The following is a 57,671-nucleotide window of genomic DNA, read 5'->3' on the forward strand; positions in this document are numbered from 1 at the left end:
CCGTGGTGGGATAGCATTGTTGGAGCGGTCATTGGGTTCGGGATTTTATTTTTAATCGCTATTGTGTCGAAAGGAGGAATGGGCGGTGGTGATATTAAGCTGTTTTTCGTCATCGGCCTTGTGTTAGGAACAACTCCTACTTTAGTGACATTATTTTTAGCCTCTATTATTGGAACTGTGGTTGGGGTTATCACGCTTCGAATCTCTAAGCAAGGTAGAAAAACACCTATTCCATTTGGACCGTCTATTGCAGTTGCCGCTATTATTTCTTATTTTTATGCAGAGTCAATTGTCGATTGGTATATCAATTTGTTTTTTTAACTCGATAAATTTTAAGGACAGGCCGACAAAGGTCTTGTCCTTTTTTATATGGTGAATGGTAAAGTGGTCAAAAAGAGGTGATTGTATGCCATTTAGAAAAAAAAATCCTAAAAAAATGGTTTTGCTGGCAGGATTACAAGGACTTGTTATAGGTGTGGTAGGTGTTTTATTGTTTGGTTTATTTTTGAATATGGCTAACGATCGAAAGTTAGAGGGAGAGGGAAAAGAAAAGAACGAAACAGAGACCCCAGTAACCGGAAAGGAAAATGCACCCGAGGGAGATAAGATAGATGTATCTGCAAATCCATCGCTGACTTTCAAGGCTAGGCAATATGGAATGTTTTCCACGAAAGAAAGTGCAATTTCCTTTATGGCAGTTGAGCCATCCTTAGAAAGAGCAGGAATAGTTCAAGCAGAGGGACAGTTTTACATTTGGAGTGATTTATATGTGAATGAAGTGTCTGCAGTAAGTTCAGAGGCATTGCCTTCATTTGTAAAGAATTTCTATGTATCTACTAGTGCGTGTGAGAATCCAAAAGTTAAAAATTTAATGACTCTATTAACAGAAGAAAACTTATCTAAAAATTTTTTTGATTCTATTGCAAGCAAGGATAAATATCCTGAAGACCTAGCAACAATCGTGCAAGCGGTAACAACGTTTTCAGACAATCCTTCAGTCATCCGACTGCATGTTTTTACACATTATTTGGAACAAAATAATTGTGTAAAATTAAGTTTTTAAGCCTGAAAACAGTTCAAAATGAAATAGTCGCGTTTTTTATACAATTTTCATTTTCTCCATTATTTTGTATGCTTAGAAAAAGGAGGAGATACAATGAAAGTTATTGCAAACAATAAAATTATATTAGCTAGTGAGTCACCGAGAAGAAAGGAGCTTTTCTCTCGATTAGGAGTGCCTTTTGAGGTGAAGGCGTCAGGTATAAAGGAGGAAATCGAAGGGGAATTACCACCAGAGGAATTTGCTCTAGCAATTGCTACAAAAAAAGCTGATGAAATAGTACAACGAAATAAGGAAGCAATTGTGATTGCAGCAGACACAACAGTTTACTTAGGAGAAACGTTATTATCTAAGCCTGTAGATAATAATCAGGCGAGAGAGTTTCTTCGGGCTCTGTCCGGCAAAGAGCATAGGGTAATTACAGGTGTGTCTATTCGCGGAGCAGGTCTGTCAATCGGCTTTGCAGAAACGACAACCGTTACATTTTATGAGCTGACAGATGATCAAATTGATGCTTATGTTGCTACAGGAGATTCTCTTGATAAAGCGGGGGCTTATGGGATTCAGACGCTGGGTGGGATGTTTGTAGAAAAGATTAATGGAGACTACAATAGTGTGGTAGGTCTACCACTCAGCCGATTGTTCCATACACTTCTTACTTTAAACGTTATCCAAATAGATAAGGAGGATTTTCTATGACTGTAAATACTCCGCCTTCTTTGATGATTAGGGATGTACATATTGCCGATAGGCCTAGAGAAAGATTGATCAGACAGGGTGCAGAAAGCTTATCTAACCAAGAACTGCTAGCCATCTTGCTTCGTACAGGAACGAAGCAAGAGTCTGTTCTACACCTAGCCAATCGTGTACTTGGTTTTTTTGAACAAATTCAAGAATTAAAAAATGCTACGATGGAAGAAATGATGACAGTTAAAGGAATAGGCCAGGCAAAGGCTGTTCAGTTATTAGCGGCAGTTGAACTAGGAAAAAGATTGTCTCAGCAAAAAACAAATGAAAAGTTTACTATTAGGTCCCCGAAAGATGCAGCCACTTATTTGATGCCCGAGATGGCCTCCCTCACTCAAGAACACTTCGTAACTTTGTTTCTAAATGTCAAAAACCAAATATTACACAAGCAAACCATTTTCATCGGCTCATTAAATGCTTCCATTGTTCATCCAAGGGAAATATTTCGAGAAGCGGTAAAACGTTCAGCCGCCTCCATTATTTGTGCACACAACCATCCTTCAGGTAACCCGTCTCCTTCGACAGAAGACATCGATGTGACTAAGCGTCTCATGGAGGCTGGAAGGCTGATGGGCATTGAACTTCTTGACCATGTAATCATTGGAGATCATCAATTTATCAGCTTAAAAGAAAAGGGGTATATGTGACACTGTGCATTTTCCTTTCTTTCCGTTATAATAAGTGTTATTACTTAAAGAATAAGTGAAACTTGTTTGGGATAGAAAGGGAGTAAAAAATAGTGTTTGGATTTGGATCAAGAGACGTAGGAATAGACTTAGGAACAGCGAATACGCTTGTTTTCATTAAGGGGAAGGGCATTGTATTAAGAGAGCCCTCCGTTGTAGCTAAAAACGTACAAAATGGTGATATTGTAGCAGTAGGTAATGATGCTAAAAACATGATTGGCCGTACTCCAGGTTCTATAGTGGCGATTCGCCCAATGAAGGATGGGGTTATCGCTGACTTTGATACTACATCTGCAATGATAGAATACTACTTAAAAAATGCGATGAAGGCATCTGGAATGTCTTGGAGTAAGCCAAATGTCATGATTTGTGTTCCTTTTGGCATCACTTCTGTAGAACAACGTGCAGTTATTGATGCTGCAAAGCAAGCTGGAGCTCGTGAAGCTCTAACAATCGAAGAGCCGTTCGCTGCTGCGATTGGTGCTAATTTGCCAGTTTGGGAACCTACGGGAAGTATGGTCGTTGATATAGGTGGGGGAACTACAGAAGTTGCTGTTATTTCTCTAGGCGGTGTTGTTACTAGTGAATCTGTACGTGTTGGCGGAGACGCAATGGACCAAGCAATCACTAGCTATGTACGTAAAACTTATAATTTAACGATTGGTGAACGTACTGCTGAAGCTATTAAAATGGAAATCGGTTCTGCACGTGTGATGGAAGCAGAAGAAATGATGGATATTCGCGGACGTGATTTAGTAACAGGCTTACCAAAAACTATTGAAATTTCCTCCAAGGAAATTGCTAGTGCTTTACGCGAATCAATTGCTTCAATTATCGATGGAGTGAAAAAAACGTTGGAACAGACTCCTCCAGAATTATCTGCGGACGTTATGGAGCGTGGAATCATGCTAACTGGTGGTGGAGCATTGCTACGTAACTTAGACAAGGTAATTAGCGATCAAACGAATATGCCTGTATTTATAGCTGAAAATCCGTTAGATTGTGTTGCAATTGGGACTGGTAAAGCGTTAGATCATATGGGATTATTAAAACGTCAACAAACAAAAGGTTAAGGGGAAGTGAGATATGCCACAGTTTTTTTCAAATAAGCGATTAATCTTGCTACTTGTAGGGATGATTTTTCTTGTGGCACTCATCAGTTTTTCTTTGCGCGATCGAAATCATGCATCATTGCCAGAGCAATTGATCAAAGATGTAGTCGGTTTTGGACAAACAATGTTTTCCAAGCCGACTCAGTATGTTTCTGGTATTTTTAATAATGTAGATTCTTTACTCAATACATATGATGAAAACCAAAGATTGAAAGCAAGATTAGAAGATTATGCCTCCTTACAAGCAGATGTTAATTCCTTAAAACTTGACAATGAAAGATTACAAGAAATTCTAGACAAAAAGGACGATCTACGAGACTTCAATCCGATCCAATCGACGGTAATTGCTCGTAATCCCGATCAGTGGGAAGAAAAAATTATTATCAATAAAGGGGAAATTCATGGTGTCCAGCCTAATATGGCTGTGATGACTGCCAAAGGCCTTATAGGTAAAGTAATTTTAACTACTCCTTACACGTCAACCGTTGAACTTATGTCTACTCAAAATCCTAATTACCGGGTCTCAGCAGTTATTGCTAGCGAAGAGGGAGAGGTTTTTGGACTAATCGAGGGATATGATGAAACTAGAAAAGAATTAATACTGAAAAGAATTGATTCAGAGTTTAAAGTGGAAAAAGGGCAAAAAGTTACTACTTCAGGTTTAGGTGGAATATTCCCGAAAGGAATCATAATAGGTGAGGTGACTGAGGTTACCACCGATGATTACGGTTTAACAAAACTTGCTTATATTAAACCTTCGGCAAGCTTCTCTATATTGGAACATGTAATCATTGCTAAGCGTTCTATCAATCCGGTAGACGGTTCGGATGGTGACAATACAGAGGCTGACTTGACGGAAGAGGCAGGGGATGGCTCATGATAAGATATCTAGTAGTGATCATTTCGGTTCTATTATTTTATATGGAACCGATTTTTGGTCTTTTCTCACCGATTGAGCTAAACGATCAACTTTATACATTAGTTCCAAGATTTTTAATCATATACTTGATTTTTGTTTCCATTTATTACAATAGAAAAAGAGCAATGTTATATGGTTTATTGTTTGGCCTCTTGTATGATGTCTTTTTCATTGATATTATTGGATTATATTCTTTTATTTACCCTCTAATGTGTTTAGTGGCAAGCTTTATCGTAAAATTTATCCATCAACATCTGATAGTAGCTACACTTCTCTCATTAGTTTTGGTGGCAGTAGTAGAAACCTTACTGTTCTTTTTCTACACGGCCATCGGTATTAAATTCATGACATTTACAACTTTTTATCAACATAATCTCATCCCAACGATGATTGCGAATCTCATTTTTATTTTGATGTTCGGGTGGGCTTTTAAATATATTCTTCTATATCGGTTTAATCAAAAAGCATTACTTCTTCAAAAATAATTGTTTTTGGTTGACAGTAGATCTGAGGTGACTTGATTGACAAAAAAGCAGTTAATATCGATTAAAGGGACGAAAGAGGGCCTTGTATTACGTTTAGACGATCAGTGTTCATACACAGAACTTTTAGAAGAATTAACGAAAAAGGTTTCTGATGAAGGTTTTGAAGGCCAGGCAGAAGTACTCTTACAACTTGGATATCGATATTGTAATGACGAGCAGGCAAAAGAAATTATCAACTGTGTACAACAAACAGAGCATCTTCGCGTTTCGAAAATACAGAGCGAGGTTATGGCTGTTGAAGAATGTAATAGAAGATTAATAGAAAATCAATCAGAGACTTACGTCGGAATAGTACGTTCTGGACAAGTTATCAAAGCAGAAGGCGACCTTGTTGTCATAGGGGATGTCAATCCGAATGGACGAGTAGTTGCAGGTGGTAATGTTTTTGTACTTGGACGATTAAAAGGAATCGCGCATGCTGGTTCAAATGGTAACAGAGAGGCTGTCATCGCAGCATCTTGGCTAGAGGCAACCCATCTAATAATTGATAGTGTTATAGAAACGATGACAGATGAGTTAAGTGTCTTATCTGAGCAGCCTGAAATGGAATGTGCTTATTTACATACTAATGGCTCTATAGCTATCGATCGCTTACAGGAGCTAAGATTAATAAGACCAAATCTATCAACATTTAAAGGAGGAAGCTAATGTGGGAGAAGCAATCGTAATAACTTCAGGTAAGGGAGGAGTCGGTAAAACGACGACCACTGCTAACCTTGGTACTGCATTGGCTTTGCAAGGTAAGAAAGTTTGTTTAATGGACACAGACATAGGTCTAAGAAACTTAGACGTAGTTCTTGGACTAGAAAATAGAATTATTTATGATTTAGTAGACGTAGTAGAAGGTCGCTGTAAAATCCATCAGGCGCTTGTAAAAGATAAGCGTTTTGAGGACAAGTTATACCTGTTACCAGCAGCACAAACTACGGATAAAAATGCAGTGACACCAGAGCAAATGAAAAATCTTGTAACAGAACTAAAAAGAGATTATGACTATGTTCTCATTGATTGCCCTGCTGGTATTGAGCAAGGCTACAAAAATGCTATTGCCGGAGCAGATAAAGCAATTGTTGTCACTACACCAGAAATTTCGGCAGTGCGTGACGCAGATCGAATTATTGGTCTGTTGGAGCAAGAGGATTCCATCGATCCACCAAAATTAATCATCAATCGTATCCGGCAGCATTTAATGCAAAGTGGTGATGCTTTAGATATTAATGAAATCACTACACATTTATCCATAGACTTACTAGGAATTATAGCTGATGATGAGAATGTCATTACCTCATCTAATAAGGGAGAGCCAGTAGTAATGGATCCTTCCAACCGCGCAGCGCTTGGATACAGAAACATAGCTAGACGAATTCTAGGAGAATCCGTTCCGTTAATGTCAATGGATACACCTAAAAAAGGCGTCATTTCGAAGATAAAATCAATTTTTTCTAAATAAAAAATGACTAAGCTATTTATAAAGATTATATAAGGCACTTTCTGTTCGATTTGAACAGAAAGTGCCTTGTTTACATTATCTATTTCTTATTTTTGTGTTACCTTGCCACTTCAAATGAATCTGTTGGCTTGAATATAGTCCAGTCCGCTTATATTCCACTGTAGCTTGGAAGGTGTCTTTCATGTTCTTTGATTTCAAACTTTCAAGAAAAAATACCCTTACCTCTTTTATTCATGAAATGGGACAGATAGTCATATATTTTTTTAGGGGGAATGTTATGCTATCGAAAAAAAAATGGATGCTTGCAATTCTATTAGTATTTCTATTCATCGTTATGGACAAATTTGAAAAAAATGATGTGCTATCTACAAACTATTCAAATACACTTTTAGCACCTCAAAAGCCGACGGAAATTTATCAAAAAGTTAGGGAATGGATTACCCCAAATGAAGACGTGGTGACGGTTAGTGCACCCCTTTTAGAAAATCCAGTGCTTGAGTACAGTACCATCCAACCATATGGTCAAGGAGCAGTGCTTTCAATCAGTGCTTCCCAAAAAATTGGTGCTTCTGAAAATGGTTTAATTATATTTACCGGCTACACGAAAAAAACTGGGAAGACTATTTCTATTCTATATGACAATGGAGAAACGGTTACTTATGGATTTTTGGAAGAATTCTATCAACTACCATATACAACCGTAAATGCGGGAGACATATTTGCATCAGTAAAAAGAGACATTCTGTATGTTCAAGTAGAGAAGGATGGAGAAACTTTAGAGACAACGGATATTGTCGACTGGCTTGCAACAAATTATGAAGAGTAGGCTTTTCAGAATTCATCCTATTATGATTCCCTTTCTTTTATTTTTTTACCTTTCTGGCGAGATTGCAGTGTATGCAATTGTTTTTGGATCCTTAATCATTCATGAGCTAGGCCACCTAGTTGCGGCAAAAGCAGTTGGAGGAAGGGTTACGTCCTGTACTATACTTCCCTATGGTGGGGAGATAAAGATTGAGCAATTTGGAAAGTGGGGAAAAAGAGAACAGCTTATAGTTATTTTAGGAGGACCTTTCTTTACTTTGGTGGTTCTACTGGTAAGTAAGGTAGTCGATTTTCCACAAGTAGAGCTGTTAACCTATACTCAGCTAGTTATTCTTTGCTTAAATCTACTTCCGATATATCCTCTTGACGGAGGGCGAGTAATTAATTCATTATTTCCAAACTTTTATATCGAGTTAATCAGTTTTTCCTTATTGATCAGTTTGCTAATTTTTTATACAAGTTTGTACTATTTTCCTAAAGGATTATTTGTCTCGCTAATCTTTTTATTTATAGCATTGCAAAATTTATCTTTTTGGAGATTTAGAAGGTACAAGCTAGCATTTGATCGTATTACGAAAAATGCTTGACTCGATTTTTTATATGTGTTAACATTTTAATGTTATTGTTTGTAGCAGCACCCGTTGCTACAACCGCTCTGAAAAGGTTTTAAGTATTCAGTCTACTGAATCACCTTTTGGAAGGCGAGTCTTAGTCTAAGAGGAGGTGCAGGTAAATGTACGCAATTATTGAAACTGGTGGTAAACAAATCAAAGTTGAACAAGGGCAAGAAATCTACATTGAAAAATTAGATGTAAATGCTGATGAAGTTGTAACTTTTGATAAAGTATTATTCGTAGGTGGAAATGATGTTAAAGTTGGTGCTCCATTCGTGGAAGGTGCTAAAGTTACAGCTAAAGTTGTAAAAAACGGCAAAGCTAAAAAAATCATCGTTTTCAAATACAAAGCTAAAAAGAACTATCGTAAAAAACAAGGTCACCGTCAACCATACACTAAATTAGTAGTAGAATCTATTAGCTTATAATATGATTAAAGTGACTGTTACAAGAGATCAATCAGGTCTTATTCATTCCTTTGAAATGAAGGGACATGCTGATTTTGCCGAGCATGGGAAGGATTTAGTATGTGCTGGTGCTACTGCTGTATCGTTTGGTGCAGTAAATGCCATCATCTCACTTACAAAAATTACTCCTATTATTAAGCAAAAGGGTGACGGAGGGTATTTATACGTTGAAGTACCTAGCATTGAAAGCTCTGAGAAAGCTGCGAGTATGCAGTTGATATTGGAGTCAATGATTGTATCTTTACAAACGATTGAGCAAGATTACGCTAAGTATATAAAAATAACCTTCAAAAAGTAGGAGGTGGAACATATGTTAAGATTAGATCTTCAGTTTTTCGCATCGAAAAAAGGAGTAGGTTCGACTAAAAATGGTCGTGACTCTCAATCGAAACGTCTAGGCGCTAAACGTGCTGATGGACAATTCGTATCAGGCGGATCAATTTTATTCCGTCAACGCGGTACAAAAATTCACCCAGGTGAAAACGTTGGCCGTGGTGGAGATGACACACTTTTCGCGAAAGTTGACGGTGTAGTACGCTTTGAGCGTTTCGGCCGCGACAAGAAAAAAGTAAGTGTATATCCTGTAGCTCAAGAAGCTTAATTTACAAATAAGAGGACTGCATTTATGCAGTCCTTTTTTATTTTTAAAAATAGTTAAAAAGTATTCTTCGTTCTACGCAAAATAATTCCTTTCCTGTTATACTAGAAAGGATAGTAAACGTTGGAGCGTGTATACTAATATGAATCCTAAAAATATATCAATTAATGAAGTACTTCGTCATTCTATGCATGATTATTTAAACAATATGCATTTGATTCAAATGAATTTGGATATGGGTAGACAAGAAGAGGCTAAGCAATTAATTCGTATGTATTCACAGAAGTGCGCTCAATTCTTCGATTTAAACAACATAGGATTGTTAAAGACGAATGAATGGCTGCAGACGTTTCCGATAACGTATGGTCATATGACATTAGAGGTCCAAACAACTATAGAAAAATACGGTGCCAAAAAGTATGACACTGCTTTAAATGGTATATTGGATCAATTTGTACAATCTATTTATCCACGACTACAAGGATATCAGGAACAAATACTAAAAGTTCATATCAGTTCGACTGAATTACTAGAGATTTTAATTGAGGTTCAAGGAGATTGGACTCCTTATTCTTGGATAGACGATTCAGGAAATGAATTATTTAACATGGAAAGACTAAGCAACAGAGAAGGAAACCTGCAATTTAAGTTGGTTGCAAAGGAAAGATTGGAGTGAAATAAATGTTTGTCGATCACGTTAAGGTGTATGTAAAAGGCGGTGACGGCGGAGATGGTATGGTTGGTTTCCGTCGAGAAAAGTATGTCCCAATGGGTGGCCCCGCTGGTGGTGATGGAGGTAATGGTGGAGATGTAGTCTTTGAAGTAGATGAGGGACTGCGCACACTAATGGACTTCCGATATAAACGTCATTTTAAAGCAAATCGTGGAGTTCACGGTGGAAGTAAAAATATGCACGGAGCAAATGCGGATGATTTAATCGTAAAAGTTCCTCCTGGCACAATAGTTATGAATGAAGAAACTGGACAAGTTATTGCAGACCTTGTAGAGCATGGACAACAAGCAGTTATTGCCAAAGGTGGTCGTGGAGGACGTGGGAATTCACGTTTTGCAACTCCAGCAAATCCAGCACCAGAGCTATCTGAAAAAGGTGAGCCAGGTATTGAATTAAATGTAACATTAGAGTTAAAGGTTTTAGCGGACGTTGGACTTGTTGGATTCCCAAGTGTAGGTAAGTCTACATTATTATCAGTAGTATCAGCAGCTAAACCTAAAATTGCTTCTTATCACTTTACAACAATTGTACCGAACTTAGGCTTGGTTGAAACGGAAGATCATCGAAGCTTTGTAATGGCAGATCTACCAGGGCTTATCGAAGGAGCACATGAAGGCGTTGGACTAGGACATCAATTCCTTCGTCATATAGAGCGCACGAGAGTTATTGTTCATGTCATTGATATGTCTGGTATGGAAGGCCGCGAACCTTACGAGGACTACGTTACAATCAATGAAGAGTTAAAACAATATAATCTTCGCTTAACAGAAAGACCACAGATTATTGTAGCAAATAAAATGGATATGCCAGAGGCAGAAGAAAACCTTGAGCTATTTAAAGAGAAAGTAGGAAAAGATACAAAGATATTCCCTATCTCAGCTGTGTCTCGTCAAGGCTTGCAAGAATTACTATTTGCAGTAGCAGATATTTTAGAAGATGCACCTGAATATCCATTAGAGCACATGCAAGAAGAAGAGACAGAGACATCTGTAATGTACAAGCATGAGGCTTCTAAGGATGACTTTGTTATCTCAAGAGACGATGACGGAGCATTTGTATTATCTGGCGGAACTGTAGAAAGATTGTTTAAAATGACTGATTTCAGTCGAGAAGACTCTATTCGTAGATTCTCTAGACAGTTACGTGGCATGGGTATCGACGATGCACTTCGTGAACGTGGAGCGAAGGACGGAGATACTGTACGATTACTACAATTCGAGTTTGAATTTATCGAATAGGAGGAAGGGAACCGCATGAAGGATGTTACAAGCCAGCGCTTTTATCTTGTTAGAGAAGATGTGCTGACAGAAGCAATGCAAAAAACTTTAGAAGCAAAGCATCTTCTTCAATCGGGGAAAGTTTCCTCGATTTGGGATGCAGTGAAAGAAGTAGATTTGTCTCGTAGTGCTTTTTATAAATATCGTGACGCGGTTTTTCCGTTCCATTCGATTGTACAAGAAAGAATCTTAACTGTTTTTTTACAGCTAGAAGATCGAGAAGGAACGCTTGCGCGACTACTTTCCTTAGTGGCAGATTCTACATGCAATGTATTGACGATTCACCAGACAATTCCAATTCAAGGAAGAGCTAGTGTCACGTTATCATTGGATGTGACTGCTATGAATAAGGAATTGGACGAGTTTATAAACGAAATGAAGCGACTAGACTTTGTAGAATCAGCTGAAGTAATTAGCTCTGGTGCTTTGTAAGGAGTGTATGGTTTTGACAAATTTACAGATTGCCTACCTTGGACCGGAGGCTTCTTTTACTCACTTAGCAACACAGGCGTTATTTCCAACGGATTGTTTACTACCAATACGAACAATTCCAGAGTGTATTGAAATGGTTAGTAACGGACAGGTTGAGGTAGCAGTTGTTCCACTTGAAAATGCTTTAGAGGGCACGGTGCCTTTAACGATAGATTATTTATTTCATGAAGCTGAAGTAAACGTAATTGCAGAAATTTTGTCACCGATTGCTCAGCATTTGATGGTTCATCCAAATAATATGGAAAAATGGGAAAAAATATCAACTATTTACTCCCATCCACATGCATTGGCTCAGTGCCACAAATATTTGTACTATCGATTTGGTAAGGTGCCATTAGAGCAATCTTCCTCAACTGCAGCAGCAGCAAAGTATGTGTCGGAACGAGCAGATGAATGTATTGCTGCAATCGCAAATACATCCGCAGCAGCTGAATATGATTTAAAAATCGTTGAACATAATATTCATGATTTTCATTTTAACCATACTCGGTTCTTCGTGCTTTCGAAAAAGAAAAAATGTATAGAAACCAAAGGACATAATGGACAGGTTAAAACTACTGTAATGATCACACTACCAAAAGATGATCGATCAGGAGCTCTTCATCAAGTCCTTTCTGTATTTGCATGGCGTCAGCTTAACTTGAGTAAAATCGAATCTCGACCTTTAAAAACCGGACTCGGACAATATTTTTTCATCATAGACGTGCTCGAAGATGAGAAAGCTCCAATGATGATAGGGGCAATTGAAGAGTTGAAGGCTTTAGGTTGTGAGGTTAAATCACTTGGCTCCTATTATACATACGAAACAAAAGCGGAAGTACCCTCTGAATAAATTACCCTTTATTTAATAGACCAGAAATTTTATATATTAAGAATGCCATGAACTCTCTGTTCATGGCATTCTTGTTAAATACAAAGAAAAATGTTGGATATTGCTCTTTGCAAATAGAAGATGGTAAACCAAGCAAAGTAACCAACGAAAAACTTTTGAAAAGTATACGTATAAAACAAGTTTGTATTGATTTTCAAATTTTGAGGTTTCATTTTATTCAAAAATAAAAAGCTCCTAAACCAAACTAATTTAGAAACTTTACTATGTTCTTAAGCATTTTAAATCAAAAATCTAGTGGGCACTTTAAGAGGCTTCAACTACCCTTTAATTTTGCTCATCCATTATATACCCTTTTTTTCGAATAGCCTCTATTCCTCTTACTAATATCTCCTCACTTGGGGCAGATAACCGATGAATGTGAACCCCTGAAGTTAGCTCTAGTAAAAAGGAAGCTTCTGTTTCTCGTACTTTTTTTAAAAATATTTCCACATCATGTCGATTGGAAACCATAATAGATGAGGTAATTTCGCCGTATACCGTGTGTTCTACAGTTACATTTTCTACTGTAACGCCAGCATCTACTAATGTTAATAACTCCTCCTCAGTCTCCTTTGATTTATGGATACATACTACACTTTTTTGGACAGAACCAAAGTCTTCGCGGTTAGGTAATAAAATGTACCCTTGGTTAGTAGACATAATAGGATGATTGGTGGCCTTCAGCAGGGTAATATCGTTTACTATTACCTGTCTACTCACATTTGCTAATTTAGCAAGCTCAGACCCTTTAATAGGTTGGTCTTGTTCCTTGAGATAAGAACAGATCCAAGTTCTACGCTCTGCCCCTTTTAATTTTTTCATAAGTAAATTCCTCCAACCTTGCATAACAGTATAGTTGCTATTCATAAGTTTATCATGAAGGGAACTATCAATGTTTTAAAATCTGTGACCAATTTTTGTTGTTACACATATTTTAAGGTGAAGGAAGGAGGAAGACTGTGCAAATTCATATTGTTAAAAAGGGTGATACCCTTTGGAAAATATCAAGAGAGTATGGAGTTTCTTTTGATGATTTAAAAAAGATAAATGCTCATTTAGCTAATCCCGAATATATTGTACCAGGAATGAAAATCTTCATACCAGAAGCGAGGAAGACAGAAAGTATGGTACATCCTTATGGGGAGAATCGCCCAAACAAGAAGGGGATGATGGGTGATGGAACAGCTCAGCCATACGATGGCAACCTTAAACAAATTCAAAAGGCTCAGCCAATACCAAAAGCGCAACCAATTCCACAAGCTGCACCTACACCAAAAGCTGTACCTATACCAAAAGCCCAACCTGCACAACCAATGCCACCAATTCAGCCAAGTGTACCTGCTCCAAAAGAAAAAATTATTCAAAAGTCGATACCTGTCCCCGTACCTGTACCAATTCCGATAATAGTACCTGAATCTAAACCAGCACCGCAGCCAAAACCAGTACCAGTACCAAAACCAGTTCCTGTGCCACAACCAGCGCCAAAGCCAAAGCCAGTACCTCAAGCAAAACCGGAGGTAAAACCACAGCCTAAGCCCGTACAACCAATTCCGATTCAACCAGTTCAGCCTAAGCTAATACCTGTTCCATGTCCACCAATGCAGCAGCATCCTATTATGTACCCTGTTCCTTGCCCGCCTATGCCTTGTCCACCTATGCCATGCCCGCCGGATCCATGTGCACACGTTCACCCGATGCATTATATGCAGCAAAATCACCCAATGGCTATTCAACCAACCCATTTTGCTCCAATGCAAATGATGCCATCGCCAGAATATGATATGCCTTCACCAAATAGTTGGATGCTTATCGAATCTTCCAATATAGACGTAGAAGAGCAGGTAGAATACAGTGTTATGCCTAGTCATCCTCGTATGCCGGCTGTAGAGACTCTAGCGACGCAGATGACAGAAATGATGGTGGAGGAACCTTCTTCTGCTTTAGAAATGGCTAACGATTATATGCAAAATGATTATTTTCAGCAATATCAACAGCAGAACGCTCAACAGGCATATATTCAACCGCATTATGAGCAAACCCCATGTGCATCATGTGGCGATTCACATATGAACTATGCTCAGCCACAAATGTATAGTCATAATCCGTATCACGGTGGTTATCCTTGTCCTCCACAACCATATTATCAACATGTATATCCGTGTCCACCATATCCGCATCAGCACTTTTAAATGTGGATACTTATATAAAGCAGATAAAGAAAAATGTATGGAAGTGGAAAAACGAAGATGGTATTTTTTCTGTAAAAAAATACACTTCGGGAGAGCAAGCTGCAAAAATTCGTTATATCCATGATGAGCTATACCGTTTAGAAAAACCTTTTGTATTACCTATAATTCCTTCAACACAGCAGGATTATATAATTCAGCCATGGTTTAAAAATAATCGTACAGTGAGTTATAAAGACAAAAAAGATAGATCTGAGACTTATTCTTTACTTAAGAGAATGCATAGCACTAGAAAAAAGATTGAATGGGAAAAGAGTAATTTGCTTTATCCTTTTAATTTAATTTCCAAGTGGCAAACTAGATTTCTAAAAGTAGATGAAATAGCTCCTTTTATAGAATCCTATATTGGTTTTAATAAGACAAAATTGCTAGTGCAATATGGGGATATGGCACTTCAAAACATTCGACCATTTAGTATGAAGAATCCGACACTATTGCATGGGGATGTCGTACATCATAACTTTTTAGCCAATGACTTTACTTATAAAATAATTGATTTTGACTTGGCGGTGTTAGGACCTAGGGAGACGGAGTACATCCTTTGGATTCATCGGGTTTTGCCTGAAATGGAGTATGATATTGAATTGTTCCTAAACGAGTTTCCTGAGTTAGAGAAAACTGTTGCAAAATATAAAGAAGCAATCATGTACCCAAATGAATTGTATAGAGAATGGTTGTATGCGTTTGCCTTGCCCGGCGAGAGGAAACAAAAGTTTATTAACCAGCTTATTCCGTATACGAACAAAGCTTTAACAAATTGGCCTAGTTTATGCTATAATTTAAGTCAGCTATAATAGTTTAATGGAGGATGGTCGCTCAAGCTATGGGCGGCCCTCTTTGTTTGTTATGCTATAATGATTGTATGGAAATGGTGGGAAGCAAAGTATGTATGATTACATAAAAGGGCAGGTCACTAGAGTGACTCCTGAATATGTTGTTTTAGAGCAACAGGGCATTGGCTATCAATTGTTTACGCCAAACCCATATGCATTTAGAAAAAGTGAAGAGATAATACAAGTTTTTACTTATCTTCATATAAGAGAAGATGCTCAGCAATTAATGGGTTTTCCTACACTTGCACAGAGAGAGCTGTTCCGAAAGTTAATACTTGTTTCTGGTATAGGTCCTAAGGGAGCACTGGCTATACTTGCAAGTGGGGAGCCTACTCATGTAATTCAAGCAATAGAAAGGGAAGATGAATCATTCTTAGTAAAATTCCCTGGAGTAGGTAAAAAAACAGCAAGACAAATGATATTAGACTTAAAAGGAAAGCTAAATGACTTAATCGATATTGAGTTAATGGAATTCGATAATGACGAACCTGGCCTATTTGTTGAAAATGAATCGGATCATGAATTGGAAGAAGCTATTCTAGCTCTAACAGCACTAGGATACTCTGAACGGGAGCTTTCAAAAATACGCCCATTACTTAAGTCAAATAATGATTTACATACAACGGACGAATTTATGAAAAAAGGATTGCAGCTATTATTTTCAGGTAAATAAGAAAGGAGGGGCTTTGAATGACAGAACGTGTGATTTCCAGTGATGTTTCTCCATATGATGAGCCATTTGAGCAATCACTTCGTCCACAGTTATTATCACAATATATTGGACAGGATAAAATAAAGCATAACCTGAGTATTTTTATCGAAGCGGCAAAAATGAGAAATGAGAGTCTGGATCATTGTCTTCTATATGGACCTCCTGGACTTGGTAAAACTACACTTGCCGCAGTTATCGCAAACGAAATGGATGTACAAATGCGGATGACAAGCGGTCCAGCTATTGAGCGACCGGGTGATTTAGCTGCGATAGTTAGTTCGCTTGAGCCGGGCGATGTACTATTCATCGATGAGATTCATCGATTAAATCGTTCTATTGAAGAAGTACTTTATCCTGCTATGGAAGATTTTTGCTTAGACATCGTTGTAGGGAAAGGGCCGGCTGCCAGAAGTGTACGCTTAGATCTACCACCTTTTACATTAGTGGGAGCAACGACAAGAGCAGGTGCATTATCTGCTCCGCTCCGTGACAGGTTTGGAGTACTGCTTCGTTTAGATTACTACGATGAAGAGGCGCTAACGGCGATTGTTGTAAGAAGTGCAGAGCTATTTAACGCTACAATCGATCATGAATCTGCGGGAGAAATTGCTCGTCGCTCAAGAGGGACTCCTCGTATTGCCAATCGTTTGCTAAAACGGGTGAGGGATTATGCGCAAGTTAGAGGAAATGGTAAAATTACTTTAAGTATTGCGAAAGATGCATTAGAGTTATTACAAGTGGATCCACTAGGTTTGGATCATATAGATCATAAACTCATGAACGCAATGATTGAGCGTTTTAGAGGTGGTCCAGTTGGATTAGATACGATTGCAGCTAGCATAGGAGAAGAATCTACTACAATAGAGGATGTATATGAGCCATATTTAATGCAAATTGGTTTTATTCAACGATCTCCACGTGGAAGAATTGTGACTCCACTAGCATATGAACACTTAGGAATACCATTGCCAACTGATACAAACAACTAAAAAAGGAAGTACTTATTAATGAGAGTAGAAGATTTTGATTTTGAATTACCAGAAGAGTTAATTGCACAAACACCATTAGCTGATCGCACGAGTAGTAAACTTTTAATAACGGACTATCCAAATAATAAGCTTGAACACAAAAGCTTTGCCATGATTATTGATGAATTGAATGAGGGTGATTGCCTAGTTTTAAATGATACGAAGGTTATGCCGGCTCGTTTAATGGGCGTCAAAGAGGACACAGGAGCAAATATTGAAGTACTATTATTGACTCAAATGGAGGGTGATGAGTGGGAAACACTTGTCAAACCAGCAAAACGAGTAAAAATTGGTACAAAAATTGTATTTGGAGAAGGCTTGTTGACAGCTGTATGTACAGGTTTAAAGGATCACGGAGGAAGAATTTTCCGTTTTGAATATGATGGAGTATTTTTTGAGGTATTGGACAAGCTTGGAGAAATGCCACTACCACCTTATATCCATGAAAAGCTAGATGATAAGGATCGTTATCAAACAGTTTACGCAAAGGAACAGGGTTCAGCAGCAGCACCAACAGCTGGACTTCATTTTACAACGGAATTATTGGAAGCAATAAAAGAAAAAGGTGTTAACATTGCTTTTGTGACACTTCATGTTGGTTTGGGCACATTCCGACCAGTAAGTGTGGATTCCATTGATGATCATGAAATGCATGCGGAATTTTACCGTATCACAAAGGAAACAGCAGATTTAATCAATGGAGTGAAGGCAGCTGGTGGAAAGATCGTTGCGGTGGGTACAACTTCCACTAGAACACTTGAAACTGTTGCTACTAGATTTAATGGTATTCTTCAAGAGGATAGTGGTTGGACATCTATATTCATTTATCCAGGCTATGAATTTAAATGTATTGATGGAATGATCACTAACTTCCATTTACCAAAGTCTACCCTTGTAATGCTAGTGAGTGCTTTAACATCAAAAGAATTTATACTATCTGCATACCAAGAAGCTATCGAGCAACGTTATCGTTTCTTTAGCTTTGGAGATGCGATGTTCATAAAAGGAAGGAATTATTAAATGGCAGCAATTACGTATGAGTTAATAAAAAAAGATAAACAAACAGGTGCTCGTCTTGGTATTGTACACACTCCACATGGATCGTTTGAAACACCGACATTTATGCCGGTTGGTACACAAGCTACTGTTAAAACAATGGCGCCCGAAGATATCAAAGAAATGGATGCGGGTATCATCTTAAGCAATACTTATCATCTATGGCTTCGTCCTGGCCACGATATTATTCGTGAAGCTGGTGGTTTGCACAAATTTATGAATTGGGACCGTGCAATTTTAACAGATTCAGGGGGCTTCCAAGTATTTAGTTTAAGCGATATGCGCAAAATAGAAGAAGAAGGGGTACATTTCCGTAATCACTTAAATGGGGACAAGCTATTTTTAAGCCCAGAAAAGTCAATGGAGATTCAAAATGCACTAGGTTCGGACATTATGATGGCTTTTGATGAGTGTCCGCCTTATCCAGCTACCTTTGAATACATGAAAGCTTCAGTAGAGCGTACATCTCGTTGGGCAGAGCGTTGCTTAACTGCACATACGAATACCGAAAAACAGGGCTTATTTGGTATTATTCAAGGTGGAGAATATGAGGAGCTTCGTAAACAATCTGCTAAAGACTTAGTGTCATTAGACTTCCCGGGATATGCGATTGGTGGATTGTCTGTAGGTGAACCAAAGGATGTCATGAACCGTGTTCTTGATTTTACTACTCCTTTAATGCCTGAGGACAAGCCTCGATACTTAATGGGAGTCGGTTCACCAGACTCACTTATTGACGGCTCTATTCGTGGAGTGGATATGTTTGACTGTGTATTACCAACCCGAATTGCTCGTAATGGTACTTTCTTTACACATAAAGGACGTCTAGTAATTAAGGGAGCAAAATTTGCTCGAGATTTTGGCCCAATAGATGAGAAGTGCGATTGCTATACTTGTAAAAACTATTCTCGAGCATACATTCGTCATTTATTTAAAGCAGATGAAACCTTTGGATTGCGTTTAGCTTCTTATCATAATCTACATTTTTTAATGAAATTAATGGAGAATGTTCGCCAGGCAATTAGAGAAGATAGACTGCTTGATTTTAAAGAAGAGTTTTTTGAAGAGTATGGGTACAACAAACCAAATGCAAAAAACTTCTGATTCTTGTATACTGTATAAAGAGGAAAAGGAGGGGAAATATTAGTGGATTTAGTAGGTTTATTACCAATTATTGCTATGTTCGTCGTAATGTGGTTCTTTATCATTCGACCAGCGCAAAAGAGACAGAAAACTACAGCTGAAATGCAAAGCAATCTAAAGCGTGGAGATCATATTATCACTGTTGGTGGATTACACGGAAAAGTAGATGCAGTGGATGACCAAACTATTTTTGTAGTAGTAGCAGATGGTACGCGTTTACAATTTGAACGCGTTGCAGTTGGACGAGTTGTAACGGATTCAACAATCTAAAAAAAATAAAGAGCTTACTCTTAGGAGTAAGTTCTTTTTTTATGGGCAATCTAATAGTGAGGTGAATTTTGTGAACGAGATTCTCATTATTATTTTCCGTACGATAGCATTATATTGGATCATACTAGCTATATTAAGAATGATGGGAAAAAGAGAAGTCGGTGAGTTGAGTATTTTTGACTTAGTCGTCTTTTTATTGATAGCTGAAGTTGGAGCAATAGCAATAGATGATCCAAGAAGTGAATTTATGCATGCTTTACTACCAATGTTGACGTTATTGATCATTCAGTTAATTGCTTCTTATACTTCCTTAAAAAGTAAAAAATTTAGAGATATGATGGAAGGCCATCCCTCTATTATTATGAAGGATGGAATTATTGTTGAAAAAGAGATGAGGAAACAAAGATATAATATGGACGATTTGCTTCAACAGCTTCGGGAGCAACAAATAGGCTCTATCCGTTCGGTTTCCTATGCGTTCTTAGAGCCCTCTGGAAACTTATCTGTTTTTAAGAAGGATGAGGAACAATTTATTTTCCCTTTGATTACTGATGGCGATATACAACTAGAACACCTTACACGAATTGGTAAAAGTAAGGAATGGTTACTAGAAGAGCTTGAAAAGAAAATGATTTTGGATCCCACCAAGGTGTTTTATTGTAGCTATGAGGACGATGAACTATATATTCAATTAAGGACATCATTTTAAAAAGATAGAAGAGGCTGGGACATAAGTAGATTCATGCTACGTAAAAATGTTGTGAGTAGATTCTTGTTATAATATTTAAACAAGAGGATACTTCATTCTGAGTGAATTTTGTTTTGTAGTGCCTGAAATTATGTACAGTTTTCACTTGATATCCTAGAAAATTCTAGTTTTTCGGAGCGAAGGCGGCGACTCCTAGGGGACAAGCGCGTGGGAGAGACTACGGGCTCGTCCCGTGTCCCCACCCAGGAAAGCGTCCGCTGTATCGGAGAACATTGACTATGAGCAGAAAAAAAGTCCAGAAAATTTACTAATCGGTAAATTTCCAGGACTATTAAATTTCTAAGGTGGGTTTTGTCCCAGATTCTTCTTAGTCACTTCATAATTTATTTATATTAAAATTTATTTTTAGTTGTTTTTGCAATTTTAAAGATGACACTAACTTCTTTTCGTTTAATTTGTCCAAATAGCAATAGACCAATAGTTAAGTAAACCAAAGTTATCAAACAATCTACTATTAATGGCTGACTCCCTATGGATATTACCATTGGACGGGTAATAATAGTGGCGATAAAAACTACATATGGCAATGCAAAGAAAGAGAATCCGATTTGGGCTTCTTTCTTTTCTTTAAGTGAAGCGATATGTAAAAACGAAGTGATGAGAACACCAAATCCTATCGCGACAATTGCTCCCTTTTCTTGAATGGATACCTGAGAGGCAAGGAAAAACAATAATAATAATTTCCCTACTCCACCATACAGAGAGTTTAAAAAAGCACTGTTAGAACTATTCAACGCCTGTAGGATGGAGAAGAGTGGGCTTTGAATATAGTAAAAGAAAAATATCGGTGCAAGTATTTTCATATAAACTGTTGCGTTTTCTACATGAAACAATTCATAGACAAGTTCGCCTCCATGTAGATAGAATAACGTAGCTGCATAACAACCAGTTAAAGTAGAGAACTTTAATGAAAGATGTATTCTCTCTTTTAATAAGCTATAATTTTTCCTTGCATAGGCGTCGCTAACAGCTGGTATAAGGACGATAGACAAGGCAAAAGGTATGAATGATGGGAAGAGCAACAAAGGAACTAAAACACCGGAGATGACACCATAAAGAGTTGTAGCGGCTACGGCACTAATTCCAGTAATGGCTAAAGCTTTAATAAAAATGATAGGCTCTAAAAACCAAGTGAACGATCCAAAAAGCTTACTGCCCGAAGAAGGCAGTGCAATTGCAAATAATGGTGATAAGGGATATGCTTTTTTAGATTTCTTATACGTCTGGCTTTTCTTCCATTTGTTATATCTCCACTTCAGATAAAGTAAAGAAGCGGCCTCTGCTAATAAGGCTAAGAACATGGCGTAAGCAGCAGCTTCCTGTGGAGTTGAGGAAGTTAAAAACAATGGTAATGCAAAGGTAATCAGTAAAATACGCACAATCTGTTCAATAAGTTGGGCTATTGCTGTTTCTTCAAGTCTTGCAATACCTTGCAAGAATCCCCTAAGAATTCCACCTGCTGCAGCAATCGGGACAATTGCAATTGAAACATAGAGAGTCATTGTAATAGCATCGTTCTTTAGCAAGTTACTAGAAATTAGAGGAGTAACAAAGATAAAGAGGGGAGTAAAAGCTATCATAGAGACTACTGTGACAATTACGGATGTTCTCATAACGGTAAAGTACTCTGAAATAGCGTTCCTTGTTCGTAACTCTGCTACTATTTTAGTAATAGCTATAGGTATGCCCAGTTGGATCAGCGAAAGAAAGAATATGAATGCTGGATAAGCCGTGCTGTAAATTCCAACAGCCTCTTCTCCCGTTAATCGAACAAATTGCATACGATAAATAAAACCTAGAAACTTGGACAAAAAAATGGCAAACATTAATACAATAGACCCTCTTAAATAAGTTGACAATTAAACACTTCCTTCTCAAATACAGGAACTTCGTTTACAATAATAATATGCAAGCTACTTACCACATTATTCTATAAAGAGGTGCAGTATTTTGGAAAACTCATACAATCATATCTATACACACGTACTACCTGCTCTAGAGAGCAAAAAGAGTGAGTTTAAAGTTTATCAGTACGAAACTGTAACAGAAGCAGATATTTGGAAGTATTGTGTAGAAAAGAAATGGAGAAAGCTAGATGTTCTTTCCTTGTCTCTTCATAAGATTGTTAATGACGTTCTTTCCATAACACCTGCCGAGTATATGACCTACGAACAAATTGAAAATTCTCGAACATCTAATTGGTTCTCGGAAATCAATCAAGAAGAATTACAAATCTTATTGAATCCTCAAACAGAGGAAAAATAAGCAAAGAGTCATTTGACAGTAAGGGGTATCGTGTTTCATAATAAACATGTTGCATTTTTTGGAATTAAAACAGATAGAATATTACGTAATTGTTTTTAGCAATAGTCTTTCTGACGAAGGAAGTCTGTGGTTATTTTTAGGAGGAAGTACATATGAAAACAAGAGGACGCATAGTTGCGTTTCTACTGCTTCTAGTGATTTTTGCCGGGACTATAAGCCCGACAGTTAGTGGAGTATTAAACAATATTAAATTAGGTCTAGACTTACAAGGTGGATTCGAAGTTCTTTATCAAGTAGATGAACTCAACAAAGGACAAAAAATCACAGAGGAAGTAGTAGCTGATACTGCATCTGCTCTTACAAGCAGAATTGATGTTCTAGGAGTAAGTGAGCCTAGTATTCAAATTGAAGACGGAAATAGAATTAGGGTTCAGCTCGCTGGAGTAGAAAATCAGGAATCAGCGCGGGAATTACTTTCTACTCAGGCTAATCTGTCTTTCCGAGACTCAGAAGATAATATCATGCTAGATGGTATGGACTTAAAAGAAGGCGGAGCAAAATCTGCCTTTAATCAACAAGGACAACCGATTGTTACATTAGAATTAAAGGATGCAAATAAATTTGCAGAAGTTACTGAACAGATAGCTGCTAAACCAGCACCTGACAATGTGCTAGTTATTTGGTTAGATTTTGAAGAAGGAGTTGACTCCTACGCTGCTGAGGTGTTGAAGGAAGAACAAAAATTCATTTCCAACCCTCGTGTTACACAACGAATCAGTTCAGAAAGCGTAGAAATCTCTGGAGCATTTTCAGTGGATGAAACTAAAAACCTTGCGGGAATTCTAAATGCAGGAGCACTACCAGTTAAGCTTACCGAAATTTATTCAACTTCTGTTGGAGCTCAATTCGGTGAACAGGCATTGGATAGCACAATTCTAGCAAGTATCATTGGTGTTTCAGCTATATTCTTGTTTATGATTTTCTATTATCGCCTTCCAGGTCTTATTGCGGTAATTTCATTGGTTGTTTATATTTTCTTAATCTTAGTAGTTTTTGATTGGATTAATGGGGTACTTACGCTGCCAGGTATCGCCGCAATTGTTCTCGGGGTAGGTATGGCGGTTGATGCCAACATTCTTACCTATGAACGTATAAGGGAAGAGTTGCGTGTAGGTAAGTCGGTGAAGAAATCTTTTGAAAGCGGAGCAAAGGAATCATTTACTGCTATCTTTGATGCTAATATCACGACACTTTTAGCTGCAGTCGTATTATTCTATTTTGGTACAAGCTCAGTAAAAGGTTTTGCAACGCTTTTAATCATTAGTATATTGGTTGTATTCATTACAGCTGTTTGGGCTTCACGTATTTTATTAGGTCTTTTAGTGCATAGTGGGTACTTTGACAATAAACCAGGTTGGTTTGGGATTCCGAAAAAACGTATTCATGCTCCTGAAGAAGAAGTAGATACATTAGATTTAACAACAAAGTTTGATCGTATAGATTTTGTTCATAATCGTAAAATTTTCTATATCGCTTCTATTGTGTTAACGGTAGCAGGGATTGTTATTTTAAGTGTATTCAAATTGAATCTTGGAATTGACTTTTCATCTGGTACACGCGTTCAAATTGAGTCAAATACTCCATTAACGCAGGAAATAGTATCGGAGAAATTGGATTCTATCGGGTTATCTACTGAGGATATTGTAATTTCAGGAGAAAATGCTGATGGAGCTGTAGTTCGATATAAAGACGAATTTTCTCAAGAAGAAATTAAGACTTTAAAAGCAGATATAAACGAACAATTTGGTGCAGAACCACAAGTAAGTACTGTGTCATCTACGGTTGGTAAGGAACTTGCCGCAAATGCAATGAAAGCTTTGCTATTCGCTGCTATTGGAATTGTAATTTATGTGGCGTTCCGATTTGAGTGGCGCATGGGTGTTGCTGCCATTGTTTCCTTATTACATGATGCATTCTTAATGATCGCGATATTTAGCATTCTTCGTTTAGAAGTCGACATTACATTTATTGCAGCTGTTTTAACTATTGTAGGTTACTCGATTAACGATACAATTGTAACGTTTGACCGAATTCGAGAAAATCTTCACCGTAGTAAAGCAATTACTACTGAGGAAGAGCTTGCGACAATTGTAAATAAATCACTTCGTCAAACATTAGGACGTTCAGTAAATACTGTGTTAACCGTTGTTCTTGTAGTAGTGGCACTATTATTGTTTGGTGCAGAAGGTATTAGAAACTTCTCTATTGCATTATTGATCGGTTTAGTTGCAGGGACGTATTCATCACTGTTTATCGCAACTCAATTATGGTTTGATCTAAAAGCTAAAGAGCTTCGTAAAACAGGTGGTATAAAAGTAGAAAAAGAAGAGAAAAAATGGGGTTCAGACGAGCCTGTGGTATAACAGTAAAAAGAGCAGAGTATTCATTCTCTGCTCTTTTTTTCTTTTTAATATGGAAAGCAAATGATTTATGTAGAATTCTAGGCTATTGGAAAAAGAAGGACTGACTTTGAAATGTTAGTTACTCAGACACTTTTGTTAAAGTAAAAATATTAATCCCTCAAGGTTTTTACGTTATAATAAAACTTAAGGAAGTGAAATAAAATGATACAATCTCAAAAAAGATGGAGAATCTCTAGACCTAATGATGATTTGGTTACAACCTTTGAACAAGAACTCACGATTCCAAGAGTCTGTGCTAAAGTACTAGTATCTAGAGGGTTTAATAGCGTAGAGGAAGCTAAAAGCTTTATATATATTACTGAAGATAACGTTCATGATCCTTTTCTCTTTGAAGGGATGGAAAAACTGGTAGAAAGAGTCCATCAAGCGATAGATGCTGGAGAAAGAATTATGATTTACGGTGACTATGATGCAGATGGAATAACAAGCACAACTGTCATGATGAAAACATTGGAAGCTATGGGTGCAGATGTTATCTTTAAAATTCCTAACAGATTTATAGATGGTTATGGACCAAGCGAGCGCTTATTCCAACAGGCCTTTGATGAAGGGGTCAAACTTATTATTACAGTAGACAATGGAATATCCGGCATACAGCAAATTCAGTTTGCTAAAAACTTAGGAATGGATGTAATAGTAACGGATCACCATGAACCTGGTGAGGTGCTTCCCAAGGCAGATGTAATTATTCACCCTGGTTTACAAGATACAAAATATCCTTTCTCGCATTTGGCTGGTGTAGGGGTGGCATTTAAAGTTGCTCATGCTTTACTAGGTGAAATACCGAAAGAATTATTTTACCTAGTAGCCATTGGGACAATTGCCGATCTCGTATCGTTAAAGGGTGAGAATCGTTATTTTGTCCAACAGGGTATTAAGCAGATGAAGAAAAATGATTCTATTGCAATTGAGGCTTTGGCAAATGTAAGTGGAGTTGAAACAAGCGCTATAAATGAGGAAACTATCGGTTTCGCTTTTGGACCGCGTATCAATGCTGTAGGGCGTCTTGGAGAAGCTTCCCCGGGAGTTGAGTTGTTTTTAACAGAAGAACCAAATAAAGCACTTGCTCTAGCTAATATGTTGAACGATAAAAATAAAGAACGACAAGCTATTGTAAAGCAAATCACGGATGAAGCGATTGAATTAATCGAACAACAACACTTAGACTTAAAAGGTCCAAGTGTTATTGTAGTTGGTAAAGAGGGATGGAATCCTGGCGTATTAGGAATTGTTGCATCAAAATTAGTGGAAAAATATTATCGTCCTTCAATAGTTCTTGGGTTTGACGTAGAAAAACAAATTGCTAAAGGTTCTGCACGTAGCATCGAAGGATTTCATATGTACAATGAGCTAGCTAAGAATAGCGATATAGTAACTCATTTTGGTGGTCATCCGATGGCAGCAGGTATGACCTTCCCTCTCGAACATGTAGAAGAATTTAGAAACAGACTTAATGAACAAGCGACGACGTGCCTGACTGAGGAACAGTTAATACCTGTTGTATCAATTGATGTGCCACTGGAAATGCATGAAATATCCACGGAATCCATTCAATCCATTCAAATGCTTTCTCCTTTTGGTATGGGTTTTGCTAAACCTGTATATTGTTTAGAAAATATAGAAGTGAACTCAGTAAGGAAAATTGGCTCTGCCCAAAACCATGTGAAGATGGAGCTAATGCAGGGTGCTGTTTTGTTAGACGCTATCGGATTTGGAAAAGGTGATCTTGCTGATGAGATTGCACCGGCAACCAAATTATCCTTTATTGGAGACTTGCAAATCAACGAGTGGAATGGGCGAAAAAAACCACAGCTTATGATTCAAGATGCAAAAACGAATCAGTGGCAGTTGTTTGATATAAGAGGCATTCGCCAGGTGAATAGATGGCTGCCTACTATACCAGAGGGAAATACTACCTTTGTCTGCTTTAACAAGGAATCTTTAGCTCATTTTGAATCTATTATTTCTGGCAAAATATGGTTTCACAATAACGTAATAGAAGAAGGCATTGTTTCCGATTGTATTTGTTTACTAGATCTACCATTAGAGGAGCAAGATTTAATAAACTTGTTAGAACACCATGATTGGCAACGAATTTATGCTCACTTTTTTGCAAACGAGTCTACTTATTTTGAAGGATTACCAACCCGAGAACAATTCAAATGGTATTTTTCTTTCATTGCTAAAAGGAAAAATTTTGCTTTAAAACAGCATATTCACGAACTATCCAAACATACTGGATGGAGTCCAAACACAATAAATTTTATGTCAAAGGTGTTTTTTGAGTTAAATTTTGTTAGAATAGAGGGTGGCACATTGGTCTTGAATGAAAATCTCCCTAAAAGAGATTTATCTGAAGCGCCAGCCTATCAACAGCGTACAAAGCAGATAAGTTTAGAGCAAAAGCTTTTGTATGCACCATATAAAGAGCTGAAACAATGGTTTGAAGAGCGAAGAGCAGCACAAACCGTTCCTGAGGAGGAGCAAAAATGGATTTAAAGAAATATGTAACAATTGTAGAAGACTGGCCTAAACCAGGTATTCGATTCAAGGATATTACAACAATTATGGACAATGGAGAAGCATACAAATATGCGACTGACCAAATTGTTGAATATGCAAAAGAAGTGGATGCAGATATTATTGTTGGACCAGAAGCACGTGGATTCATCATTGGATGCCCTGTTGCTTATGCTTTAGGCATAGGTTTTGCACCAGTTCGTAAGGAAGGCAAGCTCCCTCGGGAAGTAATTCGTGCTGAATACGGATTAGAATATGGGAAAGATGTTTTAACTATGCATAAGGATGCAATTAAACCTGGTCAGCGTGTACTTATTGTAGATGATTTACTTGCAACAGGTGGAACGATTGAAGCAACCATTAAGTTAGTAGAAGAACTTGGCGGTGTAGTGGTTGGTTGTGCATTCTTAATAGAATTGTCTTATTTAGAAGGACGCGACAAATTAAAAGACTACAATATTCGTACGTTAATGCAATACTAATATTATTCATTTTCTATATAGACATAATTTGTGTATAATAAGAAAGTAATCGACTATACAGTTTAAGGGTGGACTTTACAAGTCCCTCTTTTTTTTTATAAAATATAGCCTATATACTATTTTTGAAAAATAACGAAAACAGGTGAGTTAGCATGGCAAAAGATCAGGTGAAGACAGCAGAAGATGTTTTTGAAACACTTTCTACTTATATGAATAAGGAACATGTTGACTTCGTTAAAAAAGCATACGAGTTAGCAGAACATGCCCATCGAGAACAATTTCGTAATTCTGGCGAACCGTATATTCTTCATCCCATACAAGTAGCAGGTATTCTTGCTGATCTTCAAATGGATCCGGAGACTGTTGCTGCTGGCTTTTTGCATGATGTAGTAGAGGATACCGAGTATACAAGAGATGATATTGTTCGAGAGTTTAACGAAGAAGTTGCTCTTTTGGTTGAAGGAGTGACCAAGCTAGGTAAAATTAAATATATGTCTAAAGAAGAACAACAGGCAGAAAATCATCGCAAGATGTTCATAGCAATGGCGCAAGATATTCGGATCATCCTGATTAAACTTGCTGACCGTTTACATAATATGCGTACTTTAAAGCATTTACCCGAAGAAAAACAACGTAGAATTTCAAATGAGACGCTAGAGATTTTTGCACCACTTGCTCATCGTTTAGGGATATCCGCAGTGAAATGGGAATTAGAGGATACAGCTTTACGATACTTGAATCCGCAGCAGTATTATAGAATTGTCAATTTCATGAAGAAAAAACGCACGGAGCGTGAATCATACTTAAAAGATGTAATGAATGATATTTGTAAACAGTTGGACGAGATGGAGGTAGATGCAGATATATCCGGAAGACCAAAGCATATATACAGCATCTATCGAAAAATGGTAGTCCAAAACAAACAATTCAATGAAATCTATGATTTACTAGCAATGCGAATCATCGTCAATAGCATTAAAGACTGCTATGCGGTTTTAGGTGTGATTCATACGCTTTGGAAGCCAATGCCAGGTAGGTTTAAAGATTATATTGCGATGCCAAAGCAGAACCTATACCAATCCTTACACACTACAGTAATTGGCCCTAATGGAGAGCCATTAGAGGTTCAGATCCGTACAGAGGAAATGCATAATATTGCTGAGTATGGGGTTGCTGCACACTGGGCCTACAAAGAGGGCAAAAAGGTGGAGACTGGTAAGCAAACAATAGATTCAAAACTTACATGGTTTAGGGAGATACTTGAGTTTCAACAAGAGTCATCCAACGCAGAAGAGTTTATGGAATCTCTGAAATTTGATTTGTTCTCAGATATGGTCTACGTTTTTACCCCTAAGGGGGACGTCATCGAATTACCTGCTAGTTCTGTTCCTATTGATTTTGCTTACCGAGTACATTCGGAAGTTGGCAATAAAACAATTGGTGCTAAGGTAAACGGAAAAATGGTTCCTTTAGATACAAAGCTAAAAACAGGAGATATTATAGAGGTTCTGACCTCTAAGCAGTCCTTTGGTCCGAGCAGAGACTGGATTAAAATTGCTCAATCCTCTCAAGCAAAAAACAAGATTAAGCAATTCTTTAAAAAACAGCTTAGAGAAGAAAACATTATCAAAGGTAAAGAGTCAATTGAAAAAGAAATCAAGGCACAGGAATTTGAAATAAAAGAGGTCTTGACTCTCGAAAATATCAAACGAGTTTGTGAAAAATATGCATTTGCTGGGGAAGAGGACTTATATGCCGCTGTGGGCTTTAATGGAATTACCGCCCAGCAAGTCGTTAACCGATTAGCAGAAAAAATGAGAAAAATACGCGACCAAGAGGAAGCGTTAGAAAAAATTAATACAGAAATGAACACTCCACCTACCAAGAAAACGACAGAATCAGGAGTAGTCGTCAAGGGGATAGACAACCTTCTAATACGACTTTCTCGTTGCTGCAGCCCCGTTCCTGGGGACGCTATTGTTGGATTTATAACCAAAGGGAGAGGTGTATCTGTTCACCGAGCAGATTGTCCGAATGTCCAAAATGACAATGCTCATTCACGCATTATAGAGGTTGAATGGGAGCAAACTGATTCACCTACCAAGAAGGATTACCAAGTTCATATAGAAGTGTCTGCATTTGATCGGACAGGTCTTCTTAATGAAGTTCTTCAAGTAGTAAACGAATCTAAAACGAATATTGTTGCAGTAAGTGGCAAATCGGATAATGATATTGCCTCCATTCATCTGTCTATTCTTATTTCTAATATTGCTCATCTTCATAAAGTGGTAGATCGTATTAAGCAGCTGCCAGATGTGTACTCTGTTCAGCGTATTATTAATTAAAGCTAACAACAGCGTATTATTAAAGGAGTTATGGTATATGAAGGTTTTGTTGCAGCGATGTAAAGATGCAAGTGTTACTGTTGACGGTGAAGTGACTGGTAAGATAGACAACGGTTATTTGTTGTTAGTAGGAATCACGACTACAGATACTGAAAAAGAAATAGAATATTTAGCGAACAAAATTGAAGGCATTCGTCTCTTTGAAGATGAAGAAGGCAAAATGAATCTTTCGATTAAGGAAGTAAATGGTTCTATTCTTTCTGTCTCACAATTTACCCTATATGCTGATACTAAGCGTGGCCGTAGACCAAGCTTTATAGAAGCCGCTCGGCCAGAAATTGCAAAGCCCCTTTGGGAGCTATTTAATGAAAAGCTACGTTCAAAAGGTTTTGTAGTAGAAACCGGCACATTCGGTGCAATGATGGACGTGGCATTTACAAATGATGGTCCTGTGACAATCATGCTAGAAGCATAATTTAAAAGCAGTGCTACTATTTTTAAGTGGCACTGTTTTTATTTTGGTATCGCATTATCTTACTACAATCCTCGTTTATAGGATTAGTAAGGTTTTTGCTTGTCCAACAGGAGGAGGGAGATAGATAAGACATCACACACGATGCGCAAGCGGCGGTGATGGCGTTCCCCCTGCGGAAAGCGTCCGCTTTAAGCGGAAATCAGCTGTACGCTTCAAAAGCCATATATGAAAAAGGAGGGAAGTCATGACATGAGTCACTACTTCCCTCTCTAAAATAGCATTTATAGTTATTTTGCTGTTTCTTAACAATTTTTATTTCAATTGACTATCAAAATAGTCAATAATCCCGTTGTATATTCCGTGTGTTGCCTGTTCTCTAAATCTCTGGGTAGTGACATTCTGTTCCTCTGTTGGATTGCTCAAATACCCTAACTCTATTAAAATAGCAGGCTGTTTATTTTCTCTCAATACTAGATAATTGCCTGGTTGAGTCCCTCTATCCTTCAGAGAAATCATATCTCCAAGACCATCATGGACATGCTTTGCTAGCTCTTTCTGATAGCTATTCATGTAATAGGTTGTAAAACCTCGAACAGAGCTATTATCGATAGCGTCATAGTGTAGGCTTATAAATGCGTCGGCTCCAACTTGATGACCTATTGAAACTCTTTTTCGTAAATCTACATATTCATCTGATTGTCGGGTCATCCTAACATTAGCGCCTGCTGCTTGAAGCTTGGAAGAAAGTAACTCTGCAGTTTTAAGGGTAATATCTTTTTCATCTGTTCCAAGAGCACCTGTTGTCCCACGGTCGTTGCCTCCGTGCCCAGGATCGATAACGATAGTAACTCCATCTAGAGTTCCTTTTTTTCGCTTAGAATTTTCCTTCTTTTCCCCTTCTTTAACCGTACTTTGTGAAGTGGAGTCCCCTGTATTTGAAACTACCCAGCTTGCAAGGTAGCCGATTTTACCGTTTCCTAAATCCACCTTATACCAATCATCAATAGTTTCTAAAACAGCAAATGATTCGCCGGCAGAAGCTCTTTTTAAAACCTCGCTATTAGTGCTTTTATCCGAACGGATATTAGTTCCACTATATAGAACAGTTATCGTATCCGATGCTGGAATAGAGGAATTAGATTTTACAGCATTAGAGAAATTCCCGTAAAAACTATAGAGCCATCCTTTTTTTCCATTTTTAAGCTCTACTTGAATCCATTGATGATCTGTTGCAAGCACCTTAAATTCATCGCCTTTGTTCACTTGTCCAATCTTTTTAGAAGACAAATCTGGATTGGCTCGGACATTTAATACATCAACTGAAATAACAAAGGTTCTTTTCTCAGTTGTGCTGGATGGTGTAGAAGTTTCCACTGGTGTTTGATCAACTATTGTAACGTATGTATTATTTACCCATCCTTTTTGCCCGTTGAAGTCAATTTCAATCCATTCTTTCTCCGAACGAGATGTTAAATATTTGTCTCCTTCGTTTAGTTGTCCAATGACAGCTGAGGATACTGAAGGTGCTGTGCGGACATTTAATCGGTTTACCTTGGAAACAATTTGCTTGTTAGCTAAATCTGATGTTTCCTCAGTTGTATACCAACTTGCAACCCATCCAGATGTATTTTTGTATTTTACTTTTAACCAATCGTTTTCTTTAGAGATTATTGTCAACTTTTCGTTCTTTTGTACCGATCCAATTGCATCGTAAGTGAGGCCTGGACCAGATCTGACTTTTAAAGAATCCACATTGACCACAGCTTGCTGTTCTTGAGCTTGGACCTCCATCTTTACATTAGGGATTATTAGTACAACTAAAAGCAGAAATATTGCCAATTTGTGGACTAATTTGTTATTCATTGGATCACCTCTAACTATATTGTAAATAGTCAAATAAAAAATTACTACCTTTTCTTTAAAAAGGTTGACTTATTTCATTTACGTCATTATGATAAAGTATAATTAAAAAATATAACAAACCGATGACCGAAAAAGTAACTGTTTGAACGGGATGACAAGAGAGGGAAAGACGTGGCTGAAATCTTTCCTACATACGCCTACAGTGAACAACATTCGAGAGGATTTTTGTCGAAAGAGTTTTCTTTAGTAGGCAAAAACGGATCTGGCCGTTATCCAGCGTTGAGAGGGTTAATAGATGTATTAACCAACTAGGGTGGAACCGCGGAAGCTTATAAAAGCTCTCGTCCCTTGCTATATGCAAGGGATGAGAGCTTTTTTTTATATGGATTTGAGAGGAGTCTATGGAAATGGATATTAAATTACCAAGAGGAACACAGGACATTTTGCCATCAGATACAGCAAAATGGCAGGTAGTAGAGGAATTAATAAGAGAGCAATGTCGTATGTACCACTACAAAGAAATCAGGACACCTGTTTTTGAACATACAGAGCTTTTTACAAGAGGTGTAGGAGATACAACGGATATTGTTCAAAAAGAGATGTATACATTCCAAGATAGAGGAAATCGTTCCCTAACATTAAGACCAGAAGGTACAGCATCTGTAGTTCGGTCGTTCGTTGAACACAAGATGTTTGGCTATCCGGACCAACCAGTAAAGTTATATTATATGGGGCCAATGTTCAGATATGAGCGTCAGCAAGCAGGTAGATATCGTCAGTTTGTTCAGTTTGGTATGGAGGCAATAGGTAGCTCAGATCCAGCGATTGATGCAGAAGTAATCTCACTAGCAATGTCCATCTATAAAAGAGCAGGCTTAAAAAGCTTAAAACTAGTGATTAACTCATTAGGTGATACTGAAAGTCGTATCGCTCACCGCGAGGCTTTAGTTAATCACTTTGAGCCACATATTGAAGAGTTTTGCTCAGATTGCCAAAATCGATTACAAAAAAATCCACTTCGAATTTTAGACTGTAAGATAGACCGAAACAATCCATTGATGGAAACGGCTCCTTCATTAACAGATTATTTAAATGAAGAATCTGCAGCTTATTTCGCAAAAGTAAAAGAATATTTAACAATGTTGAATATTGATTTCGAGGTAGATCCTAATTTAGTACGTGGGCTAGACTATTACAATCACACTGCATTTGAAATTATGAGCACTGCAGAAGGATTTGGTGCCATTACTACACTTGCTGGTGGGGGAAGATATAACGGACTAGTAGCAGAGCTTGGTGGTCCAGATTCTCCAGGAATTGGCTACGCAATGAGTATTGAACGACTATTACTTGCAATGGAAGCAGAAAAAATTGAGTTTCCAGATACTACATCATTGGACGTTTACTTAGTAGCAATGGGTGAGGAAGCAAAGAAAAAGGTAACAGAGCTTACATTTGAGCTTCGTAAGCATAAAATCTCTGCTGATATGGACTATTTGGAACGCAAAGTAAAGGCTCAAATGAAATCAGCTGACCGCTTAAAAGCGAAGGCAGTTATTGTAATTGGTGAGGATGAACTAGAAAAACAAAGTGTCATGTTAAAGGATCTATCTACAGGAACTCAACAGCTTGTACCTTTTACATCCTTAATAGATGAAGTAAAAAAGTTAACGGAGGCAAAATAACAATGAGTAGAACGCATACAAGTGGACAACTAAACGAACAACATATAGGAGAATCCGTTCAATTAATCGGATGGGTTCAGAAAAGAAGAGACTTAGGTGGATTAATATTTGTTGATATGAGAGATCGTTCTGGCATTGTGCAAGTAGTATTTAACCCAGAGATTTCAGAATCAGCAATCCAGGTAGCAAATACTTTAAGAAACGAATTTATCATTGAGGTAAAAGGGAATGTTGTAGCGCGAGCAGAAAATCAAATTAATCCTAATATTCCTTCTGGTGCTATCGAGGTTCAAGCATTAGAGATTTCAATTATTAACGAAGCAAAAAATCCTCCTTTTTCTATCGAAAATCAAACAGATGCAGGGGAAGATATTCGTTTAAAATACCGTTACTTAGATTTAAGAAGACCTGTTATGTATGACACATTTAAAATGCGTTCAGATATTACGAAAACTGTTAGAAGATTTTTAGATGATGAAGGCTTCTTAGAAGTAGAAACACCAATTTTAACAAAATCTACGCCAGAGGGAGCGCGAGATTATTTAGTGCCAAGTCGAGTGCATGATGGAGAATTTTATGCGCTGCCTCAATCCCCTCAGCTATTCAAACAATTGCTTATGGTGGGTGGATTTGAAAAATATTATCAAATTGCTCGTTGCTTCCGTGATGAAGATTTACGTGCTGACCGTCAGCCAGAATTCACTCAAATTGATATGGAAATGAGCTTCCTATCAATGGATGAAATTTTAGAAATGAATGAGCGCATGATGCAAAAGATAATGAAAGATGTTAAAGGTGTAGAGGTTAGTATACCATTCGCTAGAATGGACTATGACGAAGCAATGGCTAGATTTGGATCAGATAAACCAGATGTTCGATTTGGTTTAGAGTTAACAGATCTTTCAGATCAAGTAAAAGATAGTGCCTTTAAAGTATTTACTTCAGCAGTAGAAGCAGGAGGCCAAGTTAAAGCTATTAACGTCAAGGGAGCAGCCGATAACTATTCACGAAAAGATATTGATGCGTTAGGAGAATATGCTTCTCGCTATGGTGCTAAAGGTCTTGCTTGGTTAAAAGTTGACGAGGAGGGCGTAAAAGGTCCTATTGCTAAATTCTTTGAAGGAGAAGCGGCTAGCACTCTTATTAAAACTTTAGATGCTAATGCGGGAGATTTATTGTTATTCGTAGCAGACAAAAAGTCTGTAGTAGCTGATGCCCTTGGAGCGTTACGTTTGAAATTAGGTAAAGATTTGAATCTTATCGATGAAAGTCGTTATGCTTTCCTATGGGTAGTAAACTGGCCATTATTCGAATATGACGAAAAAGAAGGACGTTATTACGCTGCACACCACCCATTCACACGTCCGGCTGATGAGGACCTACCTTTAATGGAAACAGATCCAAGTCAAGTAAAAGCACAAGCATATGACCTTGTACTAAATGGCTATGAACTTGGTGGAGGATCCCTGCGTATATATTCAAGAGAAGTTCAAGAAAAAATGTTTGAGATTCTTGGATTTTCTGACGAAGAGGCAAAAGCTCAGTTTGGGTTCTTAATGGAAGCATTCGAATACGGTACACCTCCACATGGTGGAGTAGCCTTCGGGTTGGACCGTTTGGTTATGCTGCTATCTGGAAGAACAAATCTTCGTGATACGATTGCCTTCCCTAAAACAGCTAGCGCAAGCTGCTTACTGACTCAAGCACCAAGCCCAGTAGCAGAAGCACAGCTAGATGAATTGCACTTAAAATTAAATAAGTAAAAACAATAATAATTAACCACCTTTTATAGGTCATACAATAAAAGGTGGTTTTTGAATAAATTGAATCTAGGAGAGGTTATAAAATAATTTAGAAGGAGCTAACATATACTCTATTAAATGATTGATAATTGGAAGGATGATCGAAGTTATAGAAAAAGCTTTACTCTTTATTATTTTATTAAGACTTCTTTCAGGAAGTGTAGAAATCACTGCGGCAATGTTTATGCTGAAATTTAATAACTTGGAAAAAGCTTTCTATATTAATTCCATGCTAGCTCTAGTCGGACCATGTATTTTAATCGTCACAACTGGTATAGGTTTAATGGGCCTAGCGGATAAAATATCAATGACTCGAATAATTTGCTTATTTGCGGGTATTTTATTGATACTGTTCAGCGTGAATGCTAAATAGAGTTTGAAGAACTTAGTATATAGTTTTGACAAAAAATGAGCACCTAGATTGTCTCTGCTTAAAGATAGAGGGAGTAGGTGTTAATTTTTTTTGCTATGTTAAAATTTGCGATGGATACCAAGCTAGTATAACTTTAGGGGAGTTACAGCAATTAGCTAATAATTGTCATGAATGGTTATATTATTAAAAGTAAATAAGTGACTCCGTAATATAAAAAATAATAAAAAGACCGATAATGCGAATGCAAATTATCGGTCTTTGTCGTTTTTATAGTATTGACGTATAATCTTCTAGGCAATTTCATTCTCTGTCTTCTCGATTTCATCTATTTTAACTAGCTTAAAGACAAGAAACATAAGTAGTATGCCAAGAATACCACAGCCGATATAAAATGGATTTAAATAGTTTTTCATGACAAGTGAAAGTATAGGTGGTCCTGCTGCAACCCCTATAAAACGAGCTGAACTATAAAAAGAAGAAATGGTGCCTCGCTCTTCTTTTTTTATATTTTCTGTGATTATTGTGTCTAAGACAGGGAGTATGGCTCCAATAGCTATACCAAGTATACTTGTAACTATTAACAACAGAATGAGTTGTTCCTTGACAAAACCAATAAAAACGACACTAGCTGAACTAATAATAAGAGATATGATCATAATTCGTTTAATCATTTTGAGCTTTCCTTCAATTTTTCGGCCAGTAAGGAAAGAAGATATACATAAAAACAATAGGGGGATTGCTAACACAAAACCTTTCTTAACACCTTTAATATCATGAATTTTTTCTAGTATTTCTGATAAGTAAAACAATACTCCGAATAATACGAACATCGCAAAGATACCATTTAAAAATACCGAGGTCAGCCACTTACCCTCTGCTTTAAAGGTTTCCTTTACTTTACTTAAAAATTCTTTTATTTTGTCTGGCTCTTCATTGTCCCCTTTAGGAACTTTGACAAAGAAAAATATTAAAACGAAAGCAATGGCACTAAAAATTGAGATTGAAAAGAATGGAAAAAACCATAGTATTGCTGCAATCGCCGAGCCTATAATAGGACTCAACACTTTCCCAAGCGTATTAGATGTTTCAATAATACCTAAGGTGGAGCTAGTTTTTTCTGAATCATCTTTAAAAAGGTCTCCGACTAGTGGTAATACAATCGGCATTGCTCCTGCCGCACCCATCCCTTGTAGAATTCTACCAATAATAATAGTTGTGTAAGGATTCTCCATTTTCCAAGAGGCAAAACCAGCAATTAGTCCACCCAATAAAGCAAGAAGTAAGCAGGGCAAAATAATTTTCTTTCTTCCTAATCGATCCGATAAATAACCAGCCACTGGAATGAGAATAATAGCAGCAATGGAGTAACTAGTTATAATCATACTCGATTGAAAAGAACTGATATCCACCTTTTTTTCTAAGATCGGCAAAACTGGAATCAGCATAGAGTTCCCTAACGTCATAACTAAAGGAATGGAAGATATGCTTATAATACACATCTTGCTTACTGTATTAATTTCATCTTTCTTACCCAACCTACACACCTCAATTTTAATTATCAATTAAGGGTATGTTCTCCTTGAGGAATTGTTTTATGCATTCATCAAAACAAATGTCCACTAACAGTTAATTATTATGTATAAGGAAAAATCCTTAACTTAAAATAAGGAATAGTAGGCCTGAATGCCAAAGTAAATTCCAAACGCAATCATTGATAATGATGAGATGATGGACACCGTTTTTAGAAGAGAAGTTGATAATAATTTTCTTGAACCACTTGAGATAGTAGCCATTGTTAAATCTACAAGTGTAATACCTAATAAGATAGTAATACTATATAAAATAACTTCTAGTCCAGATAACGAGCCACTAGCGCCACCGACTAGTATGGAGCCATAAATCCCAAGCCAAAATAAAATAGTCAAAGGATTCAATAATGCCATGAGTAACCCCGATAAAAAAGAATGTCTTAAACGTACTACTTTTCGATATTTTGCATCCATAGATATATTATTGACCGTAAGTAAATTTTCAATGCCAGTATACATGAGTACAAAAAAGCCAAAAGACCATAAAAAAGTTTTCATCATTGGACTGTCGATAAATTGTCCCACTCCAAAATACACCATAAGCATATAAAGTATATCTGTTGCAATGGCACCCAAACCAAAAAACCATGCATGAAAAAATCCGTTCTTTATACCGGTATTAAGTAGGGTAGCCTTTACAGGGCCAATGGGTGCCGCCAAGGAGACACCAAGAATAAAATACGTCATCAGTGAATTCACAAATAGACCTCCGTTAAATGTCTTGTCTATGAATAATATTCACAGGTAAGGTCATCTAGGACTAGTTTTCAATAGAATTTTTAAGTGGTGACTTTAATCATAAATTAAAGGAAATAAGTATGAGTATGAAAAATTTACTATAAATAATTATTCAGAATAGTTAAATTATAGTGTGGTGTTTCATTTGAAATTCATTAATATCTGTGATAATATACAAGTAATACGAATCCTGATGTGTTCGCAAAATGCCAATCAGTTTTGACCGAACAATTATATCGTCGGGAGTCTAACTTTTATTGTTGATGACATGCCCTCTAGTCTAGGGACTTCAAAGACAGTGAAGAGGACACCCACCTGCTCTGTGCGGGTTCAAAACGATAAGCTCTATTAGTCGGCACGATTGGGATTCGTCTATCTTTAAACAGTCAGCCTCCTGCATCTTTGTAGGAGGCTTTTTTCTGCGCTTTGAGGTCGGCACGTGACCCAATTCTTCAATTATATTCAATAATAGTAATCTCTATTTGAGCAAAAAAGAACAAGAAATGAATATATCTTTTTGTAATACGTTTACCTATCGTTAGACCTCACATTACAATCATCGACTTAAAAGTTGCATTTAGTTTATAATATTGGGGCATGGGTACAACAGCAATAAATTTAGAATGTACTAGCGTAGGCATAATGATTTTGTTAATATTTGAGAAGTGAAAAGATAAAACCAACTAATCTGATATAAATGGAGTGTTTAGTATGTTACATCAATTTTCTAGAAATGAACTTGCTATCGGTAAAGAGGGTGTAGATCTCTTAAAAAATACAACTGTTGCAATTTTAGGAGTCGGAGGTGTCGGTTCATTTGCAGCAGAAGCATGTGCTCGCAGTGGAGTCGGGCGTATTATTTTGGTTGATAAGGATAACGTGGATATTACGAATATCAATCGTCAATTAGTAGCCTATATGTCTACTATCGGGCGGTCAAAATCCGAGGTGATGAAAGAGAGAATAGCAGATATTAATCCAGAATGTGAAGTAATTGACATGCATATGTTTTATACCGAAGAAACTTATGAACAATTTTTTGCGATGAATATTGATTATGTAATTGATGCATCTGATACTATTGTATATAAAATTCATCTAATGAAGGAATGTTTAAAACGAGGCATTAAAATTATTTCTAGTATGGGAGCAGCAAACAAAACGGATCCAACTCGATTTAAAATTGTAGATATCTCTAAAACACATACCGATCCAATAGCAAAAGTGATTCGTACTAAGCTTCGTAAGGAAGATCGAATTACAAAAGGTATCCCAGTAGTCTTTTCGGATGAAAGTCCTATCGTAGTAAGAGAAGATGTAGTAGAGACAGTAGGAAAACCAGATGCAGCAATTCGTAAAGCAAAAATGCCACCATCATCTAATGCTTTTGTACCGTCTGTGGTTGGATTAATCTGTGCTAGCTGGGTAATAAATGATATCACGAAAAATATTACAGTGAATCGAGTGCAGTAATTGGTTGCAGTTTTTTCCACATCACTTATACTAAAACTAATCACATTTCAAACGAGGTGGAAACTTATATGACAGAAACAACAAATCAAGAAGAGCCAAAGAAAAAAATGACTCTTCAAGAAGCTGTGAAACAAAAGCTTGAAGAAAAGAAAAACCAAGCTGGTGGCGGCAAAGCAAAAGGAAACGGCCCAGCAGCCAACCAAAAAATGAAAAGCCAGCAAACCAAGAAAGTAAGTAATACACGCAGAAAAATGGGTGTGTAATTACTAAATTCGAAGGTGCGCACCTTTTAAGTTTGCGAACAAAAAACGCTACCGATTTTTTCGGTAGCGTTTTTTCATGGTAAAGCAGTATAATTTCTCTATTTCTCACATTGCCATCAGGCACAAAAGCTATTCTTCTACTTTTCCTTCTTAAATTTCTCTAATTTATTATAAATCGCAGAAAGACGTTTCTCTTCTCCTGCATCTATTGGATCGTAGAATCTCGTTCCGATTAAATTATCTGGAAGATAGGTTTGATTTACCCAACCGCCAAAGGTTCCTATTTTATGATCATGAGGGTATACATAGCCACCATGTCCAAGCTCCTTGGCTCCAGAGTAATGAGTATCCTTTAAATGACTTGGGATTTCGCCTGTTTTACCTGAATGTATACTACTAATAGCCTTATCAAGCGCTACATATGCCGAATTGGATTTCTCTGATAAGCACATTAAAACTACTGCATTGGCAAGGGGAATACGTGCCTCAGGAAGTCCGAGTCTTTCTGCGGATTGTATAGCGGCTAATACTTGTGGACCTGCTGCAGGATTGGCAAGTCCAATATCTTCATAGCTCATTACTAATAATCTTCTACTAACAGCTACCAAATCTCCGTTTTCTAATAGATGGGCAAGATAATATAATGCTGCGTCCGTATCACTACCCCGAACTGATTTTTGTAGTGCAGATAACAGATTATAAAAGTGTGAACCTTTTTTGTCTCCAAATACGCCTACACGATCGATAAGACTATCCAGAGTGCCATTCTCCACTACAGTCACGCCATTTTCTTCAAAGCTGGCAAAAACGGTAGATTCTAATAGAGTCAATGCCTTTCGAGCATCTCCATTAGAGGCATCCGCTATCTTTAGCCGTTGATCATCGGTGATTTTAATAGGAGTTTTGCCTAGTCCTTTGTCAGGATCCTCTAAGGCTCTTTTTAGAAGAACATCTACATCCTCAGTAGTAAGACGCTTTAACTGCTTTATTTCTCCACAGCGAGAGCGAATCGCTGGATTTACATCGTGGAAGGGATTTTCTGTTGTAGCCCCGATAAGAATTATAGAACCGTTTTCAACATGGGGCAAAAGTGTATCCTGCTGTAGCTTGTTGAAGCGATGAATTTCATCTAAAAACAAAATTACTTTTCCGCTAATCCTAGCATCTGCTACGACATCCTCGACATCTTTTTTTCCGGCCTTAGTTGCATTTAATGCAATAAAGGGTAGTTTGGTTGTCCCAGCAATCGCAAAAGCTAAAGAGGTTTTGCCCACACCAGGATCTCCATACAGAAGCATAGATGGTACATGCCCATTCATTATCATTTTATATAGTGCAGTATCCTTACCGATTACATGCTGTTGACCAGCAATTTCATCTATTGTTTGAGGTCTCATTCGATAAGCTAAAGGTTCATTTTGCAAAATGATCTCTCCTTTTTATTCGTATTTGAAATTCTGTTTTTGAAGAGAGGGTTAATTGTAAATAAATCATTTGAGTGACTTTGATCTGGCACCTGGATTACATTTAAGACATTTCAAGCGCGAAGGTCTATTACATATTGATTGTACTCGAACGTGTTCGTCAAAAGATAATCATTTACTTGTCAGTGCAGTTACAAGCGAATGTACTTTGGTTATACAAAACGTACATTTGTTCCTTTATTATATAGAAGATGAGACAAAAAGTCATTTTGAAGTCGTTAGCCCTATGAGTTATGCTATACTAGGGAAAGAATTTTTTTACCTATGAAGTTAATCTAAATAGAAACAATCTAAGTCCTATAAATACTTTTATAGTGAAATATAAGAATGAATGGATAAAAGAAAAATGAGGTGGGACAGTTGAAATTTTCAACAAAGGGCCGTTATGGTCTTACAATTATGGTGGCGCTAGGTAAGCAATACGGAGAAGGACCTCATGCGCTACGTCAAATTGCCTCTGAGCATTCCTTATCGGAAGCATACTTGGAGCAAATCGTATCTCCATTGCGCAATGCTGGATTGGTTAAAAGTGTTAGAGGAGCTTATGGAGGCTATATGCTTTCTAAAGCGCCAAATGAAATTACTGCAGGCGATGTCATTCGTGTGCTTGAAGGCCCCATTCAAATAGTTGAAGGAATTGAAGAGGAAGCACCACCGCAGAGAGAGTTATGGATGAGAATTCGTGATGCGGTCAAGAACGTACTCGATACAACTACTATTGAAGACCTAGCAAAATATTCGGAAGAAAACCCTGATACAAAAGGGTATATGTTTTATATATAAGGAGTTAAGAGTTCATCATGAATAGAATATATTTAGATCATGCTGCTACGACGCCAATGGCAGAACAAGTGGTCAACACATTTGTAGAAGAAATAAACCAAGGATACGGAAATGCATCTAGTATTCATCAAACAGGTAGAAGCGCTAGGAAAAAACTAGACGATGCTCGAGCAATTCTAGCTCACTCTATTGGCTGCCGTGAAACAGAGATAACTATGACGAGTGGTGGGACAGAAGCAGACAATTATGCGATATTTGGGACAGCATATGCCCGTAAAGATGTAGGTAAGCATATTATTACTACACAAATAGAACATCACGCTGTTTTGCATGCCTGTGAACAACTTGAAAAAGAAGGCTTTGAAATAACCTACCTACCCGTAGACAGTTCAGGCTTAATCAGTATTGAATACTTGAAAAAATCATTACGAGAAGATACTATTTTAGTTTCTGTAATGTTTGCAAACAATGAAGTAGGAACGATTCAGCCAATTAAAGAAATTGGAAATCTCCTAAAGGATCACAAAGCATACTTCCATACGGATGCCGTACAGGCCTACGGCAGTGTCAAAATAGATGTACAAGAGTTCCATATTGATATGCTAAGCGTATCAAGTCACAAAATTAATGGACCTAAAGGAATTGGTTTTTTATATCAACGAAAAGATATTTATTTAAAGCCATTATTCTATGGGGGACAGCAGGAACGAAAAAAACGAGCAGGCACCGAAAATGTCCCTGCAGTTGTTGCATTTGCCAAAGCGGTTGAGCTTAAACAGCAAAATATAGAGGATAACAATTCGCATTATCGTAAGCTAAAGGATGCTTTTGTCAAACAGTTGGAGAAAAATGGAGTAGATTTTAAAATCAACGGAACGCAGAACGAGGTTCTAACCCATGTTGTGAACTTAAGTATTCCGAAAACAGATGTAGAGACATTCCTCGTCCAATTAGATTTAGTAGGAATCGATGCCTCAAGCGGCTCAGCATGTACAGCAGGCTCTATAGATCCATCCCATGTGCTAGTTGCTATGTACGGAGAGAGCTCTCCAGAACTAAGAAACTCAGTACGTTTTAGCTTTGGGCTAAACAATACTAAAGAAGAAGCTGTAGAAGCAGCCAACAAAATAAGTAAAATTATTCTTGGATAACTGAAATGAGTGAGTAATGATGAAGAGAAAAGAAGATACAAGAGTTGTAGTCGGTATGTCAGGAGGAGTTGATTCCTCCGTTGCTGCCTATCTTTTAAAAGAACAAGGTTATGATGTAATCGGGATTTTCATGAAAAACTGGGATGATACAGACGAAAATGGAGTTTGTACGGCAACAGAGGATTATGAAGATGTTATTAAAGTATGTAACCAAATTGGTATACCTTATTATGCTGTTAATTTTGAAAAACAATATTGGGATAAAGTATTTTCATATTTCTTAGAGGAATATAAAGCGGGACGAACACCAAATCCTGACGTAATGTGTAACAAAGAAATAAAATTCAAAGCATTTTTAGAGCATGCATTGGCACTTGGGGCTGATTATCTTGCAACGGGTCATTATGCTCAAGTAGAAGTGCGAGACGGCCAAACGAGGATGCTAAGAGGCAGAGATAATAATAAGGATCAGACCTATTTCTTGAACCAATTGAATCAAGAACAGCTTGAAAAGGTTATGTTCCCAATTGGACATTTAGAAAAGAAAAAAGTGCGGGAAATTGCTGCAGAGCAAGGACTTGCGACAGCTACTAAAAAGGATTCCACTGGAATTTGCTTTATAGGTGAGAGAAATTTCAAAGAGTTTCTAAGTCAATATCTACCAGCTAAACAAGGTACGATGGAAACAATGGACGGAAAAGTGATGGGCAAACATGATGGCTTAATGTACTACACTATTGGCCAACGTCATGGCTTAGGTATTGGTGGTTCAGGTGATCCTTGGTTTGTTATAGGAAAAGACTTGAAAAGAAATGTTTTATTAGTTGGACAAAATATCAATAATGATGCTTTGTTCTCTACAAGCCTTACTGCTACTGATTTATCTTTTACAACTACATTAGACAAGCCAGCATCTTTTGATTGCACAGCTAAATTCCGTTATCGTCAAGAAGATGTAGGAGTTCATGTAGAGCTACTGGCTGACAATCGTGTTCGTGTAATATTCGATCAACCAGTTCGTGCGATAACTCCTGGTCAAGCAGTTGTTTTCTATCAAGGGGATGAATGCCTTGGGGGAGCAACAATTGACGAAGTATTTAAAGATGGTCTTAAACTGGATTATGTAGGTTAATGGAGGTAATGGATTTGAATTATAATGAACTAGGAATCCAAGCGATTCAAGAAGAAAATTATGAAAAAGCAGCAGAGTTATTTACAAAAGCAATTGAAGAAAACCCAGAAGAGTCAATTGGTTATATTAATTTTGGCAATTTACTAGCTTCTATGAATGAGAACGAACGTGCGGAGCGTTTCTTTCAAAAAGCAATTACTTTAGACGAAAATGCTGCAACTGCTTACTATAGCTTAGCAAACTTGTATTTTAATGCTGAACGCTTTGAAGAGGCTGCCAAGTTATATGAAAAAGCAATTACAAATGGTATAGAAGGCCCAGATGCTTATTTTATGCTTGGTAAAAGCTTTCAAAAAGTGGACCAAACTAAGCTTGCCCTTCCATATCTTCAGAGAGCATATGAATTGGACTCCCAAGATATTCAGATTAAGCTAACATATGGCATAGCACTTGCAAGTATAGAAATGTTCGATGTGGCAGAACCAATCTTCAAAGAAATTTTAGCATTAGATCCAGAAAATGCAGATGCTCATTACAATATGGGGGTATTATATGCCGTGTCTACTTCAGACACAGAAAGTGCCCTTAAGCATTTGAAAGAAGCTTTTACCATTCAACCAAACTATGATCAAGCAAGATATGTGTACGATATGATTTCTCTACGTAATTAAGAAAAAGTTAGGAGGCGGTTGTGATGACAAATGAAATGATTAATAATGAAAAGCAATTTATTGCTGGTCGACCAATCGTCTCTATTTTTCATAATCCCCAAAACCTATTCTCCATCATTAAATTAAAAGTAAAATCAACAAATACCGTATATAAGGAGAAAGAAATAATTGTAACTGGTTATTTTCCTCCATTGGTTTTGGAAGAGGCATATAAATTTACTGGTTATATTAAAAATCATCCTAAGTATGGGGTTCAGTTTCAGGTAGAAACTTTTCAAAAAGAAGTTCCTGCTACTGAGACAGGTATAGTCCATTATCTTTCAAGTGATATGTTTCCTGGAATAGGGAGAAAGACTGCTGAGCAGATTGTGAAAAAGCTTGGAGAAAATGCTATCAATCGAATTTTAGATGACCCTTCTGCATTGGATATTATTCCAAGGTTGGCAGAGGAAAAGAAGCAGACAATCAGAGCTACCTTAGAGCAAAATCTAGGCTTGGAAAAAGTAATGATTCAGCTAAATGAATGGGGCTTCGGTCCGCAAATAGCGATGAAAATCTATCAGGTCTATAGAGAAGAAACAATCTCTAAACTAACTGATAATCCATATCGTTTAATAGAGGATGTGGAGGGTGTTGGTTTTGTTCGTGCTGATGAGCTAGGCTATAAGCTTGGGATAAAAGGAAATCATCCGGACCGCATAAAAGCTGCTATCTACCATTTACTTCAATCATCTTCACTGAGTGAGGGACATGTTTTTCAATATGCTGAGCAACTTCTTGAAGACGTTAAAAGAATGCTTGAAAATGCCCAAAGAGAAGAAATCTCTTATGATGCTATAACCAAATGCTGTATTGAACTCGCAGAGGAAAGCCGTATTGTTGGGGAAGTTAACCGATTTTATATTCCTTCTCTATATTTTTCAGAGGTGGGTATCAGTTCGAAAGTGGAAACCTTGCTAACAGAAAAGGACCTTCATCATTTTCCGTTGTCGGAGATTAAAAAGCATTTAGGGGCATTAGAGGAGCGCTTAGGTGTTCAATATGCAAAAACACAAATTAAGGCGATTGAAACAGCTCTGAACTCTACTATAACTCTTTTAACGGGAGGGCCTGGAACCGGGAAAACGACTGTTGTCAGAGGAATCGTAGAGCTCTATGCAGAGCTACATGGACTTTCCTTAGATCCAAAAGAATGGGCGAAAGAACAAAAGCCGTTTCCTATTGTCCTGGCAGCTCCTACAGGGAGAGCTGCAAAGCGTTTAAGTGAATCGACCGAGCTACCAGCTATGACGATTCATAGACTACTCGGTTTTAATGGGCAAGAAGATAATGATACAGAAGGCAAAGAGATTGAAGGTAGATTAGTAATTATCGATGAGACTTCCATGCTAGACACGTGGCTAGGGCATCAGCTCTTAAAGGCAATCCCCAAAGACGCTCAAGTCATATTTGTAGGTGACCAAGATCAGTTGCCACCTGTTGGTCCGGGTCAGGTATTAAAGGATCTACTGGCTTGTAAAAGGATACCTACAGTGGAGCTTGTCGATATTTATCGTCAATCTGAAGGGTCCTCAATTATTGAGCTAGCACACGAGATGAAAAAAGGAAGTGTGCCTGCAACTCTAACTGCGAAAACTAAGGATCGCTCATTCATCAAGGCTTCTCCGGAACAAATTCCTAAAGTAGTAGAACAAGTCTTGAAAGCAGCATTATCGAAGGGACAATCCATCCGAGAAATTCAGGTTCTAGCTCCTATGTATCGTGGACCGGCTGGGATTGACACGCTAAATAAGATGATTCAAGAAATGGTCAATCCAAATCCAGACGGTACAAGAAAAGAGATGACCTTCGGAGAAACTATTTATCGGATAGGAGATAAAGTACTTCAGCTGGTCAACCAACCAGAAAGTAATGTCTTTAATGGTGATATGGGTGAGGTAGTGGCTCTTTTTAAAGCAAACGAAACAGTGGAAAAGAAAGAGATGCTAGTCGTATCATTTGATGGCAATGAAGTAACATATGAAAAAAATGATTTGAATCAAATTACTCTTGCCTATTGTTGCTCTGTCCATAAGTCACAAGGCAGTGAATTCCAAACGGTTATTATGCCGGTTACTAGAAGCTATATGAAAATGCTTAGACGCAATTTGTTGTATACAGGTATAACAAGAGCAAAAAACTTTTTAATTCTTTGTGGCGATCCGGAAGTTTTTACTTTTGGAGTGAAACGAACGGATGATTTACAGCGTTTAACAACGTTAAAGGAACGTCTTGCGGACGAAGAAACAGTAGAAGATGCAAAATCAATAGCTGAAGAAATAGAAGCAAAAGAAGTTACAAGTCAATCTACGCATGATGATTTAGTCACTACTTATTTATCCTCAGACAATTATCATTCGATTGACCCAATGATTGGCATGAAGGGTATAAATCCCTATCAGTTCTTAGATTCGGATTGACAGAGGACAAATAGTTACTTATAATCAGAATTGTATATATGAAAATGTAGACGGAGAAAGTACTATTGTTAGCTGATTAGAGAAGGGTTCCATGGCTGAAAGAATCCCCAGATTATAACAATTAGGAAAGCTACTTCTGAGTGCAGCTAATACCTGCCGTTTAACCGCGTTAAGGTTTCTTGAGAGACATGGCAGAAATACACTGCTATGTAACTAGGGTGGTACCGCGAAATAATAGCTTTCGTCCCTTTTAGGGATGAGGGCTTTTTTTATTTTATTTTTTTAGGAGGAATGAAAGATGAAACAGTTAACAGGTGCACAAATTAGACAAATGTATTTAGATTTCTTTATCGAAAAAGGCCATACACAAGAGCCTTCAGCGCCACTTGTACCCATTAATGATCCATCATTATTATGGATAAATAGTGGTGTTGCAACTCTAAAAAAATATTTTGATGGACGAGTGATTCCTGATAATCCCCGTATCACCAATGCACAAAAATCAATCCGTACGAATGACATTGAAAATGTGGGAAAGACGGCAAGACACCATACCTTCTTTGAAATGTTAGGGAATTTCTCAATTGGAGAATATTTCAAAAAGGAAGCTATCCAATGGGCGTGGGAATTTCTAACTGATGAAAAATGGATGGCTTTTGAACCCGAAAAACTATCAATTACGATCCATCCTGAGGATGAAGAAGCATATGTTATTTGGAGAGATGAGATCGGCATTCCAGAAGAAAGACTTATTCGATTAGAAGGGAATTTCTGGGACATTGGAGAAGGTCCAAGTGGTCCAAACTCCGAAATATTCTATGACCGAGGTGAGTCCTATGGCAATGATATAAATGATCCTGAGCTATATCCAGGAGGAGAAAATGAACGTTATTTAGAAATTTGGAATTTAGTTTTCTCTGAGTTTAACCATAACCCTGATCATACGTACACTCCACTTCCAAAGCAAAACATTGATACAGGCATGGGCTTGGAGCGTATGGCTAGTGTGGTGCAAAATGTTCCAACCAACTTCGACACAGATTTATTTATACCTATCATTCGACAAACAGAACAAATTTCTGGAAAAGAATATAGACTAAATAGTGTAGACGACGTTGCATTCAAAGTAATTGCAGATCACATTCGAACTGTTGCTTTTGCGATTGGAGATGGGGCTTTACCTTCAAATGAGGGAAGAGGTTATGTACTTAGAAGGCTACTACGCAGAGCAGTTCGTTTTGCAAAACAGCTAGGAATCGACCAACCATTTTTATTTGAACTAGTGCCTGTTGTAGGAGAAATTATGCAAGATTTCTATCCAGAGGTTACAGAAAAGAAAGATTTTATTATGCGAGTTATTAAAACGGAGGAAGAAAGATTCCACGAAACGTTACATGATGGACTTAGCATTTTAGAAAAGGTTATCGCAGAACAACGAGCTAAGGGAGAATCATTTATTCCTGGTACTACAACCTTCACGTTGTATGATACTTATGGATTTCCTATTGAATTGACCGAAGAATACGCAGAGGAAGCTAATATGACGGTTGACCATGAAGGGTTTAGAGCGGAAATGGAAGCACAGCGTTCTAGAGCACGTGCTGCTCGTCAAAACGTAGATTCCATGCAAGTTCAGTCAGAGGTATTTAGTAACCTTCAAGATGCTAGCGAATTTATAGGCTATGATACTCTTAGTGTAACAACAAAAGTTTCTTCTATAGTTTTGGGGAAAGATCTTGTAAAATCTGCACATGAAGGCGAAGAGGTAAAAGTTATATTAACGCAAACGCCTTTCTATGCTGAAAGTGGTGGGCAGATCGCAGATCATGGTGTAATCGAAAATGATAACTTCCGAGGCTTTGTAAAAGATGTCCAAAAGGCTCCAAACGGACAGAATCTTCATACTATAGTAATTGAATCAGGAGAAATGATTGTTGAAGCAGAGGTTGTGGCAACAGTGGACCAAAAGCTAAGAGGCCTGACGATTAAAAATCACTCTGCTACACATATTTTGCATCAAGCACTAAAAGATGTGTTAGGAAGCCATGTAAACCAAGCGGGCTCATACGTTGGACCCGACCGACTTAGATTTGACTTTTCTCACTTTGGACAAGTTACAAAGGAAGAACTTGAAACAATTGAGCGTATAGTTAACGAGAAGGTGTGGGATAATATTCCGGTAGTAACTGGCTACCATAATATCGATGAAGCTAAAAGTATGGGCGCAATGGCTCTTTTTGGTGAAAAATACGGGGATATAGTTAGAGTCGTTCAGATGGGAACTTATTCTTTAGAGCTTTGCGGTGGTGTACATGTTAAAAATACATCAGAAATTGGCTACTTCAAAATTCTCTCTGAAAGCGGTATTGGAGCAGGAACGCGACGAATTGAAGCTGTTACTGGAAAAGGCGCATTTGAGGTTGTCAAGGAAGAGGAACAACTTCTTTCGGAAGCAGCATCATTATTGAAAGCTCAGCCAAAGGATATAGTTATGAAGGTTTCCCAACTACTATTAGATTTAAAAAATATACAACGAGAAAATGAATCCTTATCTGCAAAAATTGCAAATAGTGAAGCAGCATCTGTGTTGTCATCAGCACAAACAATTAACAATGTTACCGTGTTATCTGTTAAAGTAGAAGCAAAAGATAACAATCAACTGCGACAAATGATGGATGATCTAAAACAAAAAATGGATAAAGCTGTAATAGTTCTAGGAGCAGTGGATGGGGAAAAAGTGATGATTTCTGCAGGTGTGACAAAAGATTTAGTGGGCGGGAACTACCACGCTGGAAATATCGTCAAACTAGTAGCAGAACAATGTGGCGGTAAAGGTGGGGGGCGTCCAGACTTCGCAATGGCTGGGGCTAAAGACGCAAGCCAACTTGAAACCGCACTTAACTCAGTTTACGAATATATCAAATCAGTTTAAACTTATCCGAAAATAGGGTATACTTAACAAATAACTAAGCAAACTTCATTACCAAATTGAAAGCGAGGTGCTGATCATGAGCTCATTTGATAAAACAATGAAATTTAATTTCCCAGAGGAATCGATGGAACAAGAAGTAAAACATGTGATGCTTCAGGTCCACTCTGCGTTAGAGGAAAAAGGGTATAACTCTATCAATCAAATTGTTGGCTATTTACTTTCTGGTGATCCAGCTTATATTCCTCGCCATCAAGATGCTCGAAATATGATCCGTAAATTAGAACGTGATGAAATTTTAGAGGAGTTAGTCAAGTTCTATATTAAAAAGAATAATGAGGCGTAATTATGAGAATAATGGGTTTAGATGTCGGTTCTCGCACCGTGGGTGTTGCTATAAGTGACGCTCTCGGGTGGACAGCCCAGGGCATAGAAACAATCAAGATTAACGAAGATGTGCAAGAATTTGGGATAGAGCGGATTGATGAATTGGTAAAACAACATCAAGTAAGTGAATTCGTGGTAGGTTTTCCTAAAAACATGAATAACTCGATTGGTCCCCGAGCAGAGGCATCAGAGCAATTTGCCAAGCTGTTAACTGATAAATACAACTTTCCTGTTACATTATGGGATGAACGATTGACAACGATGGCTGCAGAACGTATGTTAATAGATGCGGATGTTAGTCGAAAAAAACGCAAGCAAGTTATTGACAAGATGGCAGCTGTAATGATTTTACAGGGATATCTTGATAGAAAAAACAGATGAGGTGACCACAAATGGACCACGGACAAGAAAATATCACAGTAGTTGATGAAAACGGGAACGAACAGCTTTGTAACGTACTATTTACATTTGAATCAGAGGAATTTGGTAAATCTTATGTACTTTATTATCCAATCGGTGCTGAAGAGGATGAAAACGAAGAAATCGAAATTCATGCTTCTTCCTTTACTCCAAATGAAAACGGAGAAGACGGAGATTTACTTCCTATCGAAGATGATGCTGAGTGGGATATGATTGAAGAAATGTTAAATACGTTTTTAGATGAAACAGAAGAAGACGAAGACTAATTCAAGCTTAAAAAGGATGGACTGAGTATTCTCAAGCCATCCTTTTTCTTTTTGTACAGCATCATGTATAATAAGGGAGAAAAAAGGGGGCAAGCCCGTGGAAAACAAATCTAAAAAAGAGATAATGTTTAATCGAATGAAAAACAAAAAAAAAGAAGTAAAACTTGTTAGAAGAATTGTATTAGTAATCGCCTTATTCATTATACTAGTTGGAGCTATTGGCGGATACATAGGTTATAACTATGTTAAAGGAGCACTTTCACCGATGGATCCAGATTCGACGGAAAAAGTAACGGTGGAAATTCCTATTGGGTCTGGCATTGATAGCATTTCTTCTACACTTGAAAAGAATGGTATTATTAAAGATGCTAGGATATTTAAATACTATGTAAAATTTAATAACCAATCTGATTTTCAGGCTGGCACGTATGATTTATCTAAGGATATGACTTTAGATGAAATTATAGAAAGCCTAAAAACTGGTAAAATATACAGAGAACCACTATTTTCTTTAACAATTCCAGAAGGTTTAACTTTAGAACAAATTGGAGAAGTAATTGAAAAGAAAACAGGGAACTCTTCAAAGGAATTTTTTGAACTAGTTACTAGTGATGAGTTTGTTGAAAGAATGATGGCAAAATATCCTGCATTGCTTACAGAAGAAATTAAAGGCGAAAACGTCCGTTACGCATTAGAAGGTTATTTATATCCATCGACTTATCCTTTTTTCGAAGAAAAACCGACTAATGAAGAGATTGCAGAAATGTTATTAGCACAGACAGATAGAACTATGGCACCTTATTATGAGTTATTACAAGCAGAAGAAAAATCTGTTCACTGGCTTTTGACTTTTGCTTCATTGTTAGAAGAGGAAGCTACTGCTCAAACAGATCGTCAGAAAATTTCTAGTGTGTTTTACAACCGATTAGAGATTGATATGCCATTACAAACAGATCCAACTGTGCTTTATGCTCTAGGCAGTCATAAAGAGCGCGTTTTATATGAGGACTTAGAATATGAAAACCCATATAATACTTACACAAATAAAGGATTACCGCCTGGTCCAATTGCAAATGCCGGGAAGTCCTCCATTGAAGCTGCTTTGGACCCAGAAGATACTGAGTATTTTTATTTCCTAGCTGATAAAGAAGGAAAAAATTATTTCTCCGTCACATATGAGGAACATCTTCAAAAAATTGACGAACATTTAAAATAATAAGCATGCAGGAGAAGGAAGGTTATCGCTTTCCTTCTCCTGCTATGTTATTATTAGATGGGTTTTTTCATTGACCCTGTAATATTAAACAGTTGAATATACTTGTCTATAGGAGTAGAATTTCGAGAAAGTACAAAGACCCTATACACTACATAAGGAACCAACCTGGCATCTAAAAGGAGTAACAAAGCAATGAACATTAGTGAAGACTTTATGAAAAATCTTATTAAACCGAGAGAGTCCATATTAATTGAAATGGAGCAATATGCACTAGAAAACCATGTTCCGATAATGCAACTGTCGGGGATGGAAGCATTACTACAGCTTCTCTCTCTTCAAAAGCCTTCCTCCATTTTAGAACTAGGAACAGCGATTGGTTATTCCTCTATGCGCATGGCTATGAAGCTAGAAGCTACTGAAATTGTTACTGTAGAGCGTGATGAGCATAAGGCAGAACTCGCGAAGGAATATATAAAGCGAGCCAATTTGGATAATCGCATTCAAGTAGTTATTGGTGATGCGTTAGAAATAAATGACGAAGATTTAAATAACCAAAGGTTTGATGCAATATTTATAGATGCTGCAAAAGGACAATATAAAAAATTCTTTGAAAAGTACGCACCTTTGTTAAACGATAGAGGTGTTATTTACTGTGATAACATTTTGTTAAATGGCCTTTCAGAGCTTCCGATGGAGGATGTTCCTAGAAGGAAAAGAACGATGGTGCGCAATCAGCATCAGTTTTTAGAATGGCTATTGCAGCACCCAGATTATGATACAGCATTCTTCCCAGTAGGAGATGGAATGCTAGTCAGTATAAAGAGGTGACATTTATGGATAAAACAGAATTATTAGTGACTCCAAAAAATATTGAGCATATCCGCGAGCTAATTCAGGCAGGAGCAGATGCTTTTTTAGTTGGTGAGCAGTATTTTGGCTTAAGGTTAGCAGGGGAGTTTTCTGTTGAAGAAATAGCTGAGGCGACTAAACTAGTAAGAGAACATAATAAAAAAATCTATGTTGCAATGAATGGTATATTCCATAACGATAAAGTAGATGAGTTAGGTCCATATTTGCAAAAAATGCAAGAAATCGGTGTAGATGCAATAGTATTTGGTGATCCAGCAGTAATCATTGCCAAAAGAGAAGCAGAAGTAACTATACCTCTTCATTGGAATACTGAACAAACAGCAACTAACTTCTTTACCGCAAATTATTGGGGAAAACGTGGAGCAACACGAGCAGTGTTGGCTCGCGAGCTTAGCTTGGAAGAAGTTATTGAAATTAAAGAAAACGCTGAAGTAGAAATTGAGGCACAAGTACATGGAATGACATGTATGTTTCAATCAAAACGTTCATTAATCGGAAACTACTTTCTTTTTCAAGATAAAGCAATGGAAGTGGAAAATCGCTCTCAAAACAATAATATGTTTTTACATGATAAAGAGCGTTCGAATAAATATCCTATTTACGAAGATCAAAATGGAACACACATCTTTAGTCCAAATGATATTTGTATGATTGATGAGCTAGATGAATTTTTGGATGCAGAAGTGGATAGTTTGAAAATTGATGGTATTTTTCACGAGGCGTCTTATGTCACAGAAGTAACTGGCTACTACCGTCAGGCAATTGATGCATATTACGAATCACGAACTGCATACAAGGAACTTAAAAAAGAATTACTCAAAAAAATCGAAGCTATTCAACCGCCGCTTAGACCTTTGGATACCGGTTTCTATTTTAAAGAAACAGTATATTAATTGCTTAGCTCGTAGCTGAATTGTATTTTCAGTTTAGAAAGGAAAGAATACATGTGATAAGCACCAGAATAGATCATATTAGTGAATTAGTCGACGGTAAACGTGTTATTACCAAAAAGCCTGAGTTATTGGCGCCAGCAGGAAGTCTAGAAAAGTTAAAAATTGCTGTTCATTATGGAGCAGATGCAGTTTTTATAGGTGGTCAAGAGTTTGGTTTGCGCTCGAACGCAGGTAACTTTTCTATTCAAGAAATGCGCGAAGGGGTGGAATTTGCCAAACGCTATGGGGCAAAAATCTATGTAACGACTAACATTTTTGCTCATAATGAAAATATGCAAGGACTTGAGACATATTTAAAGTCTATAGAAGATGCGGGAGTTACAGGAATTATTGTAGCCGATCCATTAATCATAGAAACATGTAGAAATGCGGCTCCTAAGCTTGAAATCCATTTAAGCACTCAACAATCGCTTTCAAATTGGAAGGCGGTTCAATATTGGAAGGAAGAGGGCTTACATCGCGTTGTTTTAGCTCGTGAGACTAGCGGTGAAGAGATTAAACTAATGAAAGAAAAAGTGGATATAGAAATTGAGACATTCATCCATGGTGCTATGTGTATTGCTTATAGTGGTAGATGTACACTTTCTAACCATATGACTGCTCGTGATTCTAACAGAGGTGGTTGTTGTCAATCATGTAGATGGGATTATGATTTATATGAGACAGATTCAAATAGTGAGGAAAAAGCGTTGTTTGAGGAAGAAGATATTCCTTTTGCAATGAGTCCGAAAGACTTGAAGCTTGTTGAATCTATTCCTAAGATGATCGAAATGGGTATTGATTCCCTCAAAGTGGAAGGACGCATGAAGTCTATTCACTATATTGCCACGGTTATTAGTGTATACCGTAAAGTAATCGATGCGTATTGTATTGACCCGGCGAACTTTGTAATGAAGCAAGAATGGTTGTACGAGCTTGAAAAATGTGCAAACCGAGAAGCAGATACAGCTTTCTTCGAGGGAGAGCCAGGCGTTGAACAACAAATGTATGGAGTTCACGACAAAAAACTAGGATATGATTTTGTAGGATTAGTGCTTGATTATAACGAGGAAACACAAGTTGTGACGTTACAGCAAAGAAACTATTTTAAGCCTGGAGATGAAGTAGAGTTTTTTGGTCCTGAAATTGATAACGTACGTCTAGTAATCGAAGAGATTAAAAACGAAAAGGGTCAGAAATTGGATGCGGCAAGACATCCTTTGGAAATTGTTCAATTTTATTGCCCTGTAAAATTATATCCAAACAACATGATGAGAAAGGGGTTAAAATAATGGCTAAACGCACTCCGCTTATCATTGGTATCACTGGTGGTTCCGGTTCCGGAAAAACTAGCGTTACCCACGCAATTAGTGAAGTTTTTAAAGACCATTCTGTAGTAGTTATTGAACAAGATTATTATTATAAAGACCAAAGCCATTTGGCATTTGAAGAAAGACTAAATACAAATTACGATCATCCCTTCGCTTTTGACAATGACTTGCTTATTCAGCATGTAAACGATTTGTTAAACGACAAAGCTATTGAAAAACCAATTTATGATTATGCTCAGCATACTCGATCAAGTGAAACAATCTTAATCGAGCCAAAGGATGTTATCATTTTAGAAGGAATTTTAGTGTTAGAGGACGAGCGTTTAAGAAATTTGATGGATATAAAGTTATTCGTAGATACAGATTCCGATTTACGCATTATTCGAAGAATATTACGTGATATTCATGAAAGAGGCCGTACAGTAGAATCTGTAGTAGAGCAATATTTAACGGTAGTTCGTCCGATGCATAATCAATTTATCGAACCAACTAAAAGATATGCAGACGTAATCATCCCTGAAGGTGGTCAAAATGAGGTGGCCATCGATTTAATGGTTACAAAAATAAAAACTATTCTTGAAACTAATGCTATTGTATAATATGATGATGAAAGATTTACAAATATTTCATTAAATTCATATCAAATTAACTTAATGCATATGAATAGGAAATGTATGTTTATAAAGAGGGTATTTAAAGGAGTGTATGGAAGTGTCAACTGAGAAACAATTTCCGATGACCGTTGCAGGTAAGCTTAAACTAGAAGAAGAACTAGAAGTATTGAAAACGGTAAAACGTAAAGAAGTAGTAGAACGTATTAAAATTGCTCGT

At 37.4% G+C, this 57,671-nt stretch carries 58 protein-coding genes, 1 other RNA gene and 3 other annotated features (2 of these 62 cut by a window edge); of the genes, 53 read left to right on the forward strand and 6 right to left on the reverse strand.

Going from position 1 to position 57,671, the window contains the following annotated elements:
* The 18 genes from H9650_RS06360 to pheA all read left to right on the forward strand — a co-directional run.
* On the forward strand, positions 1–321 hold the end of the coding sequence (locus H9650_RS06360) for a prepilin peptidase (RefSeq protein WP_144535703.1). Its footprint begins 435 nt before the window's first position; the window shows 321 of its 756 coding nt (coding positions 436–756); the start codon falls outside the window, past its left edge; its stop codon occupies positions 319–321.
* Between the two features lie 85 nt (positions 322–406).
* Entirely contained in the window at positions 407–1,063 is a 657-nt protein-coding gene (locus tag H9650_RS06365; RefSeq protein WP_191696829.1) for a hypothetical protein, read from the forward strand.
* Positions 1,064–1,156: 93 nt separating this feature from the next.
* Positions 1,157–1,759, forward strand: coding sequence for a Maf family protein (locus H9650_RS06370; protein ID WP_191696830.1), 603 nt, complete (start codon positions 1,157–1,159; stop codon positions 1,757–1,759).
* Positions 1,756–2,454 carry a RadC family protein gene (gene radC, locus H9650_RS06375; RefSeq protein WP_144535708.1) on the forward strand — a complete coding sequence of 233 codons (699 nt, stop codon included), beginning with the start codon at positions 1,756–1,758 and terminating at the stop codon, positions 2,452–2,454. Before H9650_RS06370 ends, radC begins: the two co-directional genes overlap by 4 nt.
* Before the next feature lie 92 nt (positions 2,455–2,546).
* A complete protein-coding gene (locus H9650_RS06380; RefSeq protein ID WP_144535710.1) occupies positions 2,547–3,566 on the forward strand; it encodes a rod shape-determining protein in 1,020 nt (339 codons plus the stop codon).
* Between the two features lie 13 nt (positions 3,567–3,579).
* A complete protein-coding gene (gene mreC / locus H9650_RS06385) occupies positions 3,580–4,485 on the forward strand; it encodes a rod shape-determining protein MreC (RefSeq protein ID WP_144535712.1) in 906 nt (301 codons plus the stop codon).
* Positions 4,482–5,009 carry a rod shape-determining protein MreD gene (mreD, locus tag H9650_RS06390; RefSeq protein WP_151109332.1) on the forward strand — a complete coding sequence of 176 codons (528 nt, stop codon included), beginning with the start codon at positions 4,482–4,484 and terminating at the stop codon, positions 5,007–5,009. Before mreC ends, mreD begins: the two co-directional genes overlap by 4 nt.
* Positions 5,010–5,045: 36 nt before the next feature.
* The gene (gene minC, locus H9650_RS06395) at positions 5,046–5,717 is read left to right on the forward strand and encodes a septum site-determining protein MinC (protein WP_144535716.1); all 672 of its coding nucleotides are present in this window, start codon (positions 5,046–5,048) and stop codon (positions 5,715–5,717) included.
* Position 5,718: 1 nt separating this feature from the next.
* Complete coding sequence (gene minD / locus H9650_RS06400; RefSeq protein ID WP_144535718.1) at positions 5,719–6,519, forward strand: septum site-determining protein MinD; 801 nt, start codon at positions 5,719–5,721, stop codon at positions 6,517–6,519.
* A 277-nt stretch (positions 6,520–6,796) separates the two neighbouring features.
* On the forward strand, positions 6,797–7,345 hold the full coding sequence (locus tag H9650_RS06405; protein WP_191696831.1) for a M23 family metallopeptidase: 549 nt from the start codon (positions 6,797–6,799) through the stop codon (positions 7,343–7,345).
* A 67-nt stretch (positions 7,346–7,412) separates the two neighbouring features.
* Positions 7,413–7,931, forward strand: coding sequence for a metalloprotease (locus H9650_RS06410; protein ID WP_191696832.1), 519 nt, complete (start codon positions 7,413–7,415; stop codon positions 7,929–7,931).
* 51 nt (positions 7,932–7,982) lie between these two features.
* Positions 7,983–8,063: a sequence feature (ribosomal protein L21 leader region), on the forward strand.
* A 14-nt stretch (positions 8,064–8,077) separates the two neighbouring features.
* Entirely contained in the window at positions 8,078–8,386 is a 309-nt protein-coding gene (rplU, locus tag H9650_RS06415; RefSeq protein ID WP_142538629.1) for a 50S ribosomal protein L21, read from the forward strand.
* Between the two features lies 1 nt (position 8,387).
* On the forward strand, positions 8,388–8,723 hold the full coding sequence (locus tag H9650_RS06420) for a ribosomal-processing cysteine protease Prp (RefSeq protein ID WP_144535724.1): 336 nt from the start codon (positions 8,388–8,390) through the stop codon (positions 8,721–8,723).
* A 12-nt stretch (positions 8,724–8,735) separates the two neighbouring features.
* Positions 8,736–9,026 (forward strand): 50S ribosomal protein L27, encoded by a 291-nt coding sequence (gene rpmA / locus H9650_RS06425; protein ID WP_144535725.1) that lies wholly within the window; start codon positions 8,736–8,738, stop codon positions 9,024–9,026.
* Between the two features lie 139 nt (positions 9,027–9,165).
* The gene (locus H9650_RS06430; RefSeq protein WP_151109340.1) at positions 9,166–9,699 is read left to right on the forward strand and encodes a Spo0B domain-containing protein; all 534 of its coding nucleotides are present in this window, start codon (positions 9,166–9,168) and stop codon (positions 9,697–9,699) included.
* A gap of 5 nt (positions 9,700–9,704) precedes the next feature.
* Positions 9,705–10,994 carry a GTPase ObgE gene (gene obgE, locus H9650_RS06435; RefSeq protein ID WP_191696833.1) on the forward strand — a complete coding sequence of 430 codons (1,290 nt, stop codon included), beginning with the start codon at positions 9,705–9,707 and terminating at the stop codon, positions 10,992–10,994.
* 15 nt (positions 10,995–11,009) lie between these two features.
* Entirely contained in the window at positions 11,010–11,465 is a 456-nt protein-coding gene (locus H9650_RS06440; RefSeq protein ID WP_144535730.1) for an ACT domain-containing protein, read from the forward strand.
* Positions 11,466–11,478: 13 nt separating this feature from the next.
* Positions 11,479–12,357 carry a prephenate dehydratase gene (pheA, locus tag H9650_RS06445; RefSeq protein ID WP_225215948.1) on the forward strand — a complete coding sequence of 293 codons (879 nt, stop codon included), beginning with the start codon at positions 11,479–11,481 and terminating at the stop codon, positions 12,355–12,357.
* A gap of 324 nt (positions 12,358–12,681) precedes the next feature.
* Here the strand turns inward: pheA and H9650_RS06450 are convergent, their stop codons facing one another.
* Positions 12,682–13,218, reverse strand: coding sequence for a transcription repressor NadR (locus H9650_RS06450; RefSeq protein WP_191696835.1), 537 nt, complete (start codon positions 13,216–13,218; stop codon positions 12,682–12,684).
* 137 nt (positions 13,219–13,355) lie between these two features.
* On the opposite strand from H9650_RS06450, the gene H9650_RS06455 reads away from it, so the two are divergent.
* From H9650_RS06455 to H9650_RS06490, 8 genes are all read left to right on the forward strand, one after another.
* On the forward strand, positions 13,356–14,585 hold the full coding sequence (locus H9650_RS06455; RefSeq protein ID WP_151109346.1) for a LysM peptidoglycan-binding domain-containing protein: 1,230 nt from the start codon (positions 13,356–13,358) through the stop codon (positions 14,583–14,585).
* 2 nt (positions 14,586–14,587) lie between these two features.
* Positions 14,588–15,436, forward strand: a complete 849-nt coding sequence (locus H9650_RS06460; protein ID WP_144535738.1) for a hypothetical protein — start codon at positions 14,588–14,590, stop codon at positions 15,434–15,436.
* 91 nt (positions 15,437–15,527) lie between these two features.
* Complete coding sequence (ruvA, locus tag H9650_RS06465; RefSeq protein ID WP_151109348.1) at positions 15,528–16,148, forward strand: Holliday junction branch migration protein RuvA; 621 nt, start codon at positions 15,528–15,530, stop codon at positions 16,146–16,148.
* A gap of 17 nt (positions 16,149–16,165) precedes the next feature.
* The gene (ruvB, locus tag H9650_RS06470) at positions 16,166–17,176 is read left to right on the forward strand and encodes a Holliday junction branch migration DNA helicase RuvB (protein ID WP_151109350.1); all 1,011 of its coding nucleotides are present in this window, start codon (positions 16,166–16,168) and stop codon (positions 17,174–17,176) included.
* An 18-nt stretch (positions 17,177–17,194) separates the two neighbouring features.
* The gene (gene queA / locus H9650_RS06475) at positions 17,195–18,235 is read left to right on the forward strand and encodes a tRNA preQ1(34) S-adenosylmethionine ribosyltransferase-isomerase QueA (protein WP_151109352.1); all 1,041 of its coding nucleotides are present in this window, start codon (positions 17,195–17,197) and stop codon (positions 18,233–18,235) included.
* A complete protein-coding gene (gene tgt, locus H9650_RS06480; protein WP_151109354.1) occupies positions 18,236–19,375 on the forward strand; it encodes a tRNA guanosine(34) transglycosylase Tgt in 1,140 nt (379 codons plus the stop codon).
* A gap of 42 nt (positions 19,376–19,417) precedes the next feature.
* Positions 19,418–19,684 carry a preprotein translocase subunit YajC gene (gene yajC, locus H9650_RS06485; RefSeq protein ID WP_225321660.1) on the forward strand — a complete coding sequence of 89 codons (267 nt, stop codon included), beginning with the start codon at positions 19,418–19,420 and terminating at the stop codon, positions 19,682–19,684.
* A gap of 70 nt (positions 19,685–19,754) precedes the next feature.
* The gene (locus tag H9650_RS06490) at positions 19,755–20,393 is read left to right on the forward strand and encodes a DUF421 domain-containing protein (RefSeq protein WP_191696836.1); all 639 of its coding nucleotides are present in this window, start codon (positions 19,755–19,757) and stop codon (positions 20,391–20,393) included.
* 392 nt (positions 20,394–20,785) lie between these two features.
* On the opposite strand, the gene H9650_RS06495 is transcribed toward H9650_RS06490, so the two are convergent.
* Positions 20,786–22,312 (reverse strand): oligosaccharide flippase family protein, encoded by a 1,527-nt coding sequence (locus tag H9650_RS06495; protein ID WP_144535748.1) that lies wholly within the window; start codon positions 22,310–22,312, stop codon positions 20,786–20,788.
* A gap of 91 nt (positions 22,313–22,403) precedes the next feature.
* Here H9650_RS06495 and H9650_RS06500 point away from each other — a divergent pair, with 91 nt between their 5' ends.
* From H9650_RS06500 to dtd, 6 genes are all read left to right on the forward strand, one after another.
* A complete protein-coding gene (locus H9650_RS06500) occupies positions 22,404–22,718 on the forward strand; it encodes a post-transcriptional regulator (protein ID WP_144535750.1) in 315 nt (104 codons plus the stop codon).
* A 152-nt stretch (positions 22,719–22,870) separates the two neighbouring features.
* Positions 22,871–25,141 carry a protein translocase subunit SecDF gene (gene secDF, locus H9650_RS06505; protein WP_191696837.1) on the forward strand — a complete coding sequence of 757 codons (2,271 nt, stop codon included), beginning with the start codon at positions 22,871–22,873 and terminating at the stop codon, positions 25,139–25,141.
* Between the two features lie 201 nt (positions 25,142–25,342).
* Entirely contained in the window at positions 25,343–27,700 is a 2,358-nt protein-coding gene (recJ, locus tag H9650_RS06510) for a single-stranded-DNA-specific exonuclease RecJ (RefSeq protein WP_191696838.1), read from the forward strand.
* Complete coding sequence (locus H9650_RS06515; RefSeq protein ID WP_144535756.1) at positions 27,691–28,203, forward strand: adenine phosphoribosyltransferase; 513 nt, start codon at positions 27,691–27,693, stop codon at positions 28,201–28,203. Before recJ ends, H9650_RS06515 begins: the two co-directional genes overlap by 10 nt.
* A 152-nt stretch (positions 28,204–28,355) precedes the next feature.
* On the forward strand, positions 28,356–30,548 hold the full coding sequence (locus H9650_RS06520; RefSeq protein ID WP_144535758.1) for a RelA/SpoT family protein: 2,193 nt from the start codon (positions 28,356–28,358) through the stop codon (positions 30,546–30,548).
* A gap of 37 nt (positions 30,549–30,585) precedes the next feature.
* The gene (gene dtd, locus H9650_RS06525) at positions 30,586–31,023 is read left to right on the forward strand and encodes a D-aminoacyl-tRNA deacylase (RefSeq protein ID WP_144535760.1); all 438 of its coding nucleotides are present in this window, start codon (positions 30,586–30,588) and stop codon (positions 31,021–31,023) included.
* 312 nt (positions 31,024–31,335) lie between these two features.
* On the opposite strand, the gene H9650_RS06530 is transcribed toward dtd, so the two are convergent.
* Positions 31,336–32,886: an SH3 domain-containing protein gene (locus H9650_RS06530; protein WP_191696839.1), complete on the reverse strand. Its 1,551-nt coding sequence runs from the start codon at positions 32,884–32,886 to the stop codon at positions 31,336–31,338.
* Positions 32,887–32,999: 113 nt separating this feature from the next.
* Positions 33,000–33,238: a binding site (T-box leader), on the forward strand.
* Positions 33,239–33,293: 55 nt separating this feature from the next.
* On the opposite strand from H9650_RS06530, the gene hisS reads away from it, so the two are divergent.
* The 3 genes from hisS (at position 33,294) to H9650_RS06545 (ending at position 36,746) form a co-directional block, all read left to right on the forward strand.
* A complete protein-coding gene (gene hisS / locus H9650_RS06535; RefSeq protein ID WP_144535764.1) occupies positions 33,294–34,571 on the forward strand; it encodes a histidine--tRNA ligase in 1,278 nt (425 codons plus the stop codon).
* A gap of 2 nt (positions 34,572–34,573) precedes the next feature.
* Positions 34,574–36,334 carry an aspartate--tRNA ligase gene (gene aspS / locus H9650_RS06540; RefSeq protein WP_191696840.1) on the forward strand — a complete coding sequence of 587 codons (1,761 nt, stop codon included), beginning with the start codon at positions 34,574–34,576 and terminating at the stop codon, positions 36,332–36,334.
* A gap of 136 nt (positions 36,335–36,470) precedes the next feature.
* Positions 36,471–36,746: a YqhV family protein gene (locus H9650_RS06545; RefSeq protein ID WP_191696841.1), complete on the forward strand. Its 276-nt coding sequence runs from the start codon at positions 36,471–36,473 to the stop codon at positions 36,744–36,746.
* Positions 36,747–37,036: 290 nt separating this feature from the next.
* Here the strand turns inward: H9650_RS06545 and H9650_RS06550 are convergent, their stop codons facing one another.
* Entirely contained in the window at positions 37,037–38,245 is a 1,209-nt protein-coding gene (locus H9650_RS06550) for an MFS transporter (RefSeq protein ID WP_191696929.1), read from the reverse strand.
* 159 nt (positions 38,246–38,404) lie between these two features.
* Positions 38,405–39,034, reverse strand: coding sequence for a LysE family transporter (locus H9650_RS06555; RefSeq protein WP_191696842.1), 630 nt, complete (start codon positions 39,032–39,034; stop codon positions 38,405–38,407).
* 223 nt (positions 39,035–39,257) lie between these two features.
* Here H9650_RS06555 and ssrS point away from each other — a divergent pair.
* From ssrS to H9650_RS06570, 3 genes are all read left to right on the forward strand, one after another.
* Positions 39,258–39,445, forward strand: a non-coding RNA gene (gene ssrS / locus H9650_RS06560) — 6S RNA.
* Between the two features lie 339 nt (positions 39,446–39,784).
* On the forward strand, positions 39,785–40,546 hold the full coding sequence (locus tag H9650_RS06565; RefSeq protein WP_191696843.1) for a tRNA threonylcarbamoyladenosine dehydratase: 762 nt from the start codon (positions 39,785–39,787) through the stop codon (positions 40,544–40,546).
* A gap of 68 nt (positions 40,547–40,614) precedes the next feature.
* Complete coding sequence (locus tag H9650_RS06570) at positions 40,615–40,809, forward strand: hypothetical protein (RefSeq protein WP_144535774.1); 195 nt, start codon at positions 40,615–40,617, stop codon at positions 40,807–40,809.
* Positions 40,810–40,946: 137 nt separating this feature from the next.
* Here H9650_RS06570 and H9650_RS06575 read toward each other — a convergent pair whose 3' ends face one another.
* Complete coding sequence (locus tag H9650_RS06575; protein ID WP_191696844.1) at positions 40,947–42,233, reverse strand: replication-associated recombination protein A; 1,287 nt, start codon at positions 42,231–42,233, stop codon at positions 40,947–40,949.
* A gap of 420 nt (positions 42,234–42,653) precedes the next feature.
* On the opposite strand from H9650_RS06575, the gene cymR reads away from it, so the two are divergent.
* The 15 genes from cymR to greA all read left to right on the forward strand — a co-directional run.
* Positions 42,654–43,076: a cysteine metabolism transcriptional regulator CymR gene (cymR, locus tag H9650_RS06580; protein WP_144535777.1), complete on the forward strand. Its 423-nt coding sequence runs from the start codon at positions 42,654–42,656 to the stop codon at positions 43,074–43,076.
* A 17-nt stretch (positions 43,077–43,093) separates the two neighbouring features.
* Positions 43,094–44,227, forward strand: a complete 1,134-nt coding sequence (locus H9650_RS06585) for a cysteine desulfurase family protein (RefSeq protein ID WP_191696845.1) — start codon at positions 43,094–43,096, stop codon at positions 44,225–44,227.
* 16 nt (positions 44,228–44,243) lie between these two features.
* Positions 44,244–45,359: a tRNA 2-thiouridine(34) synthase MnmA gene (mnmA, locus tag H9650_RS06590; RefSeq protein WP_144535781.1), complete on the forward strand. Its 1,116-nt coding sequence runs from the start codon at positions 44,244–44,246 to the stop codon at positions 45,357–45,359.
* A 14-nt stretch (positions 45,360–45,373) separates the two neighbouring features.
* Positions 45,374–46,030, forward strand: coding sequence for a tetratricopeptide repeat protein (locus H9650_RS06595; protein ID WP_186318049.1), 657 nt, complete (start codon positions 45,374–45,376; stop codon positions 46,028–46,030).
* Between the two features lie 23 nt (positions 46,031–46,053).
* Positions 46,054–48,489, forward strand: a complete 2,436-nt coding sequence (recD2, locus tag H9650_RS06600; RefSeq protein ID WP_144535785.1) for an SF1B family DNA helicase RecD2 — start codon at positions 46,054–46,056, stop codon at positions 48,487–48,489.
* A gap of 38 nt (positions 48,490–48,527) precedes the next feature.
* Positions 48,528–48,741: a binding site (T-box leader), on the forward strand.
* 46 nt (positions 48,742–48,787) lie between these two features.
* The gene (alaS, locus tag H9650_RS06605) at positions 48,788–51,421 is read left to right on the forward strand and encodes an alanine--tRNA ligase (protein WP_144535787.1); all 2,634 of its coding nucleotides are present in this window, start codon (positions 48,788–48,790) and stop codon (positions 51,419–51,421) included.
* Positions 51,422–51,497: 76 nt separating this feature from the next.
* The gene (locus H9650_RS06610; protein ID WP_053588802.1) at positions 51,498–51,764 is read left to right on the forward strand and encodes an IreB family regulatory phosphoprotein; all 267 of its coding nucleotides are present in this window, start codon (positions 51,498–51,500) and stop codon (positions 51,762–51,764) included.
* Positions 51,765–51,766: 2 nt separating this feature from the next.
* Positions 51,767–52,186, forward strand: a complete 420-nt coding sequence (gene ruvX / locus H9650_RS06615) for a Holliday junction resolvase RuvX (protein ID WP_144535789.1) — start codon at positions 51,767–51,769, stop codon at positions 52,184–52,186.
* An 11-nt stretch (positions 52,187–52,197) separates the two neighbouring features.
* Complete coding sequence (locus H9650_RS06620) at positions 52,198–52,491, forward strand: DUF1292 domain-containing protein (protein ID WP_144535791.1); 294 nt, start codon at positions 52,198–52,200, stop codon at positions 52,489–52,491.
* Between the two features lie 97 nt (positions 52,492–52,588).
* A complete protein-coding gene (mltG, locus tag H9650_RS06625; protein ID WP_151109368.1) occupies positions 52,589–53,707 on the forward strand; it encodes an endolytic transglycosylase MltG in 1,119 nt (372 codons plus the stop codon).
* Positions 53,708–53,899: 192 nt separating this feature from the next.
* Positions 53,900–54,535 (forward strand): O-methyltransferase, encoded by a 636-nt coding sequence (locus H9650_RS06630; RefSeq protein ID WP_144535795.1) that lies wholly within the window; start codon positions 53,900–53,902, stop codon positions 54,533–54,535.
* 5 nt (positions 54,536–54,540) lie between these two features.
* On the forward strand, positions 54,541–55,470 hold the full coding sequence (locus H9650_RS06635) for a peptidase U32 family protein (protein ID WP_191696846.1): 930 nt from the start codon (positions 54,541–54,543) through the stop codon (positions 55,468–55,470).
* A gap of 56 nt (positions 55,471–55,526) precedes the next feature.
* A complete protein-coding gene (locus H9650_RS06640; RefSeq protein WP_151113632.1) occupies positions 55,527–56,801 on the forward strand; it encodes a peptidase U32 family protein in 1,275 nt (424 codons plus the stop codon).
* Positions 56,801–57,439: a uridine kinase gene (udk, locus tag H9650_RS06645; protein ID WP_144535799.1), complete on the forward strand. Its 639-nt coding sequence runs from the start codon at positions 56,801–56,803 to the stop codon at positions 57,437–57,439. Before H9650_RS06640 ends, udk begins: the two co-directional genes overlap by 1 nt.
* A 112-nt stretch (positions 57,440–57,551) precedes the next feature.
* Positions 57,552–57,671, forward strand: the beginning of a protein-coding gene (greA, locus tag H9650_RS06650; RefSeq protein WP_144535801.1) for a transcription elongation factor GreA. 354 nt of this gene lie beyond the right edge of the window; the window shows 120 of its 474 coding nt (coding positions 1–120); its start codon is at positions 57,552–57,554; the stop codon falls past the right edge of the window.

Origin of the sequence: Psychrobacillus faecigallinarum (genome assembly GCF_014836595.1) — a bacterium.
Lineage (GTDB): Bacteria > Bacillota > Bacilli > Bacillales_A > Planococcaceae > Psychrobacillus > Psychrobacillus faecigallinarum.

Excerpts from the sequence above, each read along its gene's own strand:
- H9650_RS06365 (WP_191696829.1), top strand. The coding sequence starts at position 407 with ATGCCATTTAGAAAAAAAAATCCTAAAAAAATGGTTTTGCTGGCAGGA.
- H9650_RS06370 (WP_191696830.1), top strand. The coding sequence starts at position 1,157 with ATGAAAGTTATTGCAAACAATAAAATTATATTAGCTAGTGAGTCACCG.
- radC (WP_144535708.1), top strand. The coding sequence starts at position 1,756 with ATGACTGTAAATACTCCGCCTTCTTTGATGATTAGGGATGTACATATT.
- mreC (WP_144535712.1), top strand. The coding sequence starts at position 3,580 with ATGCCACAGTTTTTTTCAAATAAGCGATTAATCTTGCTACTTGTAGGG.
- mreD (WP_151109332.1), top strand. The coding sequence starts at position 4,482 with ATGATAAGATATCTAGTAGTGATCATTTCGGTTCTATTATTTTATATG.
- H9650_RS06405 (WP_191696831.1), top strand. The coding sequence starts at position 6,797 with ATGCTATCGAAAAAAAAATGGATGCTTGCAATTCTATTAGTATTTCTA.
- rplU (WP_142538629.1), top strand. The coding sequence starts at position 8,078 with ATGTACGCAATTATTGAAACTGGTGGTAAACAAATCAAAGTTGAACAA.
- H9650_RS06420 (WP_144535724.1), top strand. The coding sequence starts at position 8,388 with ATGATTAAAGTGACTGTTACAAGAGATCAATCAGGTCTTATTCATTCC.
- rpmA (WP_144535725.1), top strand. The coding sequence starts at position 8,736 with ATGTTAAGATTAGATCTTCAGTTTTTCGCATCGAAAAAAGGAGTAGGT.
- H9650_RS06430 (WP_151109340.1), top strand. The coding sequence starts at position 9,166 with ATGAATCCTAAAAATATATCAATTAATGAAGTACTTCGTCATTCTATG.
- obgE (WP_191696833.1), top strand. The coding sequence starts at position 9,705 with ATGTTTGTCGATCACGTTAAGGTGTATGTAAAAGGCGGTGACGGCGGA.
- H9650_RS06440 (WP_144535730.1), top strand. The coding sequence starts at position 11,010 with ATGAAGGATGTTACAAGCCAGCGCTTTTATCTTGTTAGAGAAGATGTG.
- H9650_RS06450 (WP_191696835.1), bottom strand. The coding sequence starts at position 13,218 with ATGAAAAAATTAAAAGGGGCAGAGCGTAGAACTTGGATCTGTTCTTAT.
- ruvA (WP_151109348.1), top strand. The coding sequence starts at position 15,528 with ATGTATGATTACATAAAAGGGCAGGTCACTAGAGTGACTCCTGAATAT.
- ruvB (WP_151109350.1), top strand. The coding sequence starts at position 16,166 with ATGACAGAACGTGTGATTTCCAGTGATGTTTCTCCATATGATGAGCCA.
- queA (WP_151109352.1), top strand. The coding sequence starts at position 17,195 with ATGAGAGTAGAAGATTTTGATTTTGAATTACCAGAAGAGTTAATTGCA.
- tgt (WP_151109354.1), top strand. The coding sequence starts at position 18,236 with ATGGCAGCAATTACGTATGAGTTAATAAAAAAAGATAAACAAACAGGT.
- secDF (WP_191696837.1), top strand. The coding sequence starts at position 22,871 with ATGAAAACAAGAGGACGCATAGTTGCGTTTCTACTGCTTCTAGTGATT.
- recJ (WP_191696838.1), top strand. The coding sequence starts at position 25,343 with ATGATACAATCTCAAAAAAGATGGAGAATCTCTAGACCTAATGATGAT.
- H9650_RS06515 (WP_144535756.1), top strand. The coding sequence starts at position 27,691 with ATGGATTTAAAGAAATATGTAACAATTGTAGAAGACTGGCCTAAACCA.
- H9650_RS06520 (WP_144535758.1), top strand. The coding sequence starts at position 28,356 with ATGGCAAAAGATCAGGTGAAGACAGCAGAAGATGTTTTTGAAACACTT.
- dtd (WP_144535760.1), top strand. The coding sequence starts at position 30,586 with ATGAAGGTTTTGTTGCAGCGATGTAAAGATGCAAGTGTTACTGTTGAC.
- H9650_RS06530 (WP_191696839.1), bottom strand. The coding sequence starts at position 32,886 with ATGAATAACAAATTAGTCCACAAATTGGCAATATTTCTGCTTTTAGTT.
- hisS (WP_144535764.1), top strand. The coding sequence starts at position 33,294 with ATGGATATTAAATTACCAAGAGGAACACAGGACATTTTGCCATCAGAT.
- aspS (WP_191696840.1), top strand. The coding sequence starts at position 34,574 with ATGAGTAGAACGCATACAAGTGGACAACTAAACGAACAACATATAGGA.
- H9650_RS06545 (WP_191696841.1), top strand. The coding sequence starts at position 36,471 with ATGATCGAAGTTATAGAAAAAGCTTTACTCTTTATTATTTTATTAAGA.
- H9650_RS06550 (WP_191696929.1), bottom strand. The coding sequence starts at position 38,245 with ATGTGTATTATAAGCATATCTTCCATTCCTTTAGTTATGACGTTAGGG.
- H9650_RS06565 (WP_191696843.1), top strand. The coding sequence starts at position 39,785 with ATGTTACATCAATTTTCTAGAAATGAACTTGCTATCGGTAAAGAGGGT.
- H9650_RS06570 (WP_144535774.1), top strand. The coding sequence starts at position 40,615 with ATGACAGAAACAACAAATCAAGAAGAGCCAAAGAAAAAAATGACTCTT.
- H9650_RS06585 (WP_191696845.1), top strand. The coding sequence starts at position 43,094 with ATGAATAGAATATATTTAGATCATGCTGCTACGACGCCAATGGCAGAA.
- mnmA (WP_144535781.1), top strand. The coding sequence starts at position 44,244 with ATGATGAAGAGAAAAGAAGATACAAGAGTTGTAGTCGGTATGTCAGGA.
- recD2 (WP_144535785.1), top strand. The coding sequence starts at position 46,054 with ATGACAAATGAAATGATTAATAATGAAAAGCAATTTATTGCTGGTCGA.
- alaS (WP_144535787.1), top strand. The coding sequence starts at position 48,788 with ATGAAACAGTTAACAGGTGCACAAATTAGACAAATGTATTTAGATTTC.
- H9650_RS06610 (WP_053588802.1), top strand. The coding sequence starts at position 51,498 with ATGAGCTCATTTGATAAAACAATGAAATTTAATTTCCCAGAGGAATCG.
- ruvX (WP_144535789.1), top strand. The coding sequence starts at position 51,767 with ATGAGAATAATGGGTTTAGATGTCGGTTCTCGCACCGTGGGTGTTGCT.
- H9650_RS06620 (WP_144535791.1), top strand. The coding sequence starts at position 52,198 with ATGGACCACGGACAAGAAAATATCACAGTAGTTGATGAAAACGGGAAC.
- H9650_RS06630 (WP_144535795.1), top strand. The coding sequence starts at position 53,900 with ATGAACATTAGTGAAGACTTTATGAAAAATCTTATTAAACCGAGAGAG.
- H9650_RS06635 (WP_191696846.1), top strand. The coding sequence starts at position 54,541 with ATGGATAAAACAGAATTATTAGTGACTCCAAAAAATATTGAGCATATC.
- udk (WP_144535799.1), top strand. The coding sequence starts at position 56,801 with ATGGCTAAACGCACTCCGCTTATCATTGGTATCACTGGTGGTTCCGGT.